The sequence below is a fragment of the Flavihumibacter solisilvae genome (assembly GCF_000814475.1).
Classification (GTDB): Bacteria; Bacteroidota; Bacteroidia; order Chitinophagales; family Chitinophagaceae; genus Flavihumibacter; species Flavihumibacter solisilvae.
In genome coordinates this window covers 57,672-115,342 of sequence record NZ_JSVC01000007.1, presented here as the reverse complement: position 1 = coordinate 115,342, position 57,671 = coordinate 57,672, and the positions used below count along the sequence as shown (strand labels likewise).

The 57,671-nt window shown below is 46.6% G+C and carries 45 protein-coding genes and 1 pseudogene (1 of these 46 only partly in view); 18 read left to right on the top strand and 28 right to left on the bottom strand.

Features of this window, described 5'->3' with window-relative positions:
- Positions 1 to 837, top strand: the 3' portion of a protein-coding gene (locus OI18_RS06880) for a hypothetical protein (RefSeq protein WP_039138359.1). It extends 480 nt beyond the left edge of the window; only the last 837 of its 1,317 coding nucleotides appear in the window; its start codon lies beyond the left edge, outside the window; it ends in the stop codon at positions 835 to 837.
- A 63-nt stretch (positions 838 to 900) separates the two neighbouring features.
- Here the strand turns inward: OI18_RS06880 and OI18_RS06875 are convergent, their stop codons facing one another.
- From OI18_RS06875 to OI18_RS06840, 8 genes are read right to left on the bottom strand one after another with little or no spacing between them, the layout of a single operon-like run.
- On the bottom strand, positions 901 to 1,947 hold the full coding sequence (locus OI18_RS06875) for a LacI family DNA-binding transcriptional regulator (RefSeq protein WP_039138357.1): 1,047 nt from the start codon (positions 1,945 to 1,947) through the stop codon (positions 901 to 903).
- On the bottom strand, positions 1,944 to 4,382 hold the full coding sequence (locus OI18_RS06870) for a glutaminase family protein (RefSeq protein WP_039138356.1): 2,439 nt from the start codon (positions 4,380 to 4,382) through the stop codon (positions 1,944 to 1,946). Before OI18_RS06870 ends, OI18_RS06875 begins: the two co-directional genes overlap by 4 nt.
- Before the next feature lie 16 nt (positions 4,383 to 4,398).
- On the bottom strand, positions 4,399 to 5,436 hold the full coding sequence (locus OI18_RS06865; protein WP_082037876.1) for a glycoside hydrolase family 43 protein: 1,038 nt from the start codon (positions 5,434 to 5,436) through the stop codon (positions 4,399 to 4,401).
- A 36-nt stretch (positions 5,437 to 5,472) separates the two neighbouring features.
- A complete protein-coding gene (locus tag OI18_RS06860; RefSeq protein ID WP_082037881.1) occupies positions 5,473 to 7,518 on the bottom strand; it encodes a beta-L-arabinofuranosidase domain-containing protein in 2,046 nt (681 codons plus the stop codon).
- A 5-nt stretch (positions 7,519 to 7,523) separates the two neighbouring features.
- Positions 7,524 to 9,374: a glycoside hydrolase family 2 protein gene (locus OI18_RS06855; RefSeq protein ID WP_039138495.1), complete on the bottom strand. Its 1,851-nt coding sequence runs from the start codon at positions 9,372 to 9,374 to the stop codon at positions 7,524 to 7,526.
- A gap of 14 nt (positions 9,375 to 9,388) precedes the next feature.
- Complete coding sequence (locus OI18_RS06850) at positions 9,389 to 10,099, bottom strand: DUF3823 domain-containing protein (RefSeq protein WP_039138493.1); 711 nt, start codon at positions 10,097 to 10,099, stop codon at positions 9,389 to 9,391.
- A gap of 24 nt (positions 10,100 to 10,123) precedes the next feature.
- Entirely contained in the window at positions 10,124 to 11,965 is a 1,842-nt protein-coding gene (locus OI18_RS06845; RefSeq protein WP_039138353.1) for a RagB/SusD family nutrient uptake outer membrane protein, read from the bottom strand.
- Between the two features lie 29 nt (positions 11,966 to 11,994).
- Entirely contained in the window at positions 11,995 to 15,204 is a 3,210-nt protein-coding gene (locus tag OI18_RS06840; RefSeq protein WP_052272949.1) for a SusC/RagA family TonB-linked outer membrane protein, read from the bottom strand.
- A gap of 143 nt (positions 15,205 to 15,347) precedes the next feature.
- Between OI18_RS06840 and OI18_RS06835 the strand changes: the two genes are divergently transcribed.
- A complete protein-coding gene (locus tag OI18_RS06835; RefSeq protein ID WP_052272948.1) occupies positions 15,348 to 18,524 on the top strand; it encodes a ligand-binding sensor domain-containing protein in 3,177 nt (1,058 codons plus the stop codon).
- A 12-nt stretch (positions 18,525 to 18,536) separates the two neighbouring features.
- Positions 18,537 to 19,310 carry a response regulator transcription factor gene (locus OI18_RS24380; protein WP_039138352.1) on the top strand — a complete coding sequence of 258 codons (774 nt, stop codon included), beginning with the start codon at positions 18,537 to 18,539 and terminating at the stop codon, positions 19,308 to 19,310.
- On the opposite strand, the gene OI18_RS06825 is transcribed toward OI18_RS24380, so the two are convergent.
- The gene (locus OI18_RS06825) at positions 19,307 to 20,635 is read right to left on the bottom strand and encodes a vanadium-dependent haloperoxidase (protein WP_039138351.1); all 1,329 of its coding nucleotides are present in this window, start codon (positions 20,633 to 20,635) and stop codon (positions 19,307 to 19,309) included. The two genes, OI18_RS24380 and OI18_RS06825, sit on opposite strands and share 4 nt — an antisense overlap.
- 147 nt (positions 20,636 to 20,782) lie before the next feature.
- Between OI18_RS06825 and OI18_RS06820 the strand changes: the two genes are divergently transcribed.
- A complete protein-coding gene (locus OI18_RS06820) occupies positions 20,783 to 24,313 on the top strand; it encodes a VCBS repeat-containing protein (protein WP_039138350.1) in 3,531 nt (1,176 codons plus the stop codon).
- Here OI18_RS06820 and OI18_RS06815 read toward each other — a convergent pair whose 3' ends face one another.
- From OI18_RS06815 to OI18_RS06785, 7 genes and pseudogenes are all read right to left on the bottom strand, one after another.
- Positions 24,314 to 25,978, bottom strand: a complete 1,665-nt coding sequence (locus OI18_RS06815; protein WP_039138349.1) for a sodium/sugar symporter — start codon at positions 25,976 to 25,978, stop codon at positions 24,314 to 24,316.
- 11 nt (positions 25,979 to 25,989) lie between these two features.
- A pseudogene (locus OI18_RS24970) lies at positions 25,990 to 27,044 on the bottom strand (UDP-glucose--hexose-1-phosphate uridylyltransferase).
- Positions 27,045 to 27,047: 3 nt separating this feature from the next.
- The gene (gene galK / locus OI18_RS06805) at positions 27,048 to 28,283 is read right to left on the bottom strand and encodes a galactokinase (RefSeq protein ID WP_205409994.1); all 1,236 of its coding nucleotides are present in this window, start codon (positions 28,281 to 28,283) and stop codon (positions 27,048 to 27,050) included.
- 39 nt (positions 28,284 to 28,322) lie between these two features.
- The gene (locus OI18_RS06800) at positions 28,323 to 29,426 is read right to left on the bottom strand and encodes a glycoside hydrolase family 2 TIM barrel-domain containing protein (protein WP_039138348.1); all 1,104 of its coding nucleotides are present in this window, start codon (positions 29,424 to 29,426) and stop codon (positions 28,323 to 28,325) included.
- Positions 29,423 to 30,439: a glycoside hydrolase family 43 protein gene (locus OI18_RS06795; RefSeq protein WP_240312731.1), complete on the bottom strand. Its 1,017-nt coding sequence runs from the start codon at positions 30,437 to 30,439 to the stop codon at positions 29,423 to 29,425. Before OI18_RS06795 ends, OI18_RS06800 begins: the two co-directional genes overlap by 4 nt.
- Positions 30,440 to 30,557: 118 nt before the next feature.
- On the bottom strand, positions 30,558 to 31,307 hold the full coding sequence (locus tag OI18_RS06790) for an SDR family NAD(P)-dependent oxidoreductase (protein ID WP_039138347.1): 750 nt from the start codon (positions 31,305 to 31,307) through the stop codon (positions 30,558 to 30,560).
- Positions 31,308 to 31,314: 7 nt separating this feature from the next.
- A complete protein-coding gene (locus OI18_RS06785; RefSeq protein ID WP_039138346.1) occupies positions 31,315 to 32,844 on the bottom strand; it encodes a glycoside hydrolase family 32 protein in 1,530 nt (509 codons plus the stop codon).
- A gap of 51 nt (positions 32,845 to 32,895) precedes the next feature.
- Here OI18_RS06785 and trmD point away from each other — a divergent pair, with 51 nt between their 5' ends.
- On the top strand, positions 32,896 to 33,573 hold the full coding sequence (gene trmD, locus OI18_RS06780) for a tRNA (guanosine(37)-N1)-methyltransferase TrmD (protein ID WP_039138342.1): 678 nt from the start codon (positions 32,896 to 32,898) through the stop codon (positions 33,571 to 33,573).
- A gap of 34 nt (positions 33,574 to 33,607) precedes the next feature.
- On the opposite strand, the gene OI18_RS06775 is transcribed toward trmD, so the two are convergent.
- The 5 genes from OI18_RS06775 to OI18_RS06755 form a co-directional block, all read right to left on the bottom strand.
- Positions 33,608 to 34,060, bottom strand: a complete 453-nt coding sequence (locus OI18_RS06775) for a GNAT family N-acetyltransferase (protein ID WP_052272947.1) — start codon at positions 34,058 to 34,060, stop codon at positions 33,608 to 33,610.
- A 6-nt stretch (positions 34,061 to 34,066) separates the two neighbouring features.
- Positions 34,067 to 36,448, bottom strand: a complete 2,382-nt coding sequence (ligD, locus tag OI18_RS06770; RefSeq protein WP_039138333.1) for a DNA ligase D — start codon at positions 36,446 to 36,448, stop codon at positions 34,067 to 34,069.
- Complete coding sequence (gene ku, locus OI18_RS06765; protein WP_039138326.1) at positions 36,445 to 37,233, bottom strand: non-homologous end joining protein Ku; 789 nt, start codon at positions 37,231 to 37,233, stop codon at positions 36,445 to 36,447. The genes ligD and ku overlap by 4 nt, the downstream gene beginning before the upstream one ends.
- Positions 37,234 to 37,464: 231 nt before the next feature.
- Positions 37,465 to 37,737, bottom strand: coding sequence for a hypothetical protein (locus tag OI18_RS06760; RefSeq protein WP_039138324.1), 273 nt, complete (start codon positions 37,735 to 37,737; stop codon positions 37,465 to 37,467).
- A gap of 9 nt (positions 37,738 to 37,746) precedes the next feature.
- On the bottom strand, positions 37,747 to 37,938 hold the full coding sequence (locus OI18_RS06755; RefSeq protein ID WP_039138323.1) for a CsbD family protein: 192 nt from the start codon (positions 37,936 to 37,938) through the stop codon (positions 37,747 to 37,749).
- An 84-nt stretch (positions 37,939 to 38,022) separates the two neighbouring features.
- Here OI18_RS06755 and ypfJ point away from each other — a divergent pair, with 84 nt between their 5' ends.
- From ypfJ to OI18_RS06740, 3 genes are read left to right on the top strand one after another with little or no spacing between them, the layout of a single operon-like run.
- On the top strand, positions 38,023 to 38,862 hold the full coding sequence (gene ypfJ / locus OI18_RS06750) for a KPN_02809 family neutral zinc metallopeptidase (RefSeq protein WP_039138322.1): 840 nt from the start codon (positions 38,023 to 38,025) through the stop codon (positions 38,860 to 38,862).
- 12 nt (positions 38,863 to 38,874) lie between these two features.
- Positions 38,875 to 39,867, top strand: a complete 993-nt coding sequence (locus OI18_RS06745) for a carboxypeptidase-like regulatory domain-containing protein (RefSeq protein ID WP_039138321.1) — start codon at positions 38,875 to 38,877, stop codon at positions 39,865 to 39,867.
- A 6-nt stretch (positions 39,868 to 39,873) separates the two neighbouring features.
- Entirely contained in the window at positions 39,874 to 40,302 is a 429-nt protein-coding gene (locus OI18_RS06740; protein ID WP_039138319.1) for a hypothetical protein, read from the top strand.
- Positions 40,303 to 40,308: 6 nt separating this feature from the next.
- Here OI18_RS06740 and OI18_RS06735 read toward each other — a convergent pair whose 3' ends face one another.
- Positions 40,309 to 42,381, bottom strand: a complete 2,073-nt coding sequence (locus tag OI18_RS06735) for a S9 family peptidase (protein WP_039138317.1) — start codon at positions 42,379 to 42,381, stop codon at positions 40,309 to 40,311.
- 100 nt (positions 42,382 to 42,481) lie between these two features.
- On the opposite strand from OI18_RS06735, the gene OI18_RS06730 reads away from it, so the two are divergent.
- Positions 42,482 to 42,739, top strand: coding sequence for a hypothetical protein (locus OI18_RS06730; protein WP_039138316.1), 258 nt, complete (start codon positions 42,482 to 42,484; stop codon positions 42,737 to 42,739).
- A 1-nt stretch (position 42,740) separates the two neighbouring features.
- On the opposite strand, the gene OI18_RS06725 is transcribed toward OI18_RS06730, so the two are convergent.
- The 3 genes from OI18_RS06725 to OI18_RS06715 form a co-directional block, all read right to left on the bottom strand.
- Positions 42,741 to 45,149, bottom strand: a complete 2,409-nt coding sequence (locus OI18_RS06725; RefSeq protein ID WP_039138314.1) for an ABC transporter permease — start codon at positions 45,147 to 45,149, stop codon at positions 42,741 to 42,743.
- 566 nt (positions 45,150 to 45,715) lie between these two features.
- Positions 45,716 to 46,438: a LolA-like protein gene (locus OI18_RS06720; RefSeq protein WP_039138312.1), complete on the bottom strand. Its 723-nt coding sequence runs from the start codon at positions 46,436 to 46,438 to the stop codon at positions 45,716 to 45,718.
- 6 nt (positions 46,439 to 46,444) lie between these two features.
- Positions 46,445 to 47,194, bottom strand: a complete 750-nt coding sequence (locus tag OI18_RS06715; protein ID WP_039138309.1) for a LolA-like protein — start codon at positions 47,192 to 47,194, stop codon at positions 46,445 to 46,447.
- 151 nt (positions 47,195 to 47,345) lie between these two features.
- Between OI18_RS06715 and ade the strand changes: the two genes are divergently transcribed.
- The 5 genes from ade (at position 47,346) to OI18_RS06690 (ending at position 52,127) form a co-directional block, all read left to right on the top strand.
- Positions 47,346 to 48,980, top strand: a complete 1,635-nt coding sequence (gene ade / locus OI18_RS06710) for an adenine deaminase (RefSeq protein WP_039138307.1) — start codon at positions 47,346 to 47,348, stop codon at positions 48,978 to 48,980.
- Between the two features lie 112 nt (positions 48,981 to 49,092).
- Positions 49,093 to 49,965 (top strand): LiaF transmembrane domain-containing protein, encoded by an 873-nt coding sequence (locus tag OI18_RS23685; RefSeq protein WP_052272946.1) that lies wholly within the window; start codon positions 49,093 to 49,095, stop codon positions 49,963 to 49,965.
- A 41-nt stretch (positions 49,966 to 50,006) separates the two neighbouring features.
- Positions 50,007 to 50,372 (top strand): DUF4288 domain-containing protein, encoded by a 366-nt coding sequence (locus tag OI18_RS06700; protein WP_052272945.1) that lies wholly within the window; start codon positions 50,007 to 50,009, stop codon positions 50,370 to 50,372.
- Positions 50,345 to 51,403, top strand: coding sequence for a sensor histidine kinase (locus OI18_RS06695; protein WP_052272944.1), 1,059 nt, complete (start codon positions 50,345 to 50,347; stop codon positions 51,401 to 51,403). Before OI18_RS06700 ends, OI18_RS06695 begins: the two co-directional genes overlap by 28 nt.
- Positions 51,381 to 52,127, top strand: coding sequence for a LytR/AlgR family response regulator transcription factor (locus tag OI18_RS06690; RefSeq protein ID WP_039138305.1), 747 nt, complete (start codon positions 51,381 to 51,383; stop codon positions 52,125 to 52,127). Before OI18_RS06695 ends, OI18_RS06690 begins: the two co-directional genes overlap by 23 nt.
- 10 nt (positions 52,128 to 52,137) lie before the next feature.
- Here OI18_RS06690 and OI18_RS06685 read toward each other — a convergent pair whose 3' ends face one another.
- A complete protein-coding gene (locus OI18_RS06685; protein ID WP_039138302.1) occupies positions 52,138 to 53,241 on the bottom strand; it encodes an anhydro-N-acetylmuramic acid kinase in 1,104 nt (367 codons plus the stop codon).
- A 92-nt stretch (positions 53,242 to 53,333) separates the two neighbouring features.
- Between OI18_RS06685 and upp the strand changes: the two genes are divergently transcribed.
- Both upp and OI18_RS06675 read left to right on the top strand, forming a co-directional pair.
- On the top strand, positions 53,334 to 53,984 hold the full coding sequence (gene upp, locus OI18_RS06680; protein WP_039138478.1) for a uracil phosphoribosyltransferase: 651 nt from the start codon (positions 53,334 to 53,336) through the stop codon (positions 53,982 to 53,984).
- 51 nt (positions 53,985 to 54,035) lie between these two features.
- Complete coding sequence (locus OI18_RS06675) at positions 54,036 to 55,052, top strand: PorP/SprF family type IX secretion system membrane protein (RefSeq protein WP_039138301.1); 1,017 nt, start codon at positions 54,036 to 54,038, stop codon at positions 55,050 to 55,052.
- Between the two features lie 10 nt (positions 55,053 to 55,062).
- On the opposite strand, the gene OI18_RS06670 is transcribed toward OI18_RS06675, so the two are convergent.
- The gene (locus tag OI18_RS06670; protein ID WP_039138299.1) at positions 55,063 to 55,671 is read right to left on the bottom strand and encodes a DNA-3-methyladenine glycosylase; all 609 of its coding nucleotides are present in this window, start codon (positions 55,669 to 55,671) and stop codon (positions 55,063 to 55,065) included.
- A gap of 56 nt (positions 55,672 to 55,727) precedes the next feature.
- Between OI18_RS06670 and OI18_RS06665 the strand changes: the two genes are divergently transcribed.
- Together OI18_RS06665 and OI18_RS06660 are read left to right on the top strand one after the other, a co-directional pair.
- Positions 55,728 to 56,504, top strand: a complete 777-nt coding sequence (locus OI18_RS06665; RefSeq protein WP_039138297.1) for an EI24 domain-containing protein — start codon at positions 55,728 to 55,730, stop codon at positions 56,502 to 56,504.
- Between the two features lies 1 nt (position 56,505).
- Positions 56,506 to 57,219 (top strand): SAM-dependent methyltransferase, encoded by a 714-nt coding sequence (locus tag OI18_RS06660; RefSeq protein WP_039138295.1) that lies wholly within the window; start codon positions 56,506 to 56,508, stop codon positions 57,217 to 57,219.
- 5 nt (positions 57,220 to 57,224) lie between these two features.
- On the opposite strand, the gene OI18_RS06655 is transcribed toward OI18_RS06660, so the two are convergent.
- Complete coding sequence (locus OI18_RS06655; RefSeq protein ID WP_072038969.1) at positions 57,225 to 57,650, bottom strand: hypothetical protein; 426 nt, start codon at positions 57,648 to 57,650, stop codon at positions 57,225 to 57,227.
- Between the last annotated feature and the right edge of the window lie 21 nt (positions 57,651 to 57,671).

Here is a 57,671-nt window from a genome sequence, read left to right as displayed (position 1 = left end):
CTTGGTCCGGATAGCAAGGTTGTTTATGACAACGAGATTACTAACCTTATGATCTCTGCAACCGGCAACGGCTTTCGTGCGGAAAACAAATGGGGACAGCAATCAGGTGCTAAGAACCAGTTGAAGAATGAAGAGAAGCTGAGCATTATTAACAAGAACGTTTCTACTGTACGTATTAAAATCGGAATTAACCGTAATAACAATAACTGGGCAGGTTCAAGCACATACAAGATCGAACTGAAGGATGTGACGCCTGATATGACTAAAATGTATATGCCGGACGTAGTAGGCTTCCAGGTAAGAATGCAACAGGACCAGGTTCAACTGGCCTGGTCAAGCCCTAACCAGGATAACCTCCAGGACATTATTGTAGAGAAGAGTGTTGATGGCGAGATCTTCCGTGAAGCAGGTCGTTTCAGGAAGACAGACATGAACAGGAATGGTCTTTACCAGTTCACCGACGAAACAAAATCAGCTTCTACGATGGGTGCCTTCTTCTACCGCCTCCGTACGAGAGATATGCAGGGCAACATCAATTACTCTTCAGTTAAGATGATTGCAGTGAAAAAGAAGGATGATTTTGTGAAGACAGATGTTAGCATGGATGCTGAGACAGGGGCTACTGTACTGCTGACGCCGATCTCCTGGCAGCAGAAAGAGATCTTTGCGGAAGTTTTCAATGCCGATGGCTTATTGATGAAGAAGATTTCAGAAAGAAAGGCTGGTCCGCAGATGCTCCTCGATCTTAAAGGCCTTGCGGCAGGTGCTTACGTGGTACGGTTCTCTTGCGGAAAGCAGTATTCAACTCAGTACATAATTCATTCTGCAAGCTTGTAAAAAGCCTTTTCAAACAGCACGATTCATCAGTTACATACAGGTCAGGGCATTCTCCAGGTGGTTTCAGAGAATGCCCTTTTTTATTTTCATACTCGACTGCCGCACGATGAGTTTCGGTTCGAGAATAAGTTTCCGCGGACCATCTTTATAATAAGCATTTGTCTTCATGGCTTCGAAAAAAATCCGGGCAGCAGATTCTCCCATTACTGTAGTTTGCTGGTTAACCGTAGAAAGGGAAGGCGTGATAAATTCCCCGAACGTTTCATTTGCAAATCCCACGATCGCTATATCCTCCGGGATCCGGATATTCGCAGCCTTCATGGCCTGGATGGCGCCTACAGCTGTAAAATCTTCAACCGCAAAAACAGCATCGGGCCTCGATGATATGGAAAGCAAATGCTGCATGCAATCGCGACCGGAGTCAATACTTACTTTTCCGTAAAGTATAAGGTCATCATCCACGCCGATGCCATGTACATTCAAGGCATCAACATAGCCTTTTAGCCGCTGGTTAAAAATACCAACGTGCTGCTGGCCGCCAATATGTGCAATGCGTTTGCACCCCTGCATAATGAGATGCCGGGTCGCTTCAAATGCACCTGCATAATCATCCACCAGCACTGAGCTGACGCCCAGCTGGTCATTTCCCCGATCGAACAATACAAGCGGTACCCCACGGTTAATTATTTCACGATAGTGATCAAGATTGATCGTCTCCTTCGAAATGGAAGCAAGGACGCCATCCACCCTCGACTGAAGGAATGTCTTGACCCCCTTCTTCTCAAATTCAATATGTTCGTTTGACTGGTAGATCAGTACGCTGTAATTATTCTCGTTGGCAACCTTTTCGATGCCATGAACTACCGAGCCAAAGAAATTGATCTCTGCACTGGGAATGATCACCCCGATGATCTTCGACCGTCCCAGCCGGAGCGAAGACGCGATCTTGTTCGGCTGATAGTTGAGCTTCCGTGCCGTTTCCTTCACGGCCCGTTTCGTGGAATCCCTGATTCCGGGGTGATCATTCAGTGCACGGGAAACTGTTGCGGCTGTAATATTCAGTTCCCGCGCAATATCAGAGATGGTGATCTTTTCGATCTCGTTCCTCATTTGTTTTCCAGCATTTTGATGAAATATCCGCCTACTACACTACGCGCCTGGAACCCAACCATTTTACCGGTTGTTGTTTCATGCCAGTCGCTAAGTGGAACCCGCGAAGAGCTTTCGTTTGCATAGCGGAACACCGGTTGAATAATGGCGTTGAATTTTTTCTGGTCATCCGTCAGTACAGCCGTCCACATGATCCAGTCAGATTTCGTATATGTTTTACGACTATCGAGCGGTAATCCATATTGATTCTGTTTTGTAAGATAGTAGTTCACTTCTTTTTCATATACCTGTTTAGGAAAAAGATCAAGACCCAGTAATTTGTCCCACACTAGATTATACTTCTGGCTCCAGGTTCCCTTTCCATCGAATGTCAGCGAATAGTGGTCTCCATCCTCTGCCATTTGCATCCATTTACCCGCCATCTCCTTTGCCATGCTAAAATACTTTTCAGCTATCTCCTTCTTGCCAAGTCTATCTGCCAGTTGTGCATAGGAACCGATAGCAGCAATTGCCTTAACCGATAGGTTAGCATTCCGGGCAAGGTGGCCTGCAAAGTCATCAGTGCATAGCTGGTTAGCAGGATCGAACCCATCTTTCGCCAGGTATTCCACCCAGGTGCTCAGGGTTGACCAGTGCTTGCGGGCATAATCCGCGTTACCTTCCTGCCTGGCAATGGCCGCGGTTAGAATGATCATGTTACCGGACTCTTCCACAGGCATATCCTCACCATAGGTCTGTCCGTTTGCGAGTGGATATGTCCCCAGGTCATGCGCAGCATAAGGTTTGGCCCACTTACCGCTTTCACTATAATAGAATATCCCGTTAAGCATTCCCTTCAGCAGATCAGGGTTGTATAAAAGGTACAGTGGAGCAGAAGGATAGGTAATGTCAACGGTGTTGATTGATCCGTTACTATAATTTTCCTTACTCAGGAACAGGATCTCGCCTTGTGGACTTTTCACAAGCTTATGAGCAGCTATACTCTGACGATACACCAGTTCGCAGAGATGAGCATATTGATCACCTCCGGCTTTGGAAGCGTCGGCAAAAAGCTTATCATCAAAAGCGTTACACTTCTGGACAATTGCCTTATAATCATTTGATGCTTTCGCCAATTGTCCCTCGAAAGTTTGCTTACCATCGTTGTTCCACCATGGCCGAAGATTGGTTGAGAAATATTGAACGGAGTAGATGTCATCATAACCCAGCATCAGCACCTGCTCTTTTCCTGATGCCGTAACATTTCCAAGATCAAAAATACTGTTAAGCACCAATTGCTTGCCCTCTTTTACAGACGATGCAGAAGCCGTGAATATTTTTCCTGGCACAATTGCTTCAGAAACGAACTGTTTCACATGGTTATCGCTTTTGGCAGCGACATACACATATCCCCAGTCAATCCTAAGATCATCACCTTTCTTTTTCATCACAGGCTGTTCAACAGTTCCTGCCTTTAAAATGGACAGGCCGCCGGACTTGTATTGGCTGGCAGAAACTTTCTGACTGGACGCATTGACAGCAATGTTGCTTGATGCACCCAGGTATAACTGAACTTTATGCGAACGATTATCAGCTGACCTGACCTTCATTGTAATATAACTTACAGGTCTTGACACCAGGTCAAGATCATCCATGAGCAGGGGCGAACAAAAGTCAAGCTCCAGTTCTGCCGGTCCGCAAGAAAACGTATATTTTGTCTGGGTCGCCTTTACGGTTACTGCTGTTTGCCTTGCGGTTTCAATTGACGCATCTGATTTATCTACTTTCTCTTCAAGAATACCTGCATCAAGCCATGCGCCACCAGCAGTATTCGCAACATGGATAGCAAGAATATTTTCACCTTTTTTTACCTGCGAAGACTTTTCATTCAGGGGGATATAAATGAACTTACCCGTCCAGCCCTTGGTTGAATAAATAATTTCGCCATTCAGGAATACTTCAACATTATCATCGTGTTGCAATTTCAGGTAAAGCGGATGGTTTATTTTATCAGACACATTAAAAGTCCTTCTTACCCAAATATCCTTGCTGCGCCACTCTGTGCCCACCAGGCTCTTGTTGTCGCCAAATGGTGCGCTACCTTTTTTCCAGTTCGCCGTATTGAAATCCGGCTTCATCCACTCACTGCCCGGTGCAGTTTCGGTATACACCGCTTCGTATGCTACATCATCCGAAGCAGGTGCGAGAGCCTTATATTGTTTTTCCGCATTACCGAGGAAGCGATAAACCTTATCATCCACTTTTACGTAACCAGTCAATGAATGTGCGGTACCGGTCCAATGCGTAGTTGCCGACGAAGTCAATTCATCGGTATTGGACCAGATACTGAAATAAGGATCATGTGTAATTAAGGGATACGCGGGCGCCCGCAGTTCCTGCGCAACTGCAGACAGTTGGAACGCAGAAGCCATCAATAGCGAAAATATTGATCTCATAAATTTTCTTTTAAGTTTATTCTGAGGGAATAGCAATTTCAACACCTTCTTTGACGGGTTTACCAAAATTCGGAGTGCCGTCATTGTTCCAGTTGAAAGGTTGTGCGCGGGGCGAACGTTTTCTTCCACAACCTTCAGCCGGGTTCGAATTGGCATGGTAAAGGATCCAATCCTGCTTACCATCGGGTGATTTAAAGAATGAATTATGTCCTGTCGCAAATACTTTGTTTTCCTTTGACCCGCTAAACACAGGCTGCGGATGTTTTTTCCATGCTGACGGATCGAGAAGATTTTTACCTCCGGCGAACCGCAAAAGGCCCAGCGCGTAAAAATCAGTCCAGCAACCACTTGCAGAAAAGATTATGAATAGATCCTTGCCGTGTTGCAATATCTGGGGACCCTCATTTACATTTACATGCGGCGGATCATCCTTGCTGTTCAAATCTCCATGAGTCTCCCAATCGAAAGTGGGTACGCTGATCCGAACCCGTTTGCCTTCGATGGTCCATGGGTTTTTCATCCTGGCGATATAAATATCCTGCTGGCCATTTACGTCAGCTTCCCAGCCTGACCAGATCATGTAAAGCTGGTTGTTGTATTCGAACACATCGCCATCGATTGCCCATTTGTCTGAAGGATCTGCAACTTTTCCCTTAAAGATCCATTCACCGCTCATTGGGTCAGGAGAAGCGTTCTCCAGTACATACATCCGGTGATTCTGGTTCCGGCCATTGTCAGCAGCAAAATAGGCATACCATTTTCCTTGCAGGAAATGGATTTCAGGCGCCCACAGCTCTTTTGAATAGTAAGTGTCCGGAGGTGGCGTATATATTGTTTTCTGTTCGGCTGTTTTCAAATCCGCAAGATTCTTCGTTTTCCACAACACAATCCTGTTCCCCATAGTATGGGTGTAATAATAGTACCCATCCTTATAAAAGCTGAACGGATCAGCACCAGCTGGCAACAGTGGATTGGTGAATGTTTTTGAATGCTGCGCTTCAGCTGTACCTGCCAGTAAGAGGCATACGATTATCGGTAAGAACCATCTTCTCATATGTTCCTTTTAACTTCCTTATTCTTTTTTAGCCGATTATTCAACTACCGGGAATGCTGAAATTCTCAGGCGAGCGCCTCCCATGGGTACCAGTGTAAGGGTCGTTTCAGGCGCTTCCGTGGTAACCGGACTCTTCGGCAGTTCGGCGCACAAACCATACTGGTCAATCTTCCACGACGGAATAACTTTTCCTTTAACAGAAATTTCGATGGGTGCTGCGCTATTTACAAAGGGGTTATCATCTTTTGGCCATTCTTTTCTTTTGATCGTAAATGAGTGAATGGCGTCATACTTTTCAAGAAATAATCCATAATTCCATGGAGATGCGGCATAAATCTCATAGGATGGCCACTTTTCTGCATTTGCATTTGCCTGCCATTTCGAGTCGCCAATAGCAGTTTCCCTGCTATCCTTCTGCACATACTGCTCGTCTATTTTTAAAGAAAAGGTCAACGGGCCATAGTTAACACTTACACTGTTTTTATTCTTCACCCATTGCCTGACCTTTATCTTCATTGGAAGGTCGAGTCTCAGTTTGTCGCCATTCTTCCAACTACCGTTAAGTGCGATATATTTTCCTTCCGATTTTGACAAAGGGATCTTCCTTCCATTCAGTGAAACAGAAGGCTGATCGCACCATTCCGGAATGCGGAGGTAAAGGGGAAACTGCACCTGCGAAGAAGTAACAATTTTCATTTCTATGCTTTCTTCAAACGGGTAATTGGTTTCTGTTATCACCTGAACTGTTTCTCCATTGCCAACTGTTGCTTTCAGTTTTCCCTTTGTATACAACTGGAATGCGAGTCCGTTGTCTGGTGTGGCCATCCATGCATTTCCTGCATAATATGCCCAGCCTGCCGAATGGTTATGCTGGCAGCAACGACTACTGAATGGATTCATCATAAGGAATGGACCTTCATTCTGGATACCAGGAGCATGATTCTTTGCATCACTTACCACCATATTGGGTGCAGTCAGGTAACGAAGAGACCGATAGTCAGGCATAAATGCGGCAGGGAATGTATTGAAAGCAACATCTTCACAGTTGTCGGCCCACCCGGCATCGCCTGTGAACCTTATAAGGAACTGGTCAGAAGTCATCTGCTCTACCATACCGCATGTTTCCACAGCCTGCCGCGGGTCGTCATGCCCTTTTCTCGAGTTTTCATCACCTCCCCACATGCCTCCCGGTACCTGGCCATAGATTTCCCTTATCAGGCGGTGATTGTTATAAGTGGCTTCAAGGTCAGCCTTTTTATGGCTTTGCAGGTAATAGGTGGCGGGCTCGCGGAAGCACTGCGCAATGTTCACGTTATGCCAGTTGGGAAGAGTGTTCTGTTGCCGCCAGTTGGCCGTGTTCCTGTCGATCTTTGTGGCCAGGTCAAGAAGGAAATTTTCGCCTGTCCGGCTATACAACCAATATACACTGAGCATGTTGTCTCCTCCCCTGCTGTTCTCCCAGTAATCTTCGAGGAACTGGTCATCGGGGACACCCAACTGCCATTTGAAATAGCGTGACATAAAAGACAATACTTTCTTGTCGCCGCTGAATTCGTAATATGACTGCAGGCACCAGAGCATAGGCATGTTCGTCCATAGATCGCGCTTGCCATTTCGCAGTACTTTAGGGCCGAAATCGCCATCCTGGCGCTGGTTACGGATAACATTGCTGATCCAGAATTTTGCCTCGCCGATCATTTTCTTATCGTTAAGCAGGTAACCGATCTCTGCATACCCTTTTAACCAGTATGGCAATTCTTCCCAGCCCCATTTACCCTGTCCTTCCTTATTCAACCAGGCGTTGTCATTTTTCGAAAGCCAGATACTGATTTCACCGAGGTGCCCGGTCAGCCCTTCGCGCTGAAGTTCAAGTTGCTTCCTCAACCACCCGCCAGGCTCAAAAGTAGTTACCGGAAGCCTCGTGAAATATTCCCTGGAAAGTGGTGCGCGATTACCGGTATAATAACTGTTCGCTTTGTTATTAACTGTTGTTTCTACAATAGTTGCCTCTATCTTCTGACCATGTGCAGAATGAAGGCAGGCAATAATGCCTGCCATCACTAATAATGTCCTTGTTTCCATTCGGATCATTTTAAAGCCACTTTAGCGGAAGGACTGTTGTAAATTCCATCGTGTAAAACTTTAAGATCCGCAACCGGGATTTTGATTTCCTTACGATCGTAGGTCATGAGTCCATTCGTTTCCACTTCGACATCGGTTGTTTGTGTATACACCGCTGCAGACAGTCCTTTTTCGATCAGGCGAGGGAACCGCGAAATAAACTCTTTATAACGGTCATAGAGTTCAGTTCTATTTTTGAAGCTCTGGTACCCCCAGTTTTTCGTTTGTTGCCAGGTATGGTTTTCCAGCGGAAGGCCCAGGCCGCCAAATTCACCAAGAACAAGGACCCTGTCTTTACCGAACAATTGTGGATCCGGCATCAGCGGTTCGGGATAATTGTGGAGGTCGATGATGTGGCCCACGCTTTCGAAGTTGCCCCCACTCGCAGTGTTTACCAGTCGGGAAGGATCCATTTTCATAGTCCACTCTACTATTTCCCTGGTTTTAAATTGTCCCCATGCTTCATTAAACGGCACCCAAACAACTATGCTGGGAAAATTATGCAGGTCCTGCATGATCTCTTTCCATTCTGTGCGGAAGATTTCTTCAGAGGCAGCGTCGCGGTTTTTATCTGTTGCCCTGCCATATATTCCAGGCCTGGACTCCCAACGGTTGCCGAGGTCACCGCTTGGCATATCCTGCCAAACAAGCAGACCAAGTTTGTCGCAATGGTAATACCATCTTGCCGGCTCAACCTTAACATGCTTGCGGATCATATTAAATCCCATGTCACGGGTTTTCTCAATATCAAAAAGCAGCGCTTCGTCGGTAGGCGCAGTGTATAAACCATCAGGCCACCATCCCTGGTCAAGTGGTCCATACTGGAATACAAACTCATTGTTCAACAACATGCGCTGGATTCCATTTTTATCCGGCGCCATCGAAATCTTGCGCATGGCAAAGTAACTCTTCACTTCATCAACAACCTTTCCCTTACGCATAACCGAAAGTTTGAGGTCATACAGGAACGGGTGTTGCGGAGACCATTTCTGTACATCCGGGATAATGAGTGTAGCAGCACCTGAAGCGTCTGTTACCTGTTCTGCGACTTTGCTTGCGCCTTTATATGCAGTCACTACTACCTGGTCACCAGGTTGAAGCTGCTGAATTTCGGCGTTAACCTGGAGCGTTGAATTGTCGAGATCCGGGGTTTGCCTGAATCCATTAACATAGGTTTTGGGTACGGCTTCCACCCAAACCGTCTGCCAGATACCGGTTACTGGTGTGTACCAGATGCCTTCCGGTTTCTTTACCTGCTTGCCGCGTGGTTGCGGACCGTCGTCTGAGGGATCCCAGACACTTACAGTGATGGTCTGTTCACCTTTTTTATTCAGGGCAGAAGATATATCCAGGGAGAACGGATCGTAACCTCCCTGGTGTGAACCTACATTCTTTCCATTCAGGTACACTTCACACTGCCAGTCCACAGCACCAAAATGCAGTAGTACAGTTTTACCGGAAAAACCCTTGGGAAGGGTAAACTTCCTTTCATACCAGAGAAGACTGTCCTTCCCAACTGTTCTACCCACACCGGAGAGTGCTGATTCCACGGCGAATGGAACCAGGATATTGCCTTCATAAGCTGAAGGCGCTGTGGTCACACTCTTCGGCAGGATGCTATACTTCCAGCTGCCATTCAGGTTCATCCAGTTATCCCTGACCATCTGCGGCCGTGGATATTCAGGCAGCGGCTTGGAAGGATCGACTTTTTCCGCCCACGGCGACTGGATCTTATTTCCTGCGATCTTCCATTCATTTTGTGCAAAGGTCATCGTGCCCATCATTAAGGCAAACGAAGCGCAAATAATCTTCTTCATCTTCATCTTCATTATTAGTAGGTAAGTTTTTCAAGAGGACCGTAAAGCCAGTCTTCAACGCCCGCCACTTTCACGCCAACACGCGCAAATACGTAGTTCTGCGTCGGGGTAATCGACGGGATATTTACTGACAGGCTGATCTGGCTTGGATCGGCAATTGCACTGCCATTGATTCCCGCATCGGCAATACGGTTTACCCCGGCAGAAGATACGAATTGTGTTTTATTAATAAAGAGTGCAACGCGTTCAATATCCCGGGCCATCGCCGGATCAGTTACAATTTTTTCAACACCAAAGTTCGCTGTAACTGCATTTCCCGAGGCGCTGTAAGTTGCATTCCTGATCATGTAATATGGAGTTACTTCAATGTCAAGCTGGGTATTGCCTTTCAAATTGATCAACAAGGTATCAGGCGCACCTGATGCTGTTTTCGGCCACAGGAAAGGTCCCTGTCCATTTGGGATGATGAGTTTGTATTGCCCATCGAAAAGCAAAGTGGAATAAGATCCGTCCTGTGCAAATGACGCTCCTATTGGCCCCACTTTACCAAATCCGAATTGGTACAGTTCGTAGGGCACCTGTGAATTCTCAAAACCTAATGACTGGCCCTGGTACACAATACGTCCGGATAGCTTTGACGTAGGTTCATCATAGTTGTCCTTTTTGCAAGAAGTCATCAATGCAATTAAGGTAATCGGTAAAATATAAAGCAGTTTGAATTTCATGATAGTCGTTTTGATTGTGATCACTTACTGGTTTGGCTGTCTTACAATTTTCGGGTTGGCGGCACGAATATTGGCGCCTATCTCCGAATAGTAGTTACCAAGCTGGAACCTGTTTGACCCCGAAACCCTGCTGGGCAGGACTTCTTTAAAGATCCACTTGCCATCGTTCAGGCCACCGGTTACCTGGTAAGGCCAGAGTCCCCAGGGCTGCGTGCTTTTCTTTGTAGCAAGACCTATATTACTTTTCAGGTCTGCAAGTGTGGTGGGGTCGCCAGTCCATACCTGGTGCGCAATCCGCCAGCGTTTGTAGTCGAACAGGATATGACCTTCAAACGCGAGTTCTACCCTGCGCTCGTGAACTATACGGTCGAATGTAACATCACCTGCAGCCAAAGCTGTCGTAAATCCTGCCCTGGAACGAACCAGGTTAAGGTAGTCAGCGGCAAGTGCAGTTTGTCCCAGTTCAAATGCAGCTTCTGCTGCATTGAGCAGCACTTCTGCGAAGCGGTAGCGAATAAACGCCACATCACTTCCGCGACCACGACGACCGGAACCGATTGTCGGATCAAGCCATTTGCGAATGTAGAAACCTGTTTGTGTCCGGAATTCAAGACCATTCACCGGACCATCAAGTCCTGCTGTTCCTCCGGTCACTCCTGCCGGAGTGATAGTACCCGCTTTGATATCGACACGCTTACCCTTAAATACGCCATTAGGAATCAGTACGCTTCCGGCAAGCCTTGCATCCCGACCTGCGAATATGTCTTCCTGGTTGTCGTAGTAGATGGGATTACCTGCACCATCGGTTGTTGGAAGTGGCGCAAATGTACCATCGAGCATTTCGAAAGACTCTACCAGGTTGAGTGAGGGATTAAGCCTTCCTGCGTCACCACCTTCGTCTGAAATCGAATATGGCTGATCGTTAGTAGTGAACCCGTGAACCTTGCCGGCGAATGCCCTGAAATCCTCAATGAAAATCGCCTCCTGGTTTACCGAACTTTTATCAAGAAAAATGGCAGCGAAGTTCTCTGACAGGTTGGGTAACACCTTATACAGGGATACCGGGCCAGCCGTACCATTGATGATCTGTTGTGCAGCGGCAAGTGCCTTGTTGTAATAACCTTCAGCATTTGCAGCAGGAATACCTACCTCGCCACCCGGTAAGGAAACCGATGGAGTTGTTGCCCCGTATTTCGCGATTGACCCGGCATAAAGAGCCGCCCTGGCCTGCATGGCAAGCGCTGCAGCTTTTGTAGCCCTTGACCTGTCATTGAGATCTGCAGGCAATTGGTCTTTAATTGCTTCTGCTTCACTGATCACAAAGTCATATACTTCTGATTCTTTAGCCCTCGGCACCTGCAGGTTGGTAACATCTTCTTTGTAGTCATACTCCATTGGTTCGAGAATAAGTGGTACTCCACCCATTCTCTTCGCCATTTCAAAATAGTAATTGGCACGAAGGAAACGGCCTTCTGCAGTAAAACGTACTTTGTCTATATCCTTCAGTTTTGTGGTTGCTCCCATCCTTTGAAGGAAGAGGTTCAGATCGCGGATGTAAGCATAATCCCATGTGCCCCATTCACCGTATCCCCATCCGGTTCTTTCGACAATGAAGCTGCTCCCGTTCTCGGAAGGGAAACTTTCGCTGAAGTCTGCAAAGCTGCGCCAGCCATTATCAAGTGATGAGAAATCTACCTGCCGGTTATAAAGGTCGCCTAATATACTCAATACGAGCGCGGGATCGGAAAATGCTGTTTCGGTTGGTATGACCTGGATCGGAGGAATATCCAGGAACTCACTGTCTTTTTTACAACCGGACAGTGAAATAACCGCTGATATAATGGATAAAGAAATAATCTTTTTCATTGCTGTTTGATTGTACTTGATGAAATTGTTTAGAAGCTCAGGTTCATTCCGAAATTCAGCACTTTGTTTTGAGGGAACTGAAGACCATTGTCATCAATCACTTCAGGATCCAGGCCAAATTCTTTCATGTTATCAATCGAGAACAGGTTATAAGTATTGATATAGAAGCGTGCGCGCTGGATTTTCACCCTACTCAATAATGAAGCCGGAAGTGAATAACCAAGTTCGATAGTACGTGCACGGAGGTATGTTATGTTGTGCAGCCAGAATGTTGAATTGGTGCCGTAGTTACTGTGACCTGTTCCCATGTTGTAGCGGTTAGCCGGGTACTTCCCTGCAACCCATTCGCTGTTGGGATCATACATGTCTGTGCGATGCCACCTGTCTTCAAAAATAGTATTCAGGTTCCCGTTGTTCTGGAAGGCCCATCTTGTTTCCCAGTTCTGGAACCAGGTATAACCAGACGCTCCGGAGAAGTCGGCGTGGAAATCAATGTTCCTGTATGAGAGACCCAACGTAAAGCCAAAGTTCACATTCGGCTGGCGGCCATAGCCGAAACCGATTGGGCGCTGGTCATAACCATCGATCTTCTGGTCACCATTGATATCCCTGTATTTGAGGTCACCGGGCAATAGTGTGGTATTTCCTTTACCGTCTATATTTACCGGATAGTTATTGATCTCTTCCTGCGACTTGAATTGTCCGTCTGTGATGTAACCCCATTCAATATACCTGAACCGATTTTCTGTTGAGTTGCGGTATTCGTCCCATGAGTTGAAGAAAAGCGGATTGTATGAATCCAGTGTCTTTCCTCTTGAATACGAAATGTTACCGCCCACATTGTACCTGAACTGCCCCACTTTGTCAGTCCAGTTCAATGAAAGTTCCACACCCTCCTGCTGGTCACTGTTTACGTTTTCCGGGGGAAGATTATAGCCAACTTCGATCGGCACGATCACATCGTTTTTCGTACCAAGCAGCCCTTCTCTTTTACGTTTGAAATAATCGACAGTACCTGTCAGCCTGTTACGCAGCATTGCGAAGTCAAGACCGAGGTCAAGTGTGCGGCTCGTCATCCACGTGATCCTGGTGATTGGAATTCCTTTGTCCCTGGATACAGTTACAGCGTTACCGCCGAGGATTGCAGTACCCTGGTTGTAATTGTAACCAGGCAGGTAAGCATAAGGAGCAACAATCGGCTGGTTAGGATCAGTAGCAGAACGATCATCGCCAAGTTCACCATAAGATGCCCTGATCTTCAGGTCATTCAGGACATCGCTCGCGCCGAGAAGATTTCTCATGAAAGCTTCCTCGGTAATGCGCCATCCTGCTGATACCCCGGGGAAATAACCCACACGGTTCTCCGGGGCGAAGAGGTAAGATGCATCACGTCTTGCAGATGCTTCGAAGAAATATTTATTTGCAAAAGCGTAGGTGACACGCCCGATATAACCGGTCCTCGCCTGTTCTTCCTCGCTGTCCTGGTATTGGTCCATTGTCGGGAAATACACAAGCGGTAGATTATTGGAAATAGGTGAAGAGTGAATCCAGTTGCGAATCCGCTTGTTCTTAATCCTTTCTGCAACAAATGTTGCACCTATTGCATGTTCACCAAACGTGCGGCTGTAGTTTACCTGTCCCTGGAAGTTGGTGTTCTCCTGTTTGATCTGCTCTCTTTCGCGCCATGGGTTTGTCGCACCGCCTGTACGCTCATATGTATCGGTATCTTTATGATAGGTATAAGCATCATAAGTGTATTCCTGGTTGTTCAGGAGTTTATCTGCGATATAATAGGAATACACACCTTTCAATGTCAGTCCGTCGATGCCCGGAACCTGGTATTCAAGGTTGAAATTAGTCTGCAGCACCCTCCAGTCTTCTTTATACTTACCTGAGATTTTCTCATTCAGGAACGCATAATTTGATTCAAGGTGCTCACCGAGGTCATTGAGGTATTGCGGATTGTCATTTGCATAAGGACGTTCAACAGGCGTGTTGCGCAGAATAGCAAACCTTGACAGCCAGTAATCGTCAAGTCCCGGCACACCAGGATTCTGCCTTGTTTCAATGCGACCGTTCACCTGCATACCAACTCTCATCCGGTTGTTTACTTTAGCGGTAACGTTCGACTGGATATTCGAACGGTTGAATTTATACTCACGCCCCAGTACTGAGTTCTGGTAGAAGTTGGTGGCGGAAACGTAATAGTTCACTTTATCTGATCCTCCATTAATGTTTACATTGATGGAGTTCTGCAGCGAGTTTTTCTGCATCACATAATCGCGCCAGTCAAACGACCGGTATTCAGGTCCTGCTGCTTCACCCTGCCTGAATTTCTCAAGTTCTTCAGGAGTTATTGGAGTTGACCCGTCACGATTGATCTGCGCTTCAGCTTTATAGCGCATATAATCATAGGAGTTGTTCGTCACCTGGGGAAAGCGGAACCAGTTCTGCCATCCCATATATGCGTCAACATTTACGTTGTTTCTTCCGGTTGTACCTTTTTTGGTAGTCACCACTACAACACCGTTTGCAGCCCGTACACCATAAATAGCCGCAGATGCGTCTTTTAAAATGGTTATGCTCTCAATATCATTTGGCGCGAGGTTATTGAACTGACCCTCATCCTGCTGAATGCCATCGATTACATAAAGCGGAGTACCCATGTTCCTGATCTGGATGTTCGCAGAGGAACCAGGTCGGCCGTCAGGCATTCTGAATGTAACGCCCGGTAGTTTTCCGGCAAGCGCGGAACTAACGGTAGCTCCCGCGTGTACGCGATCGATATCTTTTGCAGTAACCGAGGAAACTGCGCCGGTAATCGATTGTTTGGTTTTGGTGCCATATCCTACCACGATCACCTCGCCCAACCCTTTGTTAGCCAGGTCAAGCGTTATGTCAAGTGTGGATTTTTTTCCCACCCGTACCTCGGTGGCAGTGTAACCTACGGAACTAAATACGAGCACTGATTTTTCGCCTGCCACAGTAATAGCAAAGCGACCGTTGTCATCAGTTTTTGTGGCATTAGATGTGCCTTTTTCTGTAACTGTGACCTGTGGAAGGGCTGCCCCGGCACTATCACGGACAAAGCCCGCAATGTTGGTCTTTTCAGTGGCTTGGGAAAAGGCAGCGCCGCTTAATAATAATAGTAATGAAAGTGTGGGAATGATTTTCTTTTGCCGGAAATAGTGAAGCGCACGAAGCACCTCTCCGGACAGAAAACTCCTGGAGGATTTCATACAGCAATCAATTGTTGGTTATGTAATGGTTGTAATCGTTTACATGATTTAATTCGATTAGAAATGCTACTTTTAAATCATCATGTGAAGAAAATTCATATTCACAAGAACGATGATTCGCTACGTATCATAATTTTTTCAAAATGTTTCAATCCGGCAACATCCGTTTCACTAACGCTTATGTATGGATGCTGTTATTATTGATCATTCTTACAACCTCCCCGACTTTTTCACAACCATATTATTTCCGGCACTACCAGGTGGAAGAAGGACTCTCCAACAACACAGTTTTTTGCAGCGTCCAGGGCAGAAATGGTTTTATGTGGTTTGGAACGAAGAATGGCCTTAACCGGTTTGATGGCTACCAGTTCAAACAATTCACAATTGCGGATAATAACCAGGGCTCCGGAAATAGCGATATGATTTATTGCCTGTCCACCGACATGAATGGCGCATTGTGGGTCGGATCAGCAATGGGTCTTTACCGGTTTGATGAAAAGAGGGAAAAGCTGGTAAGTTTCATTGATTCCCTCAAAGAGGTGAACACTGTTTTACATGATGCGAAAGGAAGATTGTGGTTTATCTCCTGGAATACGGTATACAGGTATGACTTCGGAAATTCTGAACTTGTATCTTACCAGAACCTGATAAGGGCGACATCCATTTGCCGGGCAAGCAACAATACACTATGGTTCGGTTCCACTGATGGAAAGCTGTACAGGTATAATGAGTCGCAGAATAATTTCAGCGCATTTGAACTCTTCTCACATTCCCCCGCGCCACCTTCGCGATGGATTCAGAAAGTGCGGTGTACAGACGATGGCAGCATACTTATCGGAACCTCAGGCCAGGGACTGAAACTATTTGATACAGCTAAATTGCAGTATACGGATCTGTTAACCGAGAACCCGAACAGGACCCCGATTTTTATCCGCGATATTTTATTGTATGACCGGAATGAATATTGGCTGGCAACTGAATCCGGAATCTTTATTCTGCACCGCGATAAAGCCGGCTATACAAACCTCCGGAAAAAATTTCTTGACCCGTACTCTTTATCCGACAATGCTGTATATACTTTGAGTAAAGATTCTGAAGGAGGTGTGTGGGCCGGTACATATTTTGGCGGAATAAACTACTTTTCGAAACAACATACTTTCTTCACAAAATATTACCCAGACTATTCCTCAAATACCGTGGGTGGAAGTGCAGTCCGGGAGATCTGCGAAGACCATAATGGGGTGCTTTGGATTGGTACCGAAGATGCAGGCCTGAACAGCCTGGACAAGCGAACAGGTGCAATTACACACTATGAACCAGGCACAAGCCCCGGAAGCATCTCCCATTCCAACATCCATGGCTTGCTTGTCAGCGGTAATGAGCTGTGGATCGGAACTTTTGAAAATGGCCTTGACATCATGGACCTCGGTACGAGGAAAGTAGTGAGACGTTACAAGGCTGGTTCAGGAGAACATGAACTCAAGAGCAATTTTGTCGTTTCACTGCTGGAGACCAGGTCAGGAAATAAATATGTAGGCACCAGTAATGGATTGTTCCGCTTTACATCGGCAGGCTCCAAATTTGACTGCCCTGACAACTTTCCGGCCGGAGGATTCATCTCATGCCTCTTGGAGGACAGTAAAGGTCTCGTCTGGATCGGCACACATGGCCGGGGCATTTATGGATATGAACCTTCAACAAGAAAATTCACCAACTTTACTTTTACCACCGGCGATAGTCTTGGTTTCCCAAACAACATTGTCAACGCCATTTATGAAGACAGTAAAAACCGGCTATGGTTTGCAACTGAAGGAGGTGGACTTTGCAGTTACAACGAAAAGCAGAATAATTTCACCACCTATACAACGAAAGACGGACTGCCCAGTAATTTCATCTTCAAAATCATTGAAGATGATAATGGCTATTTGTGGGTGTCGACATCAAAGGGACTGGTACGTTTCCTCCCTGAACAAAAAAGCATCGTGGTTTTCACCAAGGCAAACGGTTTACTGAACGACCAGTTCAACTACAACTCAGGGTATAAGGATGCTGATGGAAATATTTATTTCGGCAGCATCAAGGGAATGGTAAGTTTCAGGCCAGGCACCTTTCACGCCAGCAATTTCGTTCCCCAGATTTTCATCACCGGCTTCCAGGTACACAACCGTGAACTTAGTATTTCCGCCGACAGCGGCTTTCTGCCACAGTCAATACTTTATACAAAGAGCCTTAAATTGCCTTATGACCAGTCTTCCTTTAGTATTGATTTCGCTGCGCTTAGTTTTACATCACCCGAGGTAACAGCATACAGTTATAAGATGGATGGCCTGGAAAAGGAATGGACCTTCCTGAAAACGAACCGTAAAGTTTATTTCACCAACCTGTCTTCTGGTAACTATGTTTTCCGTGTAAAGGCATTTACAAATGGAAACTGGAACAGCAAGGAAAAGAAATTATACATTGAAATTCTTCCGCCTTTCTGGGCTTCAACAACAGCCTATATCGTCTATGCCCTCCTGGTCGCTGTAATTGCGTGGCTGCTGATCCGCAGGTACCACCGAAGGACGCAGGAGAAAAAAGAAAAAGAGATCTATGAAGCGAAGATCGATTTCTTCACAAATGTGGCACATGAGATCAGGACACCGCTTACATTGATAAAAGGACCAGTTGAAAACCTGCTGGAAAAAACAGACGAGATTCCGGAAATCCGTGAAGACGTCACAATGATGAACCGTAACACCAACAGGCTGGTCACACTCATCACACAGATACTTGACTTTCGCAAGACAGAGACCAGGGGTTTCAGCCTCGATTTCGCAAAAGAAGATATTGCCCCGATTCTGGAAGAGTCCTACATTACCTTCAGACCGGTAGCGGATAAAAAGAAACTTAACTATTCTCTCCATCTTCCGGATCAACGATTTACAGCAATGGCAGACGAAGAAGCGCTGACAAAAATATTCAGCAACCTGCTTGGAAACGCAACCAAATATGCGTCGCATTATGTCTCAGTAATACTTAATCCACCAGGAAGCGATGATATGTACTGGTCATTAACTATTGAAAATGACGGCCCGTTGATTCCCGCCGCAATGCGGGAGAAAATATTTGAACCGTTTGTCAGGATTAAAGATGCCACAAGGCAGAGGGGTACAGGCATCGGCCTGGCCCTTGCAAAATCTCTCGCCACCCTGCATGGAGGAGAATTATTGTTCCGTGAAGCCGAAAATGGTATGAATCTATTTATTCTGCGGTTGCCTGTTCATCCACCTGAAAAGGAAATATCCCAAAAACCAAAACGCACTTCACAAACAAGATAAAATCCAAACGATATGCTGCCTGATATACTGCTTGTGGACGACGAAGAAGAAATCCTGGAATTTCTCGAACGCATTCTTAAACCCAAATACAGGATACATACTGCACATAACGGTGCCGAAGCATTAGTAAAGCTTGCCGCAGAAGCGATCCAGCTTGTTGTATCCGATGTGATGATGCTGGAGATGGACGGATTTGAGTTATGCAAAAAGATCAAAACAAACGTTGAGTACTCGCATATCCCCGTTATCCTGCTCACGGCCAAAAACACGATCCAGTCAAAGATTGAGGGACTGGAACTTGGTGCGGATGCTTACATAGAAAAACCTTTCTCGAAAGAACACCTGCAGGCCCAGATCGCGAGTCTCCTGAACAACCGGAATAATATCCGGCAATATTTCGCCCAGTCACCCCTTGTTCATATCAGGAGCATGGCGCATACGAAAGCTGATGAAAAATTCCTTGAGCAATTGAACGATGCTATCTGCAGGAACATCGAAGATGCCGACCTCGACGTTGAAAAGCTTGCCAGAAAAATGACCATGAGCAGGATCACGTTATACAGGAAAATCAAGGCAGTTTCGGATCTTACACCGCTCGAACTCATTAACATTACACGCCTGAAAAAAGCTGCCGAGTATCTTGCAGAAGGAGAGCACCGGATCTATGAAATATCCAACATGGTTGGATTCAGTTCGCAGAGCAACTTTGCCAGGAATTTCCTGAAGCAATTTAAAATGACGCCCAGCGACTACATGCAGAAAAAAGCTAACGAACGAAAGGATTAGGAACCTTTTGTGCGGAGTTTACGCGTGATATGATTGCCCAGCTTCTCTCCTGCGTTAAATCCAAACTTAATTGCCGGCATATAATGAATACCACCGTACAACCTGCTGATGGCTGCCTCTTCAGCCGCTTGCCGGAAAGAATTGAAATTTCTTGCGGGCAATCCGAATGACTGTTCCGTGTCATCTGTGTACTTAAAACTTTCACCAAACAATTTCGTGAGAATAACTGCGGCCGCTGCTGAAACTACACTATGCCCACTGGTATATTCCGGAAATGGAGGTGTTTGCAGAATAGGCATCCAGTCCTTTTCAATATACAGGTTGATATAGGTTTCGGGGCGTATAACGCGACTCCGGTATTTCTCGTCCCAACATATAATGAACGCATCCGCCATTGTTAAAGCGAGACATGCATATGATTCCAGCGACCGCATTATATCGGCTTTCACAATCTCACATGCGGTAGCATTGATGTTGATCCAATGCCCGCCCGGCGAGATTTTTTTAGTTGCGAACATCACGTGGCCGCTGACGTTCATCCTGAAAGGGTTGCAGTCCCAGAAATCTGCAATTGCGACCTGCTCTGAACTCAGGTTCTTCCCTGCCAGGTAAACCTCCTTCGCGAAGGCGAAAAATTGGCTTGAAGAATCTGTTGAGAAATGAACGGCGGGTTCAGGTTTGAACTGCTGGGCTGAATCAATCAGGAATGGCCTGATCTTATTCCAATGAGGCTCAACAGCCTTCATGTAAGCAGGTGCAGTGGGCTTCCAGGTTGACGCCTCTTCATCCACATCAAATTTCGGATAGGACCTGGTCTGCTTGTACATGTCACCGCCTGCCCATTTTATGATGTGAAGAGCCACGGCTTCACCGTACTGCAATGAATTGATTAAGACGGCTTCCGGAACACCCATTGATCGCCATTCTTTCTGCAACTGCCTGTCGAAGACAAGGATGCTGTCTTCAGAAATGACCATTGTCTGCGCTACTTTGAGCATAGCATGTGCGGCAGCTATCGAAAAACTATAGGGCCTGTCACTACCAGGTTGCGGTAGGCCTGTTAACTGGTTGAGTTGTCCTGAAAGACTCAGGTATGAATTGTTGCCATTCCTTGCTGCCTCATAACCTGCGACGGCGATATATGCATAGGTACGGCTGGCGACGGGTGGACTATATACATCGTAAACAATCACATCGGTAATTCGTTTTATAGTGCGATGAACGATCGTTGGATCGTCGGCTCTTCCACGCCAGTCATCTTTGCCTGGAATCGTAAAGGCAAATAGTGGCAGGAAAACTGTTGCAATAATCAATTGAAGTCGCATATGGCTCGATCGGTTAGCAATCTAGGCAATCAAGCGGGCAGTATTTGTCCATTCTTTATCATTTTGTATTCACTATGTTTCTTAATGCCTGCATGATATAGGCTTACCGCGACTGAAATTTTAGATTGCGATATACAACGACTGCTCATGCGACTGACAAGCTACCTCTATTGTTTACTGGCATTTTCATTCGGTGCCACTTCGGCCCGTGGACAAAAACCGGCTAATGTTACACCCTTATTCCAACTGGTAAATCCCTCAAATAGCGGCATCCATTTCAATAACCGTCTCACCGAATCAGACTCGATCAATATCCTAAAACAGGCAAATCTTTATAACGGTGGTGGCGTAGGAATCGGGGACTTCAACAACGACGGCTTGCAGGACATCTACTTTGCCGGCAATATGGTGGAAAATAAACTCTACCTGAACAAAGGAAAACTAAGTTTTAATGATATAACAACTGTGGCCGGCGTAAACGGCCAGGGACGCTGGTGCACCGGCGTGTCTGTCGTTGACATTAACGCCGACGGGTGGAACGACATTTACGTAGCAGCTTCATTCAGCAAAGACGAAAAGAAGAGGACCAACCTTTTATATATCAATAAAGGACTAAACTCAAAGGGCATTCCTGTTTTTGCAGAAGAAGCTGAAAAATGGGACATCGCTGATAAAGGTTTCAGCACGCAGGGATTTTTCTTCGACTATGATAGAGACGGCGATCTCGACCTGTATCTCGTGACCAATGAACTATATGACCCGAAAACGCCTATCCGCTTCAGGCCCAAATTAAAAGACGGTTCGGCAAACAATACAGACAGGCTTTACCGGAATAACGGCAATGAAACTTTTACCAATGTATCCATGGCGGCAGGAATCCTGACAGAAGGCTGGGGACATGCAGCCTGCATCAGCGATATTAATCTTGATGGCTGGCCTGACATTTATGTTGCCAACGACTTTGTGTCAAATGACCTGCTTTACATCAATAACGGCGACGGAACATTCACGGACCGCCTGACCGATTACTTTAAACATACCGGATGGAATGCGATGGGTACCGATATGGCCGACATCAACAATGATGGACTGATCGACCTGGTTTCCCTGGAAATGTTGCCGGAAGATAACCTGCGTAAAAAAAGGATGCTCTCTGGAAATGAATATTACAATTACTTCAACAGCCGGCAATTTGGATACTCGCATCAGTATGTTCGAAACGTACTCCAGCTGAACAAAGGGATCGGACCAGGCGGCCACCCTGTCTTTAGTGAGTTGGGATATATGTCCGGAATGTTCGAGACAGACTGGAGCTGGTGCCCGCTGGTAGCAGATTTTGATAACGACGGGTTACGTGACCTGGTAATAACGAATGGTTTGCCCCGCGATGTGACCGATCTCGATTACATCACGTTTAACAATGGACAGGGTGGTACAAAAGGCCTGCTGAACCTGGCAATGGCATCAAAACTTCCAATAGTACAGCTTCCGAATTATGCCTTCAGAAATACCGGCAATGCTTCCTTTTCAAACACAGCTGCCTGGGGAATTAAACATCCTTCGTTCAGCAATGGAGCCGCATATGCTGACCTCGATAATGACGGGGACCTGGAGATTGTCATGAATAACATCAACGACGAGGCATTCCTTTATGAGAACAGGCAAAACAAGACAGCTAATGTAATGCAGCTGGAGTTTAAAGGCACCGGGAAAAACACCAGGGGAATCGGTGCGAAAGTAAATCTCTATTACGATGGGAAACAGCAGGTATATGAACATCAGCCATGCCGTGGCTATCTTTCCACCGTTGATGACCGGCCGTTGTTTTCTGGAGGCAAATCGAAGTTGATTGACTCTCTCATTATCACCTGGCCGGATGGAAGCAAGCAAAAACTTACCAGCATTAATTTTGTCAGATCATTGCGGCTTGAACAATCAAAAGCTTCCCAAAGTCCGCCGGCAGCTATAACAGCCAGGGTTTCACTTCTGAAACAGGTGAATTCGTCATTAGGCATACAATATAAGCATCGCGAAAAAGACGCGATCGACTACAACCGCCAGTCCACATTGCCCCATAAACTGAGTCAGTATGGCCCGGGGATAGCAGTAGGTGATATCGACAAAAATGGGACGGATGATTTTTACATTGGGGGCGCCGTTGGTTTCAAAGGTTGTTTTTTCCTGCAGGATGAGAAGGGAAATTTCCATGCAGATACCACGCGCCTAAGGGTCAACGACGGCCATCCCGGCGAAGATATGGGTGCGTTGCTATTTGATGCTGACAACGATGGCGACAATGATCTGTATATTGTTAGCGGAAGCTATGAACTGGCTCCCGACCAGCCCTCCAGCCAGGACGTCCTTTACTTCAACGACGGCCATGGATACTTTGAGCCCAGGTATTCAGCTCTTCCTAAAATGTTCAGCAACGGGTCCTGCGTTCGTGCTTCAGATTTTGATGCAGATGGGGATCTCGATCTGTTTGTAGCAGGCAGGGTTGTTTCAGGCGCATACCCTCTCGCGCCTCCCTGCTCTTTATTGATGAATCTTGGCGGAAGCTTTTCTGATGTAACTGAAAAGTATTGCCCTGAACTGAAAGATATCGGCATGGTAACCGATGGCTTATGGTCTGATTATGACAACGATGGCAAACCCGACCTCCTTATCACGGGCGAATGGAAGCCGGTATCATTCTTTAAAAATGACGGACATCGTTTTACGCCATTGAAAAATAGCGGCATCGAAAAATATACCGGTTGGTGGAACAGCATCGCTGCTGCTGATTTCGACCTTGATGGAGATATAGATTATGTGGCGGGTAACCTTGGTCTGAATTCAAATTACAAAGCCTCAGCAACTGAACCACTTCAATTGATCGCCAACGACTTTGACGGCAATGGTCTTGTAGACCCTTTAGTATTTTGTTACATGAAGGGTTTCGATGAAAAGCGTCGACCTTACCCCCTTTCAGCGAGAGATGATATGATCAGCCAGATGATCTCGATCCGGAAGAGATTTCCGACCTACAGTGCGTATGGGAAGGCCTCATTGAACGAACTCCTTACATCAGAAGAAAGGCAAAGTGCATCAACCTTTAGCGCTACGCATATGGCTAGCAGCTATATTGAAAATAAAGGTAATGGCCGGTTTCAACTTTCTTCCCTGCCTCTTTCCGCACAGGAGGCGCCAGTATTCGGAATGCAGGCACATGATGTTGATCATGATGGGAACCCGGATCTCCTCTTAACCGGGAACGATTATGGAATGGAACCTTACAGCGGCCGCCATGACGCATTCATGGGACTGTTTATGAAAGGTGACGGTAAAGGCATATTCACCCCATGGTCAATTTCAGATGCAGGTTTTTTTGTCGGCGGTGACGCCAAGGCATTATCAGTTGTTAAGACCCCTGCAGGGCCTGCATTTGTTGCCACACAGAACCAGGACAGTGTACTTGTTTTTGCGCGTACAAATGCCATGCTGCAAAAAACCATTGCAGTGGATCATTTGGATGTTTCAGCAGAAATACACTTCGTCGGCAACAGGAAACAGAAAATCGAATTCTATCATGGAAACGGGTTCCTGTCTCAGTCGTCACGTTTTCTCGAAATGCCTGAAAATGCAACTAAGATTGTCATCACCAATTATAAAGGAGACAAACGGGAAGTTCAGCCCTGATCACCAGAAAATTGTATACAGAGCCGCAATAATTCCGCCAATGATCAACGAACCTGCAATGAAGGCCGGATGCATCCGGAACATACCAGGGTTGATCTCCAGCCCCTTGGGCCTGAGGCTTCGTTTTGCATCCCGGATACTGATGATATACATTCCTAGTACACAGGCGACAAACACAATGGCCATCCGGTCGATAAAAGGAATTTCATAAATACCATGCGTGTTAGGGACTGCAAATCCAATGGGTAATAGCCAGCAAAGGTCAACAATGGCAGGCAGAAACTTCAGGACGACAGAGAATATAAATCCGCCGATGGTCGCAAACAATGCAGCATTGGATGAAGTCTTTTTCCAAAAAAAACCGAGTGTGAACATGGCGAAAATTCCCGGCGACACAAACCCGGTATACTCCTGGATATATTGAAAACCGCCCTTTTTGTCAATTCCCATAAATGGAGAAATAAGCACTGCCAGAATTACAGCGGCGATCACAGTAAACTTACCCATCTTAACCAGTTGCTGTTCTGAAGCGTCCGGGCTGATTCTCTTTTTGTAAATATCTAATGTAAAGATCGTCGCGATACTATTTGCCTTGCCTGCGAGGGATGCTACCACTGCAGCAGTCAATGCCGCGAATGCAAGTCCTTTTAGTCCTGCCGGAAGCAGGTTTAACAACACTGGATAAGCGCGGTCAGGGTTCAGTTCACCAGCCTGCATCATTTCGGATTGAAAAATTCCTTCCTTATATAGAACAAAGGCAGCAATACCCGGCAGCACAACAATAACCGGCATGAGAAGTTTCAGGAATGCGGCAAAAAGAATTCCGTTTCTTGCGGTTTTCAGATCAGCGCCAAGTGCCCTTTGGGTAATATACTGGTTACATCCCCAGTAGTTAAGGTTCACAATCCACATTCCTCCTATTAAAACGGAAAGCCCGGGCAGGTCAAGGTAGTCCGGATCGTTGCGTTTAAAGATCATATGGAAATGCGATTCTGCCTTCCGCTGAAGCAACCCGAGTCCATCAAATGTGCTGCCGGCCCCAAAATGATTGGCTACGAGGTCGATAGCAAGATAGGTGGTGGCAAGCCCGCCAAGCACCAGGAAGAATACCTGGATAACATCAGTATAGCCGATCACTTTCATTCCACCAAGCGTAATGATGATAGCGAATAAGGCGAGTGCTAACATGCATGCCGTAAAACTGAATCCCGAGATACTGCTTACCGCTAATGCGCCCAGGTACAGAATGGAGGTCAGGTTAACAAGCACATACAACAACAGCCAGAAAACGGCCATGATCATAGCTACTGTGCTGTTATACCTTCGTTCGAGGAACTGGGGCATTGTATAGATCTTGTTTTTAAGGTAAACAGGGATGAAAAAAATGGCGACGATAATCAGGGTTATGGCCGCCATCCACTCATAGGTTGCAATTGCGAGTCCCATTTTGAAGCCGGAACCACTCATGCCGATAAACTGTTCCGCTGAAATGTTTGATGCGATCAGCGATGCACCAATAGCCCACCATGTTAGTGAACCTTCTGCGAGGAAATAATCTTTGCTGCTGGCGATGGCAGATTTCTTTTTACGGTAAACCCACCAACCATAAATAGCAACTACAAGGAAATAACAACCAAAAACTAAATAGTCTTTAAGCTCAAGCATGGATACAAGGTCTAATGGTTAATGACAGTTGATTGCTGCGTATAATGTATAGCAGGGAGACTTCGGAGCTTCTCAGCGGCGGATTCCGCTGTGATATCGCGTTGAGGATTCGCAAGTAGTTCATAACCCACCATAAATTTCTTTATTGATGCAGAACGCAGAAGCGGTGGATAAAAATGCATATGCCAGTGCCAGGCTTCATAATGACCGCAATTCACAGGAGCCTGGTGAATGCCTGCCGAATAAGGAAATGAAACTTCGAACAGGTTATCGTACTTACAGGTAAGCTTTTTAAGTATATCCGCAAGAGCCTGCCTTTCTTCCGTTGTAAATTCCGTGATCCACTGAACGGCTCTCCGGCTGATGATCATCGTTTCATAAGGCCAGGTGGCCCAAAACGGAACCAGTGCAACAAAATGATCATTGGCAGTTACGATCCGTTCATTCATTTGTAGTTCAATATCCAGGTAATCGCCAAGTAATGTCCTGCCGGTGGCTTCAAAATGCATTTGCTGGCGGGTCGATTCCTTTTCGATCTCTACAGGAATAGACGCAGAAGCCCAGATCTGTCCGTGTGGATGTGGCCCATAATCGCTCCCTTATTCTCAAAGATCTGGATATAGCGGATATCCGGGTCTGCAGCCAATGAGTGGAACTCATCACACCACAGGTCAACAACATTCCGAATATCATGTATCCCGAGCTGTGGCAATGTAAGGTCATGGCGGGGAGAGAAACTGATCACCCTGCAAATACCCTTTTCGGCAGTTGCCTTTAATAAGCCGCCGATATTCGTTTCGCCCTGCGGAGTGCCGGGAACCAATGCAGCAAAATCGTTGGTAAAAGCGTAAGGCCCTCTATACGACTCATTCATTGATCCATCAGCTCGTTTGTTGCCGGGACATAAATAACAGCTATGATCGAACGCGGGTAGTTGGTCCTGCTCCGGCTTTTCCACCTTACCCTGCCAGGGCCGTCTTGTCCGGTGAGGCGATACCAGAATCCATTCTCCTGTAAGGATATTCAGTCTCTTGTGTGGATGTTCAGCTAATGTAAACGATTGCATATACTAATCAGAAAAAGGATTATTAACGGCACTTGTTCCGTTACCAATTGTAACTATGTGGGCACTCATATTTTTCCCGGTTTGCTTTTTATACCGTTCGCCAACTGTTTTAACCAATTCATCCACGTGGTCTTCCCTGACGAGATTAATTGTACAACCACCGAAGCCGCCGCCCATCATCCGCGAACCAGGCACATAATCAAGGAGTCTCGTTTCTTCAACAAGAATATCAAGCTCAGGACAACTCACTTCGTAAAGTTTTGCAAGTCCTTCATGCGTTGAGTACATCCGTTCGCCAAAAGACCTGATATCATTCTCCTCAAGGTCAGAACAGGCCTGCATCAAACGGATATTTTCTTCAACTACATATTTGCACCTTTTGTATATTATTTCGTTCCCGGGCCGAATACAATCATTGAGCATTTGCATGGTGACGTCACGAAGACTTTGTACCTCAGGATAGCGCATTTGTATCAGGGCTACTCCTGATTCGCACTGCATTCTCCGGGTGTTGTATTCCGTATCGCTCAAATTATGTCTTATACCTGTGTCCAGCAGTGCAACACGGTAGCCCTCCATCCGGAACGGGATGTATGTATAATCCAGGGAACGGCAGTCGAGCCGGATAACATGACCATCTTTACCAAACATGCTTGCAAACTGGTCCATTATCCCGCAATTCACCCCAACGAACTGGTTCTCGGCGCGCTGGGCTGCCTTTACCATCTCGAGACTACTAAGACCACAATCAAAAATCCGGTTGAGTGCAAATGCCGTTGCGCATTCAAGTGCAGCCGATGAGGACATGCCAGCTCCTATGGGTACATTTCCCCCAAATGCAATGTCAAATCCGTGGATTGGACTTCCAAGCGCCAGGAGTTGCTGAACGACCCCGATGATATAGTCTGGCCAGTGGAGGCCGGACTTTCCCACATCCTGCAAACTGAAATGATATTGCTGTTCCAGGTCTGCAGACACGATATTCACCTGGTCATCCATTCGGGGGGCGATGGCGATATAGGTTGCTTTATCAATCGCAGCAGGTAGTACAAACCCCTGGTTGTAATCTGTATGCTCACCAATCAGGTTTACCCGGCCGGGCGAGCGGAACATTACGGGTTCAGTCCCGAAGTGCTTAAGGAACAATCGGTGCAATTGCCCACTGTATTTTGACATATTTACCGTGATCATGACTTTGAAATAAAACCACTTCTCCCCTCCCAGGAATAGGCCGGGCATGTGAAGTGGTAACGACTGCTAACTTGCCTATGGAAAAAACTAACGGGAATCCTTGTTAAGCTCTTTGATCAGCTGAACTTCTTTTTCATCGTACACTGAGCCGTCTTTCCTGAAAATATCGTGAAACCATATTTTCGGTTCACTGCCATCGGCAACCGGCGTGTCCCAGGCATAAATAGTATTTGACTTACCTGCCACAAGACCCCAGTTAATGGCACCGATATTTTCTTTTTTCAGCATTGGAAGAATATTCGTGAAATAACTATTACGTGTACGTGCCATATACTCTGTGCATACAAGCGGCTTACCATGGATCTTCAAGAGATTGAGTACACGCTTATGCCACATTTCATCCTCATAATCGTGGTACGTGATTACGTCTGAGTTATGCAACTGAAATTCATTCAGAACATGAAAATTCCAGTCCCAGAGCCCCGCAGTGAGTGGTTGGGTCGGGTTCACATCACGTCCCCACTGAAATACTTTCTTCAGCAATGGCAATGAACTGTCTTTCTTGCCACTGTTACCAGGCTCATTGTACAGATCCCACATCAATACTCTTTCGTCATTAGCCAGGTGCCCCATTACATCTTTTACATATTTCTCCAGGACCGCATAAAGGGTTGTGTCTTTGTAATAAGGATCACCGGGATCCTGCATCCAGCCGGAGTTGTGAACTCCTGGCCTCGGCTGTGGCTGCAACCCGGCTTTCGGGTCTTTATTCCAGCAGTCATCAAAGAATACAAAAATCGTGGAGATACCGTTGCGACCTGCAATATCCAGGTATGTATCTACACGATCGCGAAATCCTTTTTGGTCATTCTCCCATGCCTTGTGATGAAGGTATACCCGCATGGTATTAAATCCAATCCCTGAAGCCCAACCCAGCTCTTTGGAAATTGTTGCAGTGTCGAAAGTTTCCTTTTGCCACATCTCCAGCTGGTTGATAGCAGTACTGGGAATAAAATTCGCACCGTTGATCCAGCTATTTTTTGCATACCAGTCTTTCGCTTTTTCAGCTGACCACACCGTGGCTTTAGTTCCGTTGTCTTCAAGCCGCTTTTCCCTGGCACCAGTATCACATGCCTGGTAACTTAACGTAACTGCGCTCATCAAAGCGAGCAAAATTTTTCTTCTATTCATCGATTTTGGGTTTGAAAAAGTTGTGTGCTGTCCGGATCATTCAGAAACCGGAAACTGTTCTTGTTCATTGTGAGACTGTCGAATGTTTTACCCTTAACGAAAGAAAGGGTAACCATGCCGGTTAATCTCGGGCGAACTGTAGTATCATTAAAATGCGTGTGCAGGACATAACTGAGTGACCCGTCAGGTAACTGCAGTATATCGCCATGACCGGGACCATTATGACCAACCTGGTTTTTATCAATGATGGGGTTGTTTCCTGCTTTAGTCCATGGACCCAGTGGAGACCGGCTTACAGCATATCCCACAGCGTAGTCTGTATTCCTGAAGTCATTTGCTGAATACAGCAGGTAATAATACCCGCCATGCCTGTAAACTGCCGGGCCTTCTGTCACAGGCCAGTTTACATTAGCCGTATTTTCCCATGGAAGTGTAGCGTGAAGAACAGGCGTAACAGATCCGGCCACGATGTCTGAAAGATCTGGCTTCATTTCAGCAACAAATAAGCGATTCCCTTCCGTGAGTTTAACAAAATACAGGTAGACCTTACCGTCCTTATCCTTAAAAAGGAAAGGATCAATTTGTTTGCCTGTTCCGGAAATTGGGGCAATGCTCTGCTGGCGGAACGGACCTTTCGGATCATTGCCTGTTGCAATGACGATTTGTTCATCAGCAGTATAGGCCAGGTAAAACTTACCGTTGTGTTGAAATACCTGCGGTGCCCAAAAGCCTTGCTCCCCGAAAGAATCACCTTTTTTCAGGGCATAACCTGAAGAACTTCCGGAAGGGCCGGTCCATTGCAGGAGGTCTTTTGATTCATAAACGACAAAACCGGAACGAGTATCTTTTCCGGTGCCATACAGGTAATATGTGTCATTGTGATAAAAGATGCTGGGATCCGCCAACCTGATGGGTGATTCACTACTGGTATTTTTCGGTTGTGCGATACAGTCAAGCTGCATCAATACAATCTGTAAAAGTAAAAATATCCGTATGGCAGTGAGCTTCTTCACAATCGCATGATATAATTCGAGGTACAAATAAAGCGATTCCATCCCCGACTCACTGTCCAAAACGTATCATTGCTTCATCAAAATGTATCAGAATCCCGTCACTTTAAAGCAGGACATTTCATTGTGCGAGGTACCCACCATCGACAGGAAAATAAGCACCCGTTATGAATGAAGCATCGGATGAGCTTAGCCACAGCACCAGTTGCGCTACTTCTTCTGGCAAACCCAGCCGGCCCATCGGATGAAGTTTTACCAGGGCATTAATGGCTTCTTTCGGTAACCCTTCAAGCAATGGCGTTTTAATATAACCCGGACCAACGGCATTTATCCGGATGTTCTTTGGAGCATATTCAAGTGCCGCAGATTTTGTAAGTCCAAGCACGCCATGTTTCGCGGCAACATATGCCGGTGACGAAGCAGTTCCTACTGCGCCAAGAATAGAGGCCATATTAACGATCGCACCTCCGCCACTTTTCAGGATCGCCGGGATCTGGTATCGCATTCCATAGAAAACTCCCGAAAGATTTATACTAATCACTTTATCCCATCCATCAACAGGATACTCGCCGGTAGCAGCAATCGGACCACCTACGCCCGCGTTGTTACAGGTTATGTGCAATGCTCCGTATTGCGCCATGGACTGGCTGACAAGTTTTTCATTGTCTGTCGCTGATGACGTGTCACAATGGATATAAACTGCTTCACCACCAGAATGGTGGATCATCCGGTGTGTTTCCATTCCTGCTGCATCATTTATATCGGATACCACCACCTTAGCTCCTGAGCTTGCATATAACAATGCTACTTCACGACCAATACCGGATCCTGCTCCGGTAACAAGGGCAACTTTGTTTGTTAAATGTTCCATGTCAGAATTATTTTGTGTGTTGATTTGCAGGAGGACGTGCAACCGCAATTTTTAGTTCCCGGGGACGGACACCAGGAGAAGACCTGATAGACAGTTTATCCATTTTTCTATTCGGAAAGAAAATTGCCGTCATGACGTTGAGACCATTATCGGCAAACATTTCAACTGAAGCCACATCAATATAAAGCTCAAGGTCTATGGTCGTCGTACCGGAAACCCGGCGGGAAGGAATCTTTTTTGCGAAGCCAGGTTCAAACCCTACATCGCCGGACTTTCTCCTGTCTATGAAATAGTTACCTGAGGAAGAATCAAAGCCAATAATCAACTCATTTCCTACTTCATTCGAAAGCACAATCGAGAAATCCCTGGCGGGCATTCCGGAGATTAAAATCCGGTACGCTCCAGGTCCTTTCATCGCTTTCCCTTCGAATATATCTCTATTGATCGCAGGATTCTTAATTACGATCTCCTTTTCAAATAATTTCTTTACTTCTTTGATCGGCTTACTGACCAGGTAAATCCTGCCTCCTGATTCTGCTATACTCAATTCGCGTGGCAAAGTCATTGCGCTGCGCCATGCTTTGGTGGGAACGTCCTGGCCATATTGCCAATTGCTCATCCACCCGATCAGGATGACCTTCCCGCCAGTATTGAAAAATGTTACACCGGCATAATTGTCGGTGCCCGGATCCATCCATTTGCTTTCCGGCTCCAGGGGAGTAAATCTTTTCCCATCGAAATCACCAACAAAGTATTGCGTACCCGATCCGCCGTTTGGCGCACCCGGATTAATACTCACCAATAAGATCCACATTTTCTTTCCGTTATGATCAAAAGGAAGCAGGTCGGGGCACTCCCAAACTCCGCCATGAGCCCCTGACGTTTCGCCGAATTCACTTTCTTTGGTCCATTCCTTAAGATCAGGCGAGGAATAAAACGCAATGCGATCTTTTGTTGCAAGGGTCATGATCCATTTTTCCGCGGGCTCATACCAACTCACCTTTGGATCCCTGAAATCAGCAATGCCAGGGTTATTAAGTACCGGGTTACCTGCGTATTTGGCCCAGGTTTTACCATCGTCAATACTGTATGCCAGGCTTTGCACCTGGTAATCTTTCCTGCCGTTCTTTTCGCCGTCAGGGTGATGATGTGTGAAGATTGCGACAAGCGGTGCTTTCCCTTCACGTCCGAACCCTGAAGTATTGCCCTTGTCAACGACAGCACTCCCGGAAAATATATAACCGAGACTGTCAGGATAGAGTGCAATAGGTTGCTCCTTCCATGTCAGCAGATCGGAACTGGTAGCATGACCCCAGTGCATAGGCCCCCATCTTGTGGCGCCAGGGTAATACTGGAAGAACAGGTGATATAAGCCCTTATGGTAAACGAGCCCGTTAGGGTCATTCATCCAGTTGGCTTTAGGTGTAAAATGATAAACAGGACGATAGAACTCCGATGAAACCGGGTCGGCTACCTGTTGCCCGGTGAGTAATGCCGGGAAACAGATACCAAGAAGGAAAATAATGACCTTATTCATAACTCCTTTCTCTAATATAATCAAAATTCGAGGGTCCACTATCTTTGCCCCATGCGAATCGACATTATTTCCGTTTTACCTGAGCTGTTGGAAAGTCCGCTCGGTCACTCAATTATGAAACGTGCCCAAAACAAAGGTCTGCTGGAAGTGCATGTACATCACCTCAGGCAGTGGGCTGTAAACGAATATGGCCAGGTAGATGACTACCAGTATGGAGGAGGTGCCGGCATGGTAATGATGTGTGAGCCCCTGGCTAATGCAATTGACAGTCTTTCCAAAGACCGCAGGTACGACGAGATCATTTATATGACTCCTGACGGTCAGCGGTTTGAACAGAAGATTGCCAACAGGCTTTCGCTGAAAGAAAATCTTCTTATCATCTGCGGCCATTACAAAGGAATCGATCAGCGTATCCGCGATCATTATGTAACTATGGAGATCTCCATAGGAGATTATGTGCTAAGTGGTGGTGAGCTGGCCGCCGCCGTGGTTGTCGACGCAGTAGGTCGTTTATTGCCCGGCGTTCTGAATGATGAAACTTCCGCGCTCACTGATTCCTTCCAGGACGACCTGCTTGCCCCCCCCGTTTATACGCGGCCCGCCGATTTCCGGGGCTGGAAAGTCCCGGACATTCTCCTCAGTGGCGATCTGAAAAAGGTGGATGAGTGGCGCTACGAAGAAGCCCTGAAAAGAACGATCGAGCGTCGTCCCGATATGCAACAGGAGTAACCTGAACGCGCCCGATCAGTTTTATCAGCATGTATTAACGCAATTCCATATGAAGAATGGGATAGGGCTTACCAAGTCCATCGAGCGGGGAACGGTTTACAACTTCGAATCCCATATACCGGTAGAATGCTACGGCATCGGGATTCTGTTCGTTTACATCGACCTTGTTGGCACCCAGGTCTTGTATGGCATGTAACAAAAGTAATTTACCAAAGCCCTTACCCATTTCCCGCGGATGCACAAACAACATCTCTACCTTTTGATCATGCACTCCCAGGAAGCCGAGCAACGCCCCGTTTGCATATAAACCCCAAAGATCAACCGCATCCAGGAACTGGTTTAAAATAAGAGGCCGGAAATACTCAATATCTGACTCAGGAAGAAAGTGATGCGTGGCCCGTACAGAGGCTTCCCACAACGAAACGATCGTTTGGTATTCCTCCCGTGACGGCTTCCTGATTATCCTCTCGCTGGAATTTTGCTGCATGGTTCTTTAATGCTTTAACTGGCGCAAAGCCCTTTCAATACTGCCGGAAGCGGTCAGTACTTCTGCAAAAAGATCACCTTTTTTTTCCAGCCGGGCAAAGATATTTGTGATGTTGAATTGGGATGGATGCAATTTATGATTCACTTCTTTCCATTCAAGCGCCGTAGAAACCTGTGCTCCCGGAACCGGACGCACGCTGTAAACTGAAGACAAGGTCTGTCCACTCCGATTCTGCAGGAAGTCGATATAAATCCTGTTTCCACGCTTACTCAGTGATCGCTCCAAAGTAGTGAAGCCGGGAAGCTGTTCCTGCACAAGCGATGCAATGATGTGTGCGAAATCGCGCACTGTATCGTAGTCATACTTATTCTTTAACGGCGTATATACATGCAATCCCGATGAGCCGGATGTTTTACAAAAAGAATTCATGCCAGCCTTGTCGAAAATCATTTTAGTAGCAAGGGCTGTATCCACGACCTGTTCAAATGTATTCTTATCTGACGGGTCAATATCAATAACCATCCATGTCGGGTGATCCGGTTTTTTGACGGTGCTGTTCCATGGATTCATTTCAATACAACCGAGGTTCGCCAGGTATAATAAAGTGGCAGAATTATTACAGACTATATAATCGATCACCTTATTACTGCTTTCACTCTCGACAGGAAAAACTTTGGCATATTCAGGAGCATGCTCACCTGCATCCTTATGAAAGAAGCCCTTATCATTGATCCCATTCGGATTACGTTTCAATGACAACGGCCGGTCTTTTAAATGTGGCAGGATATAATCGGCAGCCTTTTCATAATAGCGAACAAGATCGAGCTTGGTATATCCATCATCAGGCCAATAGACCTTCCTGGGATTGCTGATCTTTACACTATACTTTCCTGCCTTTATAAAATCTTCCTTTTCCATTTCAGTAAGTTCTTCAACCAGTTCCTCATTTATTTCAGCAGCTTTTTTCTCCTCGCGTAATCGCAGGAATGCAGGATGTCTGAATATGCCGTCGGAAGTAACTTCTGTATAAGCGATATCGGCAACAAGCTTTGGTTTCAGCCAGGTGACTTTTCCATTCACTGGCACCTTGGTGCTAAATGGCGACTCCCCTGTCTCAATGGGCTTCATCAGCTTTTTCATGGATGCTAGCAGGGCGGTTGAAAACCCGGTACCGACATGTCCGCGGTATACCAGTTTACGCCCTTCTTTTCCTGCAAGTACCAATGAACCAAAATGAGATCGTCCACCTTTCGGTTCTGTATACCCGACAATTATCGCCTCACTGCTTTGCACATTTTTGATTTTCAGCCATTGCTTACTCCTGTAGCCCCTGCTGTATGTGCTGTCTGTCTTTTTGGCGATAACTCCTTCCAGTCCCTGTTCGCTGGCAAGTCCAAGAAACTCAATACCTCTTTCCTCAATGTGATCGCAGTACCGAATCACCTTATTTTTACCAAGATATTTTTTCAGTACAGCTTTGCGATCAATCAATTCCAGGTCCTCCATATTCTTTCCACCGAGCTCCAGCATATCAAAAGCATAAAACACTATCGGATAATTCAGGTTGTCTTCGTAATTCTGCAGCTTTTGAAAATCTGGCAGGTTTTTGTCGTTCAGCAATACTACTTCCCCATCAATAATAGCCTGGCCTTTCAATTTTTTAAGTTCATTGAGAATGGAGGGAAACCGCTGACTGAAGTCAAGGCCATTTCGCGAATAGAAACGCACTTCACCATTATCCACTTCTGCAATCGCACGATAACCATCCCACTTGATCTCATAAAGCCATTCCTTATCATCGAACGGAGTCTTAATGGCGGTAGCCAACATTGGCTTAATGAAATTTCCCAGTTTTTTGCCTTTGCCATACCTGATGGAAGCTATAGAGTCTTTTGCAGCCTGGTCCTTATGTTTGATCAGCAGCCAGTTCTTCTCGTCCTGTTTCATCCGGACAAGAACAAATTCACCTTTGAGTTTTTTTCCTTTGATGAGTACTTTAAGATCGCCCTTCCGCAAAGCCTGCAATGCCTGCTTTTCCGTGATAGGTTCGTGTAACTCATTAACAGGTTCAAAAGTGCCACTGTCCCAGATCTTTACCTTACCCGCGCCATAATTGCCTTTGGGGATAGTGCCTGCAAAATCTATATAACTTACCGGGTGGTCTTCGACCATTACAGCTAACCGTTTGTCCTGGGGATCCATGGATGGGCCCTTCGGCACCGCCCAGCTCTTTAAAACCCCGTCAAGCTCCAGCCTGAAATCGTAGTGCAGCCTTGAAGCGTGGTGCTCCTGCACTACAAACCGGAATTTAGTACGCGCAGTTTTCCTGCCCTCGGGCTCCGAGGTTTGCCTGAAATCCCTTTTCTTGTTGTATACTGATAAACTCATGATGCTCTACGCCTGCCCGAAGCTGACTTCGAAGGCGACAAACTTGCCTTCAGCTGTTCCATGAGATCCTTTGTCTTCGAATGCACCACCTTCAACTGGGGAACTGCGACAGACTTGCCCTTCGATTTTGCCTTTATTACCTTCATTAACTTCTCTGTGTAATCATCTTTGAACTGATCGATCTTGAATGGTTTCGTCAGTTGATTGATTAGACTTACAGCCATCTTGACTTCAGCCGGTTTACTTTTCTCGGCAGGAACCTTCAGGTCTTTTGTTGAACGGATTTCTTCTGCAAAGCGGATCCTGTTCAATACAATTACTTCTGAAGTAGCCCTGATGATACACAGGTGCTCCCTGTTATGCATAACAAAGAGGCCAATGCCGGCCTTGTTGGTTTTCTCCAGTGCTTCACGCAACAATACATATGCACGGTCACCGGATTTGTCCGGTTCGAGATAATACGGCAGTTCAAAGAGATTGCTGTCAATTTCTGATACATCTACAAACTGGGTTATCTCTATATGCTTGGTCTTTTCCGGTGCAGCTTTGTCAAAATCCGCCTTATCGAGCACAACATATTTATCGTCGAGCAGGTATCCGCGCACGATATTTTCCCAGGGAACTTCTTTCCCTGTCTTTTCATTCACTCTTTTGTACTTGATGTTTGCATGGTCGCTCTTGTCGAGCATGTCGAGGTCGAGACTGCTGTCTTCAACAGCACTATACAACTTGACCGGGATATTGACCAATCCAAATCCGAGGGAACCTGTCCAGATGGCTTTCATTGCTAATCATTAAAAAATGAAACAATATTGTTATGCCGGTACGATTCTTCTTTCTGTTTCCCAAAACCGGTGCATGGCCACGGCTTTGATAAAGGCATCGGGATTGTCATTCAAAATTACACCACGAGTGTCACCCTCAAGATGTTAATTTTCAATTTACCGGCGGTCCAGGATACCCGAAAGTGGGTATTTTTTTTCCCGCAGAATAAAATCCTCAGGCAGCGAAGGGGTTCAGTCATCTTTATCGCCACCGAGACTGTAGTAGTTGTTTTCCTCATCCTCTTCCCCGATATCTTCCATATTATCATCCAGTTCGCTCCCGGGAACATCAAGGGAATCCCCGGGATTTACACGGTCAGGATTACCAGTTTCCGGGGGAACCCTGGTCGCACCCGAAGCAGGATTCATGATATCCTCTTCGGGTGGATAGTTAATCTGTTCCAGCGGATCTTTTTCTTCTTCTGATTTCTTCCTGTCTTTACCAGGATCTTTTTTATTTACCATAAAAAAGTTTTAAAGGTTATCAATCCACTTGATGATCTCTTCCTTTGATTTTCCTGCGGCTTTCTGAATGCGGCCAACGAGTTCATCTTCCTTTCCCTTCTGATAAACCAGGTCATCATCTGTCATCTGTGCATATTGCTGCTTTACTTTCCCTTTAAGCACATTCCAGTTGCCTTCGAGTTTTTGTTTCCAGGATTCCATGGTATATAATTTTTAATTAAAAAAATATCTCTGCACAGTGCAGGGGTAAAAAAAGCATGCCATAACTTTAATAAAAACAATCATATGCGGTGGACAGGAAGAAGGGAAAGCGGGAATGTTGAAGACAGACGCGGAATGGGCGGACCAATCGCTGTTGGGGGAGGGATCGTTGGCGTAATCGTTCTGTTGCTCAATTTTTTTCTTGGCGGTGGCGACACCTCACAACTCCCCATACCCCAGGGACAAAGTACTCCAATGACGCAGGAAGAAAAGGCGGCAGAAGATACTCTTGCAAAGTTCGTTCGTGTCGTGCTTGCGGAAACGGAAGATGTCTGGAATGACTATTTCTCGAAGCTCGGCGCTGACTACCAGGAACCGACACTAGTTTTTTTCAGTGGTGGAACACAGTCGGGCTGTGGTTCTGCGAGCTCTGCAACCGGCCCTTTCTATTGCCCCGGTGATCAGAAATTATACATAGATCTTTCATTTTACAATGAGTTGAGGGACCGCTTCGGAGCACCTGGTGATTTTGCCATGGCTTATGTTGTGGCTCATGAAGTTGGCCACCATATCCAGACACTCATGGGCACCACCCAGAAAATGGCTGAGATGCGCCAGCGCGTAAACCAGGAAGACTATAACAGGCTATCTGTGATGCTGGAACTGCAGGCAGATTTCCTGGCGGGTATGTGGGCCCACTATACGGGTAATAAGAAACTTCTGGACCCCGACGATATTGAGGAAGCCCTCAATGCGGCAGAAGCTATAGGAGATGATCGTCTGCAGAAAGAAGCACAGGGCTATTCCGTCCCTGAATCATTTACCCACGGTACATCCGAGCAAAGAAAATACTGGTTCACTAAAGGATATCAGACCGGCGACCTCAAACAGGGCGATACCTTTAACGACCCGAGCTTACGGTAAAAGCCTGCCACTATGCATAAATGCGACAATGCAGTTTCATTTCTTTCAGTTACTGTAGCGTTCCTTTTTTGCTGTACCCTTAAGAGCTATTCACAGGATTCCACGTCGATTTCCCGTGTTATTTTCACTGACACCTTACCAGCTTCTAAAAAACGCATTGACGGATCAGTCAGTGACGATAATGGCATTCCGTTACGGAACATTTCTGTGTATCTGAAGGAAAAAAAGATCGCAACGATTACTGACGAAAATGGCCGGTTCAGCCTTCCGGCCGATTCAAACGAAACAGTGATCATTACAGCAGGCGGCTTCAAATCCGTCAGTTTAAAGGCTAAAGAAAACTATATCTCCCATGAAGGATTACAGGTGATCAGCCGATGGGCGGTAACAGATAAAAACCAAATTGTTACAAAAGAAAAAGCTATCGATGTTTTTCCGATACCCTTTCCGTCACCATCAGCTTCATATGACCTGCCATTGGCATATTTTGCCCGGTCCCAAAACCTTGGCGGGGCTGACCGGCTGCTGAGCCAGGGGCTCTCCACTTTCGGGTATGATGAAAAGCGTTACTACCATGTAAATGAGGGTTTCGCGTTGGTCACAAGGATGGAACAAACTGACGACCAGGGCTATTCGCTCTCCAATGCTAACCGCTGGAGCGCCCAGGTCAACAGCGAATTGAACAGCCCATGGAATTATATCAAGGCATTATTTTCTGCACCAATCGGGTATTACCGGGTGCTTGTCTTCCTTGTAACGCCTGCTGACCTGCAGACTTCCGGCCAGCGTATCAGTGCTGAACAGGCCAGGCAGTGGTTCAGTGGCGGATACCTTTCCTTACCAATGGCAATCCGCAACATTCCGTTTACTGCCGGGCATCGCATAACATTGCTGGTATACCAATACAGGAAAGAAGCCGGTAGTGAGGCGGCCTTTCTTCAACCAGGATCAATAAACGGGAAAGAACATTTCGAAAGATCAAAAATCAGTACTGTCATCAAATAATATAGTATGCAGACCATCAGCAAATACGACGGGCAAAAAAAGATCAGTATGTTGTGGTTTGTTGCATCGGGTATTGTATTACTGATCTTTGTATTGATGCTTTTCAGCAGGAACAATGTAGATCGCACTTCAGCATGGCAGTGGCTCATCAGCTATCTCAGCCCTGTGCTTACTTTAATGGCTTCGGCCTTCGTTTACACCATTCAGCACCAAAGAAAATTCCAGTCTAAACTGATCGATGTGTTCTTCTATCGCCTGATCCTTTTCTCATCTGTTTTCTACCTGTTACTGATCCTGGCACTGATCGTGAGTTTCCCTATTGTGGAGCGGAACGATGTCCTGTTCCATGATCACCTGAACCGGAATTCATTTCCTCTTCCCTTTGTACAGGGCCTGATCCTCGTACTTGCCGGAATCTTCTTCAATAAGGGATGAGTCATCCTACTCCAATGGCATGCTCTCATCCTTGTCATTAAATACATACTTGTTAAACCACTGCCAATTGTGCCAGATAGCCGCCAGCCTTTCTTTCGGCTTATTGATGCCGTGACCAAAACCTTTATAAACAATCAGCTTACTCGGAACGTTCCGGTCCTGCAGCCCCCTGTACAATTCATATGCATTCGGGATCGGAACACGCTTATCAAATTCACCGTGCTGGATCAATGTGGGTGTGGAGGCTTTATTGATATTTGTCATCGGTGAGGTCTTCAGGTAAATCTCCATATCATTCCAGGGCGTGGCCTGCAGGTATTGACGCGTAAATGGCGTGATGTCAGTGTTTACGTAATAAGTCACCCAATTGCTTATGCCTGCTCCTACCGAAATAGCCTTGAACATAGTGGTATTTGTCGCAAGGAATGCAGAAATATATCCGCCCTGGCTCCAACCCATCACGCCCATTCTTGCAGTATCTATCATGCCTTGTTTATCAAGGTATTCTACGCCGCTGACAACGTCCCACATATCACCGACACCAAGATTGCGGACATTCAGTGACCTGAACTTTTCCCCGTAACCAGCGCTGCCCCTGTAATTTACGCGGAGCACCAATGCGCCCTTTTCAACCCATTGAATCAGGGGGTAAACATAACCGGTAGCCGGATCAGGAATATCGATGCCGGTCGGACCACCATGTATCACAACCAGCAAGGGGTATCTCTTTCCCGCGGTGAAATTTTTTGGTTTCGACAACACACCTTCTATTGATGAGCCATCGGAACTTTTCCATTCAATCACTTCATTAAGCGGTGTATTCCAGCCCGCAATCTGGGCACTGTTATTTGTTACTTTCTTCAGCGGCTGGTTCATCGTTCCCTCGTAGATCTCATTAAGCCCGGAATAGTTGCGGGCCGAAACAACTACCCGGTCCGTATTGCGGCTAAAAGCAACCGATCCGATAAGATCATACGGCATGTTGACTATTTTCACTCTGCCGGTCTTCGGGTCAACGGAATATAATTTCTGTTTCGTTTTTTCAAGCGCTGTCACAAACAAGCCCTGACGGTTCCAGTCGGCAACGTATTTGTTCTCATCAATATCAGTTGCGATCTCCCGACTGCTGCGCGTAGACAGTTCATAAATAAATAACCTGTTGTTTTTATAATAATTGCTCACTGAATCATTCACTGCACTGCTATACGTAAAGGCAGTTCCATCCGTATTCCAGCGACCAAAAAAATCACCTGTCGGGTTCTTTACAAGCGTGTCGGTTTTTTTTGTCTTCACATCAATCACTACAATGTCAGATGAAGAACCGGACAGGATCATAGGGTTTCGCTGGCTATTGAAAAGAATTTTCTTTCCATCCGGGCTCCAGGCAAATCCATTCACCGTGAAATTTCCTTCGGTTAGTTTCTTTGCCACAGGGAGTTTATAACATTCATACAACCTGGCCTTCGAACTGTCTTTCGCAGCTGAATCAGGTTTCGGGTAACAGGGAAGTTGCCCCGCAAGCAACACAGAGTCAAGGTTGAAATTGAGGATCCAAAGATGGGATAGCCTGTACTCTTCTCCATCGACTGAAAAAGCCCCAAACCTTTCTTTAGTAGTTTTTTCAAGTTTACTTTCCAGTTCCTGCCTGGTATAGACTACCTGTGTGCCATCATTATTCCACTCATAACTGCCGATGCCTTCGTCATCTTTGGTAACCTGGAAAGCCTCTCCCCCATTGACAGGGATAATATACAACTGCGTCTTATCTCCCCGGTCTGCAAGAAAACTTACAAACCTGTTATCAGGGGTAAATCGTGCGGCCATACTGCTACCCTTTGCCGTCCGCGTTAGCTGAACTGCCGGTTCACCATTCCTGACCATCCAGATCTCTGAATCATAGCTGTTGTTTGCCCAGTCAGTCGTACCTACAGTATATATGATCGTTTTACCATCAGGAGAAATCTGCGGGGAACCTACTCCTTTAAGGCTTATCCACTGTTCAAAAGAAATGGAAGCATTCTTCTGTGCAAAGAGCTGCACGCCACAGACAAGAAGCATGACAGACAGGAAATATTTCATAACAGCTGAATTGTATTTAGAAATTTAATGCATTTGACAAGAAGTTAACCAATAAAAAATGGCTGAGCGTTACTACCTTTAAAGAGATTAAATCAGCCGCATGAACGATCGCAAACACGAAGAGATTAGCTTCAATCACATGGGCCAGGAAGTCAACATCATTATTGAAGGTGACATCCCCGGTGGCGTGATCATTTCGTCACCATCCGAACTTTTTGTCCGTTATTTCAGCAGCAGAACGATCTGGGCACACTCCCTTCATACACCAGCCGATCCGGCAAGCAGTTCAAGAGAACAATTCATCCTTGAACTTAAAGCCGCCCTCGAACATCATGGGTGGGATCTGAACGCCTGCTGAATTATTCAGTTTTCAGACTCCTCGCCGGGCTTGTGATTGCAGCTTTGAATGTTTGAAACAGGATAAGTATGGCGGTCAGGGCACACAACATAGCGACCGACAAAACAAATGGGGTAACGTCTATATTTATGCGATATACAAAATCATCCAGCCATTTGTCCATAAGCATATAAGCTGACGGGCAGGCAATAGCCGCGGCGATTAACATTACCGGTACAAACTCCCTTATAAACAGCAGGATGATGGATTCTACGGAAGCACCGAGCACTTTCCTGATACCGATTTCACGGGTACGCTTCTGGATGTTGAGTGATACCAGTCCTAATACCCCAAGCAACACAATTATTATCGCCAGGATCGTGGCAGTATAGGCAGCCTTTTTCAACTGTAGTTCTGTCCGGTACATCATGCGAATGGATTCATCAAGAAATTTGTATTCGAAGGGAACACCGGGCAACAAGGCTGACCATTTTTTCTCCAGTGCGCTGATGGCCTCACCTGTATTTCCCGCTTTCATCTTCACAGAAAGCATACGATAAGTATTTGTGACACCAACGTGGACAAAAGTTACCGGAGGAATGACCTTATGCAGTGAGCCAAAATGGAAGTCTTTTGTAACCCCGGCAATGGTCGAAGGAAATCCTCCTCCACCAACAAACATAACCTGGCCGCCCAGTGCGTCTTCTGCACGTTTCCAGCCCAGCGCCCTTGCCTGTGATTCATTGATCACAATCCGGGATGAATCAGTGAAATAACCAGGACGACTGAAGAACTCACCTGCGAGCATCGGAATTCCATATGTTCCGGCAAAATATTCATCTGACATCAGCAACTGGCTCGATACTGCAGAAGTGGAATCGGCACCTGACCTGTAAATAGCAACAGAACCGGAACTTTGTCCATTCGTAATTTCAAATGAAACAGTGGCCTCCCTTACCTCCGGTAACCGCGTAAATTGCCGGCGAATGTTTTCCACCTTATTAATCCCGGATTTATTCCAGCTGCGTGGCAGTTGGGCTGTAATGATAAAATCCTTGTTATACCCGAGGTCCTTCCTGAAGAAAAGTGCGACCTGGTTTGTTATAACCAGGGAACTGACAAGCACCACCGTAGCAATGCTGAACTGGAAAACAACCAGGGTCTTTCTCAACAGGATATTATCTTTTACTGACGACAACTTCCCTTTCAGTGTTTCCACCGAGCGAAGAGCGGATAATATAAATGCGGGGTAAATGCCTGCTGCGATGCCCAGTAATAAGGCCAGCACCAAGGGATATAAAATAAAATATAACGGAAAGTCATGCAGGTGGGGCAAAGGCTTTCCCAGCACCTGGGCAAAAAAATCGGCGGCAACAACGTACAGAACCATTGCAATCACCATCGCTAAACAAACAATTAATGTCGACTCAACCAGGAACTGGATAACCAGCTGTTTTTTCATCCCTCCCAACACCTTTCGCATTCCCACTTCTTTCATTCTTCCTGCTGAACGACTGACTGCAAGGTTAATAAAATTCACTATGGCCATTAACAGGATAAAAAAAGCTATCCCTGAAAGAACCAGGAGCATTTTCCGGATTAACCCATTGTCGGCGCCAAGATAATATTCCTTTAATGGCACGACAAAAGGTTTCATTCCCATTTCAATTGCCTGTGGTGCCTGTTGCCGTATAATGGATAGCATGGGTCCTTCCATTTGCCTGGCTGTTACACCCGGCTGTAATTGAAGGTAACCTACGATATATGCATTACCCCAATTCATGTTCCTGCTGAAATAATCCAGGTTGCTCGTACTTACATATACCTGGTTGTCATTTTCATCCGTAAGCCACGTAACAGAATTCCGGTATGGTTTCTTCATTACGCCGGTGACAAGGAAATCATGCCTAGTTCCCGAAAAACTTTCAATTGTCAATGTTTCACCAGCAACATCTGTCCGCCCGAAATACCTTTTTGCCCTGTCCTCCGTAATCACCGCAGTGAAGGGAGCATTTAGCGCCGTTTGAATGTTTCCCTGCAGCAATTCAAAACCATACATTGTTAACATGGTACTGTCCACGATCTGTATCCCTTCCCGAAAGCTTTTTTCACCATGACTCACAACGGAAGTAATGCCATCCCACCTGCAATATTCCGCTACCAGGTTCGGATATTGTTCCTTCAGCTCTTTCGCAAGCGGTCCGAATGTTGTCAGTTCCAGCCCCTGGTTGGGATCTTTCCACTTGCTTTGAATGATGTATTGATCCCCTGCATTTTTAAGCCGCTTATTGACCTGCAGCTCACTCCAAACGAAGGCAGCGATAAGGAGGGTAAAGGCAATACCTGAAGAGAGGCCAAAAATATTTACCAGTGAATAAAAGCGATGGTTCGCCAGGTTGCGCCAGGCAATTTTGAAGTAATTACGTAACATGCTACCAGATTAACAAGGAATCCAGCAAGAAGGATACTATTTTTTCAAACCGTTGATAATCAGCAAACAGTGACCTACAACCGAAAGATACGTTGTGCGGTTTCGATACACCTTCCGTCCATATCTGGACAAAAAAAGACCGGCAGATAATCTGCCGGCCCCCTTTATTTACCGTCCGGGTGAAATTAATTGGTTCTAAACATGATGCATTTCCAATAATACGATGCCTGTGTGTGTTGTTTTTGATCCATACCCTCAGTTTTAGGTAATTACAGGTACAAACGTTGTACCATTTAACTCCAAAGCGGTACAACTATGATCAACGGTGATTTTATACCACTATTTGTGGAGTGCCACTCCTCAGTTCGTCAGCAAAAATTTCCCATCCATCGGGAAATCAGGTCATCTTATCGAACAGTTTTTAACTCTATGATCTGCCACTGCATCTTTGAGTCAGAATATAATACTGGAAACCCCTAAACCCAGTTTTTTTACAGGCACCAGTTTTAAGTCAGATTTGGTTTTTCACGTTCAAACAATAGTCTCCTTTCAGGGAGACTTTGTTTTTATAAAGACGGCTTAAAAGTAGAATCTGCAACCGGCTTGTTCACTTCCACTTTCTTTACTACCAGGTCAGCACTCATGCCCGGAGCAACCGGAAGGTTAATTGCCATCGGAATCACAATGCCTTCAGGCAGTTTCTGGTAGTTGCTGAAGAAGACAACGGATTCAGATTCGAGGCCATTTACAACCTGCTTCGACAGCACCTTTACCAGGTACCAGTTTTCCGAATCGATAAAGTACGTCTCCTGCTTGCCGCTTTTATGGGTGATATTCAGCTTAAGCATTGCCTTCCCGTCAACTTCATCCTTACCCGCATATTCGACTTTATGCCCCTTAGATTTATAATCCATCAACGCACCCTGAAGGTCACACTGGTCAACACTTTGCTTAACCGCATCTTCAGGTAGTTGCTGAACCGATGTTTGTCCGTGGAATGGTAAGTACGCCCACCCTGCGGTGGGTGTAATGATCTGGAAGCCTGTCATACCCATTACGGAAATATCCTGCCGGACACCGACATTATGCACGGTCGTCGACACAAGGGTAACATCGGCCCCCTGCACCAACATTGTGCCCTCGCTTATGAGTGACGTTACTTTTTTCCAGTTCTCCTTTCCGCCGATCGCTGCAAAGTATTTGTCTATCACCTCATCCGCCGATTGGGCGCTTACGGTAATTGTAACCAGGAATGAGGCAATAGCCAGCATTATTTTCTTTCTCAGCATATGTTGTTATTTGGGTTCAAATAAGGAAGGATCAACAGGATGGTTGACTTCTATCTTTTCATAGGTGGTACTACCGCCCATGCCTGAGCGCTTTACGGAAAACGGGAATACAAATCCATCTGTGGTTTTCTGATAGTCCGCAAATTCAGTCACAACCTCCGCTTCGGCATTATTACCGCCCTGGCCACCCTGTCCGCCTCTTCTGCCCATGCCTCCCCCCTTTCGGACTTCACGTCTGACATAGTAGGTTGCCGGATCAATATAGTAAGTGATTACACTACCGGTATTCAGTGTAAGCCGGATCTTAAACAACTCCGTCCCATCCACATTTTCCTTGCCAAGGAGCTCGGCAATATGACCTTTCGCCGCATAGTTCACCAGTGGTCCTGCACAATCGAGCTCCGGCTGCAGTGCAGTTACACGTTCTGCTCCCATTGGTTCAAAGTTTCCGCCATTCCGCGGATTTTTCATCCACCCCGCTTTATCGGTAACCAGCATCGCGAAACTGCCCATCCCGAAATTTATCTCCGTGCGCATCAGCTTTTTGTTCACTTTCGTCATTTTCGAAGTGATCTCGTTGCCGTTCTGTGCGACCGACACTCCTTCCATATAAACAGACTGGATATTATTGAGTTTTTCACGTCCCCCGAGCGCATCCTCATATTTTGAAACGACATCATCAACACTCTGGGCCTGTGCTGCAAAAAGATTCAGTGTAAGGTAACAGGCAATTATCGCTGTCATCCATTTTGGCATAAAAAATTGTTTAGTGGGGTTGATTGTTATGCTCAAATTTATAATGAAATACGGGTGTTTGCCAGCCGTTCAACCAAATGATTGCATAATAGCATCGCTTTTTTTCACTTTTTCGGGTAGTTGGGTAAATTGCATTGATAAACAGCACCATATGCCTGAAATCATCCAGGGCAATATTGTCGACATCCTGGCAAGGAATATTTATTTCGGAGAATTGCACCTGGCTGAAGGACGGATTACCCGCATCCGGATGCTTTCTGATGGCATAAATACAGCGGCTCCTTATATCACGCCGGGTTTTGTCGATGCCCATGTTCACATTGAAAGTTCGATGCTCGTACCATCTTCCTTTGCCCGGTTGGCTGTAGTGCATGGCACCGTCGCCACCGTCAGCGATCCGCATGAGATCGCTAACGTCTGCGGCGAAGAAGGAATCGAGTTTATGATTGCGAATGGAAGGACGGTCCCTTTTAAATTTCATTTTGGTGCTCCGAGCTGTGTTCCGGCAACAAAATTTGAAACGGCGGGAGCTGAACTGGACGCTGCCGCTGTCAGGAGGCTTTTGGAACGTGACGACATCTATTACCTTAGCGAGATGATGAATTTTCCGGGTGTACTGAACGGTGACACAGAAGTGATGGAGAAGATAGCTGCGGCAAAAACCCTGGATAAGCCTGTCGACGGACATGCGCCAGGGTTAAGGGGCGAGGATGCGCATCGCTATATCGCTGCGGGTATCAGCACGGATCACGAATGCTTTACCCCGGGTGAAGCGCTTGACAAACTTCAACACGGCATGAAGATCCTGATAAGGGAAGGAAGTGCCGCAAAGAACTTTGATGCCCTGATCGGGCTGCTGGAAAAGTACCCTGAGCAAATTATGTTTTGTACCGACGACAAACATCCCGACAGCCTTGTGGCTGGTCATATTGATCAACTGTGTGCACGGGCCATTGAAAAGGAGATTGATTTGTTCAACATACTGAGAGCAGCCTGTATCAATCCCGTTCTGCATTACCGGATGAATGTTGGTCTGCTTCGTGAGGGTGATCCTGCCGACTTCATCCTGATGGAGGAACTGGAGCATTTTGACGTACTCGAAACCTGGGTGAATGGCCAGCTGGTTGCGCGCAATGGACAATCACTCATCCCCCACCAGGATACGTCCACAGTAAACCGGTTCAGCCGGGAACCTTTGAATGCCGATGCTTTCCGAATGCCCGCCACCCGGGAACCGCAGCCCGCCATAGAAGCATTGAACGGGCAGCTTATCACGAACAGGATCCCGATCACTTCCAATGACCTGAACGTTGAAAACGGGTTCTATCTCAGTAATCCCAAAATGGACCTGTTGAAGATCTGCGTGGTTAACCGTTACGGGCAGGCTCCCGTTGCACTTGGATTCGTAAAGAATTTCGGACTGAAAAAGGGCGCAATCGCTTCTTCGGTTGCTCACGACTCCCATAATATAATCGCTGTAGGCGTCGACGACATAAGCCTCTGTGCAGCCGTTAACCTGGTAATCCGGGAAAAAGGCGGCATCAGTTGTGTCTGTCCCGATAAAGAAGCCGTTCTTTCCCTTCCCGTAGCAGGACTGATGAGCAATGATGATGGCTATGAAGTGGCAAAAGCCTATACGGAGATCGATAGTATGGCAAAGGACCTGGGATCAACGCTGGCGGCACCGTTCATGACACTTTCATTTATGGCACTCCTGGTTATTCCGGAACTTAAGCTCAGCGATAAAGGGCTGTTCAACGGGGCGACATTTGGGTTTGAACAATGACCTTCGTCATTCACCGCCCTGCTCCCCCCATTCACCGACAAAGCTCCCTTTCCGGCCTATTGCTACTTGACTGGCGATCAGTCTGCCTGTAGCTTTGGTAAAAATTATTACAATGGAAGCCCAGGATACACAGAATTCACAGAACATGCAGAATTCGCAAGGTGCCGCAGATCCGATGGATCCACGGGACTACCGCCAATACCGGCGCATGCGCAGGGAGAGGTTCCGCCACTGTGCGCGTGGCAATGAAAAGCACAACGGTCTCTTCTTCGGCCTTATGCTTTGCACAGTTGGTGGTTTACTAATCGCCCGGCAGGCAGGTGCTCCCATTCCTGAATACGTCTTTACATGGCAGATGCTCCTGATCGCTGTAGGAGTCTTTTCCGGCATCAGCAATGGCTTCAGGCATATGTTCTGGCTGGTTCCGACTGCAGTTGGCGTGATCTTCCTGGTAAGGGAATATTTTCCGAACCAGGCCATTGAACCTTACCTGATACCTGCCGCTCTTATTATAGTCGGATTGCTTATCATGATCAGGACCACGCGCTCAAAAAACAGGCGGACGAGCTCTCGGACAGGTATGGACACCGGAAGTGAAGGTGAAACGGGATTCACTGCTTCAGGTGGAATGGACGGATCGACCATTACCGACCGTGAGACCATCGACGAAAGTGTCGTATTCGGCAACGTCCGCAAGGTCGTGATCACAAAGGAGTTTCGCGGCGGGGAAGTATCAGCCGTCTTTGCAAGTGCGGAGATCAACCTCCTACAGGCCGACATCCAGCAACCGGCAAGACTTGAGCTTAATTCTGTTTTCGGAAGCATCCGGCTCGTCGTTCCGGCACACTGGCAACTGAAACTTGAAACCAATGCAGTGCTCGGCGGAATAGAAGACAAACGCCCACGTCACGCAATTTACTCCGACAAGATCCTCCATATTGAAGGCAATGCAGTATTTGGGGGAATTGAAATCGAGAGTCATTGACATCCGGCCATATTTATCCACTCATCACTAATCATCTCTTTATGAACTGGTATATTGCAAAGATCGTTTACGAGATCATCTGCGGCGACGGGGATCATTGTCCGCAGTTCGATGAACAGCTCAGGCTTGTCTCAGCAACTGACCTGAAGAGCGCATATGAAAAAGCATACCGGATTGGCCAGCAGGAAGCTGTTACCTTTCCCAACAGTCAGCAACAGCTCGTTCAATGGAAGTTTGTCGAGGTTCCGGAATTACTGCTGCTTCACCAGATAATTGATGGTGCGGAAGTGTACAGCCGGATAACCGAAATTGACAACCCACAGAGTTACAGGAATATGCTCCATACCAGGGCACGCAACCTGCTGCAAAATAAACTGCAATGCCAACCATCCCCTACTCACAGCTGACGCTAAAGCTGATTACGGGCATATTTATTTACCTGTTGCTGCAATTGAATTTTTTCACGCTGCTGCAGATGGGATTTCCCTTCATTACCAGCCTTACGGATTCATTGTTCAATGCAGGTCTTCTGATTCTCGGAAACTCTGCCATTATGCATACATTCCGCTATTACCAGCCACCGGCAGGTAAATTCTGGATAACGCTTGTGCTTGCTGCTGTATTTGCTTTCCTTCTTGCCCTGGCCGCACACCTGTTGCTGCCCGTAATCATCCGTGGTGATCCTGCTTACAACTCTTTGCTGAACCGTACATTCGGGATCCGCACAGGATTTGCCATCCTGATGGTGGGCATGATGGTGGTCCTCAATATTCTCTGGAACCTTCTTAACCGCCAGGGCGAAGCTGCTGAACGCGCCCAGGAGACACTGGCCCTGGCCCGCGAGGCTGAATTGTTCAAATTGAGGCAGCAGCTTCAGCCTCATTTCCTGTTCAACAGCCTCAACTCAATAAATGCACTTGTCGGTTCACAGCCTAAAGAAGCCAGGAAGATGATTGAACAGTTGTCAACCTTCCTTCGTGCTACTATTAACCGGAAAGATGGCGAGCTGGTACCACTGGCTGAAGAAATGGAACAGATCAACCGTTATCTTGAAATTGAGAAGCTTAGATTTGGTCACCGGCTGCAAACGGAAATCCATATCAACGAAAACTGTACAGAAGCTGCACTGCCACCATTGTTACTGCAGCCGATCGTAGAGAACGCGATTAAGTTCGGACTTTATGATACAATCGGTGAGGTAACCATCCGCCTGAATTCTAACTGCCAGAATGGTTTTCTCACTATCGAAGTAACAAATCCTTTTGATCCGGGAACGAGTCCGGCCCGCAGGGGAACAGGCTTCGGACTATCAGCAGTACAACGCAGGCTCTACCTGATTTTCGGCCGGCAGGATCTCCTGCGGTCAGAGGCATTAAACAACCTTTTTACCACTACGATAAATATTCCACAGCATTATGTTCAGGGTAATAATAATTGATGATGAACCACTCGCCAGCCAGGTGATCAGGGAATACCTGCAAGCACATCCCCAATTCGAAGTGACCCAGGCCTGCAACGACGGGTTTGAAGGATTGAAAGCAATCCAGCAACACCATCCCGATCTGGTTTTCCTTGATATCCAGATGCCCAAGATCAATGGATTTGAAATGCTGGAGCTCGTTGAGGATCCGCCGGCGATCATCTTTGCCACAGCTTTTGATGAATATGCGATCCGCGCCTTTGAGCATCATGCTGTTGATTACCTTCTCAAACCGTTCAGCCAGGAACGTTTTGATAAAGCCATTCACAAATTCGCACAGCAGCATTCAGCTGATAATGCCGGAAGGGGTGAGAAGACAAAGGCCCTGCTTGAAACCGCCGCACAATCGCCGATGCAAAACGATAGGATCGTGATCCGCGATAATAACAATATCCGTATCGTACTCGTTGATGACATCCATTATATTGAAGCTGCCGATGACTATGCAAGAATTGCCACTTCAAACGGCATCTACCTCAAGAACAGGACAATGCAATCATTCGAACAACTATTGCCGGCTTCCGGATTTATCAGGATCCACCGGTCTTATATTGTCAACATAAAAGAAATAACGCAACTGCATCAACTGGAAAAGGAAACTTACCTGGTACTGTTACGTTCCGGGAAGAAACTGCCCGTGAGCCGAAGCGGTTACAGCAAACTGCGGGTCGCACTGAAATAATTTATCCGGCTCAGGCTTCAACACCCAGCCACATTGCACCGCCTATGCTGTCCCGTCGTGCGCCGGTCACAGATGCCAGTGTATTGTTTTCTTCGCGCCACCGTAATACACCAATCAGGGCCATGATCACTGCTTCTTTATACTCGACAAGTTGACGGTCCGGCACATCAACGGTTAAACCCGACCCTTCCACTGCTGCCCGGATGCGACCAACAAGGTGATCATTCAATGCCCCCCCGCCGGTTACCAGCAATTTCTGCCCTTCCAGGTTCATGTGTTCACGGGCGGCGATATTGTCAATATTCAGCTTTAGTTGCCTGGCAATATGTTCGGAATAAGTCGCAAGTGCGTCGGCAGTGGCGAGACCCGAATCTGCCAGGATGGGGTATACCACATCAGTTCCAAAATCATTGGCTAGCGATTTGGGGTAGGGAAGGCCGTAATAATCCAGTTTGTCGAGTTGCTCAAGCATCTTAGTGTCAGGCTGGCCGGAACCTGCGAGTTTTCCGCCTTCATCCATTGCAATGCCTTCCTGTTTTACAAGCATATTCAGTACCCGGTTTGCAGGACAGATATCGAACGCATAATAACTACCGTTATTCCGGTACGACAGGTTGGCAATTCCGCCCAGGTTCAGCAGAAAACCATAATCGCCAAGCAAAAGCTTTTCGCCTATGGGTACAATCGGGGCACCCTGGCCACCGAAGGCGATATCCAGGGCCCGCAGATCGCTGATAACGGGCAAACCTGTTTCGGCCGCAATTGCAGCACCATCACCTATCTGGCCGGTCATTCCGCGAAGAGGCATATGGAATGTGGTATGACCGTGGGAAGAGATCATATCTACCTTGTGATGCAAGCCGAATCGCTGGATAAAATCATTCACGGCATTTCCGATATAATGCCCGTAATCGGCATGAAGCAGCATATAATCCCGGGCCGACAGGTTAATAGCACCTCGTAGCTTTTCCACCCACTCTTCGGTATAATGGTGACAGTAAGTATGCTGGATTTCCATATTCCAGCGCCCCCCTGTTTCATGTAGAAAAACATACGCTATATCGAGTCCGTCAAGGGAACTCCCACTCATTAGTCCTATCGCTTTATATACCATGGAAAAAATGTTTTTGATTTACCAGCCTGAATTCTAGATTTGTCAGGCGGTGCAAATTACAACGATTGGCAACTGCAGAAAAATACGAAACCATGGTCGTCAATTTAAGCAAGCATTATTCGCTTCTCAGCGACTGGGTGAGCGAATTACGAAACATCGACCAACAGGCTGACAGGATGCGGTTCCGCCGTAACCTGGAAAGGATTGGTGAGGTAGCTGCTTACGAGATCAGTAAGAATCTCGATCACCGGCAGATCGAGACACAGACACCCATGGGCATATCAAACTGTAAAGTACTTTCACGTCAACCCGTACTTGCCACCATACTCCGGGCTGGCTTACCCCTTCACCAGGGGCTTCTCAATTACTTCGACAAAGCGGATAACGCGTTCATCTCTGCCTACCGGAAACACAATCCCGACGGATCATTCGAGATTAGTATGGAATATCTTTCCAGCCCCGACCTTGACGACCGGGTGGTGATCATTTCTGACCCAATGGTAGCAACAGGAGCCTCGCTGGTAAAAACAATACAATATCTCAGGGATGAAGGCAGTCCAAGGGAAATCCATGTCGTATGCGCCATTGCATGTACGGTGGGTATTGAATATGTTCACCGCAACGAGCCTAATGTGAAGATCTGGTGCGGGGCGATCGACGACGAACTTACTGCTAAAGGATATATTGTGCCGGGCCTTGGCGATGCGGGTGACCTCGCTTATGGCGCCAAGCAGCAGTCGTAGAAATAAAGCTTTCGTATTTTACCAACATATTGTATTTTGCTCTTCCCTATTATGAGAATCTACCGTGGTATACTGGTGCTGCTGCTGGCTGTACTTATCCGGCCCGCTCTCGCGCAGGACCCGCATTTTTCCCAGTTTTTCGCGTCACCGCTTACGCTTAACCCCGCCTATACAGGTAAATTCAACGGAGTAGTGAGGGCTGCAGGAAATTATCGTGATCAGTGGCCGGCAATCAGCAAAGCGTTTGTAACATCCACATTGTCTGTCGACGCCCCTATTTTCAAAGGGAAACTGAATGAAGCGGATACCTGGGGACTGGGCGGTATGGCCATGACAGATCGCACGGCTAACGGCATCCTGAACAGTAACTATCTCGCACTTTCCACTGCATACCATAAAGCACTTGATGAAGATGGATTCCACACTCTCGGCGTAGGATTCCAGGGAGTTTATACCAGCAAACGGCTCGATGGATCGGCGCTTAATTTTGAAAACGAACTGGCACTCGACGGTACATGGACCAATCCCAGCGGTGAAGCAGTTGACGGCACCAGGATCAATGTCAGCTATTTCGATTTCAATGCAGGTGTGCTGTACAGCGGTTCCACTAACGGTGATGACAACTTTTATGTGGGCGTATCAACCTACCATATCATCAAACCCAAAGAAAACTTTACCAATGGCTATTACACCATCCAGCCACGGGTAAGTATACATGCCGGGGGATACCTGCCGGTTGGACAAACTACCACCCTGCACCTCTCTGGCCAGCACAGCCGCCAGGCAGGCGCCTACGAAACCGTAATAGGTGGCGCAGTAGCGTTCAATCTCAACGACGATTTTGACCGGCCAACCAGCTTTTATGCAGGCAGCTGGCTGCGGTTTAATGATGCCTTGATTCCCTACCTGGGATTCGAATGGGCGGATTTCCGCCTGGGGGCAACATATGATGTAAATACTTCTTCGCTGAAGACCGCATCCCAAAAACGGGGCGGAATTGAGATCTCCCTGATCTATATCAAACGGCCTGACGATGGCCGCAAGGAAGTGCCCTGCCCGAAATTCTAACCTGCCGGTTTTACTTATTTCCTTTTCCGCTGACGTGCCGGTTTCCTTTCTGGTAAAAACGGTACGGTAAGGTCGCATCCTCCCCGGCATAATCAATTCCAATCCGTGGAGACGCAATAATATCTGATGGCTTCAACACAAACCCATCATCCCAGATGCTGATTTCCTCCTGCAACGAATTTCCGGTATGCTCCGTTGAAATTCCCAGCGCCCGCGAAACATTCCCCGGTCCCCTTCCCACTGTATGATCTAATTTCAGTTTACGCATCCTGTCCAGCATCTGCTCCACACCTTCCACCGGTTCAATACCACGGATAAGCACTGCATGAGGTACGTCCTTAATATTTGTGACCACATTGAACAGGTGATGAATTCCATAACAGAGATAAACATACGCAACGCCACCGGCGCTATACATTGTTTCGGTTCTTGCGGTACGACGACCTTTATACGCATGCGATGCCCGGTCCACAACACCGTTATATGCTTCAGTTTCCACTATACGGCCACTCGTTACGATGCCATCGAACCGGGTGAGCAAAATTTTCCCGATCAATTCACGTGCAACCTGGACAACATCAGGTCTTTCAAAAAAAACCGGCGGCAATTTTGTCATCATTTTCAGCCATGTCTTAACTCAATGTAATAAATTTAGGCCGCTAAAACCTGTCCAGCTTGCTAAAAGAGATCATTATTGCTATTGAGTGTTATATCAAGGCTCACAACTTCATCAGGGAACATAAACTATGGCGGTGGATAATCCTGCCCGGAATCCTGTACATGTTGCTGTTTGTGACAGGCATGTATTTTTTTATCATTTCGAGTAATTCCGCAGTTAATTACCTGAGCAATATTATCGGCATCGACCGCTGGCTGCAGGAACAGAAAAGTCCGTTTCTTTCCTTTCTTTTTATGATGGGAAATATCATGGTGAGGCTCCTGCTTGTGTTCTTTTATTTTTCGCTTTTCAAATATATTTTCCTGATTATCGGATCGCCCCTGTTTGCCTACCTGAGTGAAAAAACAGAATCTATTATAGAAGGGCGTGATTTTCCTTTCAGCTTTTCACAACTGATGAAGGATATTGTCCGCGGCATTAGGCTTGCCTTAAGAAACATGCTCTGGCAGGCAGTATATACCATCTCCATACTGATACTTTCGTTTATACCCGTCGTCGGCTGGGTAAGCCCTATGTTGTCGTTGTTTTCCGAATGTTACTATTATGGTTTTTCCATGGTCGATTATAGCTGTGAACGCAGACGATTGTCGCCGGCAGAAAGCATTCGTTTTATCAGTGACCATAAAGGCCTTGCAATAGGAAATGGACTGCTTTTTTATCTTATGCATGCCGTTCCTGTTATTGGCTGGATTCTTGCGCCAACCTATGCGGTAGTTGCTGCAACGCTTAGTGTGCGGCAGATAGAAGGTGTACGTCAAATTGAAATCAGGTAATATGGCAAGCAGTGCATTGGGTACCGTGTATCTCATTCCGACATTCCTTGACGAGAATAATCTTGAGCCCATTCCCGCTTATGTCCTCAATGGCATCCGTGAGTGCCAGGTTTTCTTTGTAGAAAATGAGCGTAGCGCGCGCAGATATCTTAAACAGATGTGGAAGGAAATGGTGATCGACAATTACGAATGGTTCGCAATTCATAAAGCTGAGGATGAAGTGGGCACGGCTTTCCGGCAGCAGCTTCAAAGGGGTAAGACCATTGGCATTATAAGCGAGGCTGGCTGTCCCGGCGTGGCGGATCCCGGGCAGGTGCTGGTCGCAATAGCGCAGCAAATGGGAGCAGTTGTAAAACCTTTTGTTGGTCCAAGCTCCATTCTCCTTGCGTTGATGGCCAGTGGAATGAACGGGCAACAGTTCCGGTTCAATGGCTACCTCCCGATCGATAATGCCCATCGGAATAAAATGCTGAAAGACCTGGAAACAGAATCAGCAAAGAACAATTGTACACAGATCTTTATTGAAACCCCTTACCGCAACAACCAGCTTGTAGAAGCCATGCTTGCGCAATGCAAGCCGGATACGCGGCTATGCATCGCCGTTGACCTGACCGGCGCAAATGAGTTCGTTATTACCCGTTCCATAAAAAACTGGAAATCCAACAAAATAGATATCCATAAACGACCGGCGATCTTCCTTTTGCATGCAGGATAAACCTGTTATTCGGATTGGCCTGGACCTGCAGCCGGCTTGGAATTTATTATGGGGCCACCGCCCGGCATCCGCATCGATAAAATGCTGTCAACTACATAATTTGAATTTCCCCGCCAGGGAATAGCGCCAAGGTATTCACGATAATGAAGTTCGAATTCCTTTCCGCTATTGTGCATAAGCTGGTCAGCTATCTGCTGGTTGGTTACCGAAAACTCGAACTCATAAGACTGGATGCTTCCTGTAACACCGCTACGGAATCCGGACTGGATCATCTTCCCCTCGAATGTCTTGAAAATGTAACCTTTCTTTACCAGGAAATTAAGCTCACCGGCCTTTACACCTTCCCCAAAGACCCAGTAGTATCTCCAATAGAAGAATCCTCCACCGATTACCAGGAGTACGAGCAAAACGAAACCCAGGAACCTTCTCATAAGCTGTACTATTTTAGATTT

Coding starts and splice junctions, on each gene's coding strand:
- ligD (WP_039138333.1), bottom strand. CDS start 36,448: ATGAGTTTATCAGTATACAACAAGAAAAGGGATTTCAGGCAAACCTCG.
- OI18_RS06850 (WP_039138493.1), bottom strand. CDS start 10,099: ATGAAATTCAAACTGCTTTATATTTTACCGATTACCTTAATTGCATTG.
- OI18_RS06700 (WP_052272945.1), top strand. CDS start 50,007: ATGAACTGGTATATTGCAAAGATCGTTTACGAGATCATCTGCGGCGAC.
- OI18_RS06720 (WP_039138312.1), bottom strand. CDS start 46,438: ATGCTGAGAAAGAAAATAATGCTGGCTATTGCCTCATTCCTGGTTACA.
- OI18_RS06800 (WP_039138348.1), bottom strand. CDS start 29,426: ATGAATAGAAGAAAAATTTTGCTCGCTTTGATGAGCGCAGTTACGTTA.
- OI18_RS06760 (WP_039138324.1), bottom strand. CDS start 37,737: ATGGTAAATAAAAAAGATCCTGGTAAAGACAGGAAGAAATCAGAAGAA.
- OI18_RS06840 (WP_052272949.1), bottom strand. CDS start 15,204: ATGAAATCCTCCAGGAGTTTTCTGTCCGGAGAGGTGCTTCGTGCGCTT.
- OI18_RS24380 (WP_039138352.1), top strand. CDS start 18,537: ATGCTGCCTGATATACTGCTTGTGGACGACGAAGAAGAAATCCTGGAA.
- OI18_RS06815 (WP_039138349.1), bottom strand. CDS start 25,978: ATGCTTGAGCTTAAAGACTATTTAGTTTTTGGTTGTTATTTCCTTGTA.
- OI18_RS06675 (WP_039138301.1), top strand. CDS start 54,036: ATGAGAATCTACCGTGGTATACTGGTGCTGCTGCTGGCTGTACTTATC.
- trmD (WP_039138342.1), top strand. CDS start 32,896: ATGCGAATCGACATTATTTCCGTTTTACCTGAGCTGTTGGAAAGTCCG.
- OI18_RS06695 (WP_052272944.1), top strand. CDS start 50,345: ATGCCAACCATCCCCTACTCACAGCTGACGCTAAAGCTGATTACGGGC.
- galK (WP_205409994.1), bottom strand. CDS start 28,283: ATGCCCGGCCTATTCCTGGGAGGGGAGAAGTGGTTTTATTTCAAAGTC.
- OI18_RS06835 (WP_052272948.1), top strand. CDS start 15,348: ATGTTTCAATCCGGCAACATCCGTTTCACTAACGCTTATGTATGGATG.
- OI18_RS06715 (WP_039138309.1), bottom strand. CDS start 47,194: ATGCCAAAATGGATGACAGCGATAATTGCCTGTTACCTTACACTGAAT.
- OI18_RS06825 (WP_039138351.1), bottom strand. CDS start 20,635: ATGCGACTTCAATTGATTATTGCAACAGTTTTCCTGCCACTATTTGCC.
- OI18_RS06785 (WP_039138346.1), bottom strand. CDS start 32,844: ATGAATAAGGTCATTATTTTCCTTCTTGGTATCTGTTTCCCGGCATTA.
- OI18_RS06855 (WP_039138495.1), bottom strand. CDS start 9,374: ATGAAGAAGATTATTTGCGCTTCGTTTGCCTTAATGATGGGCACGATG.
- OI18_RS06845 (WP_039138353.1), bottom strand. CDS start 11,965: ATGAAAAAGATTATTTCTTTATCCATTATATCAGCGGTTATTTCACTG.
- upp (WP_039138478.1), top strand. CDS start 53,334: ATGGTCGTCAATTTAAGCAAGCATTATTCGCTTCTCAGCGACTGGGTG.
- OI18_RS06790 (WP_039138347.1), bottom strand. CDS start 31,307: ATGGAACATTTAACAAACAAAGTTGCCCTTGTTACCGGAGCAGGATCC.
- OI18_RS23685 (WP_052272946.1), top strand. CDS start 49,093: ATGGAAGCCCAGGATACACAGAATTCACAGAACATGCAGAATTCGCAA.
- OI18_RS06725 (WP_039138314.1), bottom strand. CDS start 45,149: ATGTTACGTAATTACTTCAAAATTGCCTGGCGCAACCTGGCGAACCAT.
- OI18_RS06655 (WP_072038969.1), bottom strand. CDS start 57,650: ATGAGAAGGTTCCTGGGTTTCGTTTTGCTCGTACTCCTGGTAATCGGT.
- OI18_RS06730 (WP_039138316.1), top strand. CDS start 42,482: ATGAACGATCGCAAACACGAAGAGATTAGCTTCAATCACATGGGCCAG.
- ypfJ (WP_039138322.1), top strand. CDS start 38,023: ATGCGGTGGACAGGAAGAAGGGAAAGCGGGAATGTTGAAGACAGACGC.
- OI18_RS06660 (WP_039138295.1), top strand. CDS start 56,506: ATGGCAAGCAGTGCATTGGGTACCGTGTATCTCATTCCGACATTCCTT.
- OI18_RS06875 (WP_039138357.1), bottom strand. CDS start 1,947: ATGAGGAACGAGATCGAAAAGATCACCATCTCTGATATTGCGCGGGAA.
- ade (WP_039138307.1), top strand. CDS start 47,346: ATGCCTGAAATCATCCAGGGCAATATTGTCGACATCCTGGCAAGGAAT.
- OI18_RS06775 (WP_052272947.1), bottom strand. CDS start 34,060: ATGCAGCAAAATTCCAGCGAGAGGATAATCAGGAAGCCGTCACGGGAG.
- OI18_RS06735 (WP_039138317.1), bottom strand. CDS start 42,381: ATGAAATATTTCCTGTCTGTCATGCTTCTTGTCTGTGGCGTGCAGCTC.
- OI18_RS06860 (WP_082037881.1), bottom strand. CDS start 7,518: ATGGAAACAAGGACATTATTAGTGATGGCAGGCATTATTGCCTGCCTT.
- OI18_RS06820 (WP_039138350.1), top strand. CDS start 20,783: ATGCGACTGACAAGCTACCTCTATTGTTTACTGGCATTTTCATTCGGT.
- OI18_RS06670 (WP_039138299.1), bottom strand. CDS start 55,671: ATGATGACAAAATTGCCGCCGGTTTTTTTTGAAAGACCTGATGTTGTC.
- OI18_RS06685 (WP_039138302.1), bottom strand. CDS start 53,241: ATGGTATATAAAGCGATAGGACTAATGAGTGGGAGTTCCCTTGACGGA.
- OI18_RS06870 (WP_039138356.1), bottom strand. CDS start 4,382: ATGAGATCAATATTTTCGCTATTGATGGCTTCTGCGTTCCAACTGTCT.
- OI18_RS06690 (WP_039138305.1), top strand. CDS start 51,381: ATGTTCAGGGTAATAATAATTGATGATGAACCACTCGCCAGCCAGGTG.
- OI18_RS06755 (WP_039138323.1), bottom strand. CDS start 37,938: ATGGAATCCTGGAAACAAAAACTCGAAGGCAACTGGAATGTGCTTAAA.
- OI18_RS06865 (WP_082037876.1), bottom strand. CDS start 5,436: ATGAGAAGATGGTTCTTACCGATAATCGTATGCCTCTTACTGGCAGGT.
- OI18_RS06740 (WP_039138319.1), top strand. CDS start 39,874: ATGCAGACCATCAGCAAATACGACGGGCAAAAAAAGATCAGTATGTTG.
- ku (WP_039138326.1), bottom strand. CDS start 37,233: ATGAAAGCCATCTGGACAGGTTCCCTCGGATTTGGATTGGTCAATATC.
- OI18_RS06745 (WP_039138321.1), top strand. CDS start 38,875: ATGCATAAATGCGACAATGCAGTTTCATTTCTTTCAGTTACTGTAGCG.